The organism is Sphingomonas taxi (assembly GCF_000764535.1).
Classification (GTDB): domain Bacteria; phylum Pseudomonadota; class Alphaproteobacteria; order Sphingomonadales; family Sphingomonadaceae; genus Sphingomonas; species Sphingomonas taxi.
The window spans coordinates 1-57,671 of sequence record NZ_CP009571.1; the positions used below are offsets into that span (position 1 = coordinate 1).

Here is a 57,671-nt window from a genome sequence, read left to right on the forward strand (position 1 = left end):
GACGATTCTGGAGACAGATCTCTTCCCTTCGGGGACTGGAACACAGGTGCTGCATGGCTGTCGTCAGCTCGTGTCGTGAGATGTTGGGTTAAGTCCCGCAACGAGCGCAACCCTCGCCTTTAGTTACCATCATTTAGTTGGGGACTCTAAAGGAACCGCCGGTGATAAGCCGGAGGAAGGTGGGGATGACGTCAAGTCCTCATGGCCCTTACGCGCTGGGCTACACACGTGCTACAATGGCGGTGACAGTGGGCAGCAAACTCGCGAGAGTGCGCTAATCTCCAAAAGCCGTCTCAGTTCGGATTGTTCTCTGCAACTCGAGAGCATGAAGGCGGAATCGCTAGTAATCGCGGATCAGCATGCCGCGGTGAATACGTTCCCAGGCCTTGTACACACCGCCCGTCACACCATGGGAGTTGGGTTCACCCGAAGGCGTTGCGCTAACTCGTAAGAGAGGCAGGCGACCACGGTGGGCTTAGCGACTGGGGTGAAGTCGTAACAAGGTAGCCGTAGGGGAACCTGCGGCTGGATCACCTCCTTTCTAAGGATATCGGCGGTAAAGCGCTTCTGGGTTCGTCCCGGGAGAAGAGCTTCCTCCATTCCAAAGAACATTTGCCGCCGTCCTCATGTCCCTTCATCCTGGAAACACCGCCTGACGGCGGTGCGCCTGAGCTGGCTCACGCCGCCTGCGGCCCTTGTGGTCAGCCGGGCATGTGCGATGGGCCGGTAGCTCAGGTGGTTAGAGCGCACGCCTGATAAGCGTGAGGTCGTAGGTTCAACTCCTACTCGGCCCACCATCGCGCAGCAGCGAGACGAATTAGCGAGAGCTAATTCGCACGGCTGCAAGTGCGGCCAGCGCAGCACAGCGCGCCATAAGGCGCAGCTTTGCTGCGACTGACGGCACGCGGAGTTTGGTAGGGGGCCTTAGCTCAGCTGGGAGAGCGGTTGCTTTGCAAGCATCAGGTCATCGGTTCGATCCCGATAGGCTCCACCACTCCCGATATTTTCCAGAGATGAAGACACGAGATCCGCTGTCGCAAGGCAGCGGTATTGGGAGCAAGCCTCCCTCTTTGACATTGTGAATGGGTTCTTAAAATCGATGCCGTGATGGTGTCGGTTTGGACAAACGACCGTGAGGGTCGGCCGCGAGGCTGACGCGAGCGAGCGTCTCCAGATCGGCTTCAATCACTAATGGATTGCGAGACAAGCTGAGCGCGCAAGCGTTCGGTGGAGACGCATATCCGACAATCTGGCTGAGATTATAATCATCCGCACCAAGAGGGTGTCCGTAAAGGACGCCTGGTAGAACCACGCTGCACTGCTCTGCCGAGTTTCGTGTCGCCGCCCGATGGGCGTCGATCCAGTGTTGTCGTTGGTGGTGTGGACTCTCAAGCGTGAGGTAAGGGCAATTCGTGGATGCCTTGGCATGTACAGGCGATGAAGGACGTGGCACGCTGCGATAAGCGTCGGTGAGCTGTGAGCAAGCTTTGACCCGACGATTTCCGAATGGGGAAACCCACCTATCCGATTAATCTCGACCGTCGCCGCAAGGCGGCGAGCGGGGTTAGTTGGAAACAGGTATCACTTAGCTGAATAAAATAGGCTTCGTGAAGCGAACCCGGTGAACTGAAACATCTCAGTAGCTGGAGGAAAAGACATCAACCGAGATTCCGTTAGTAGTGGCGAGCGAACGCGGACCAGGCCAGTGCCGTTTATTCAACTAGCAGAAGCTTCTGGAAAGTAGCGCCATAGCGGGTGACAGCCCCGTATGCGAAAGTGATGTAAACGGACTCGAGTAGGGCGGAACACGTGTAATTCTGTCTGAACATAGGGGGACCACCCTCTAAGCCTAAATACTCGTACATGACCGATAGCGAACTAGTACCGTGAGGGAAAGGTGAAAAGCACCCCGATGAGGGGAGTGAAACAGTACCTGAAACGGATTGCCTACAAGCAGTTGGAGGGTCCTTGAGGCCTGACAGCGTACCTCTTGCATAATGGGTCTGTGACTTAATGTTTCAAGCAAGCTTAAGCCGTTAGGTGTAGGCGCAGCGAAAGCGAGTCTGAATAGGGCGACTGAGTTTGAAGTATTAGACCCGAAACCCGGCGATCTAGGCATGACCAGGATGAAGGTGCAGTAACATGCACTGGAGGTCCGAACCGATTAACGTTGAAAAGTTACCGGATGAGTTGTGTTTAGGGGTGAAAGGCCAATCAAGCCGGGAAATAGCTGGTTCTCCGCGAAAACTATTGAGGTAGTGCCTCGGATGGACACCCTAGGGGGTAGAGCACTGGATGGATGCGGGGGTCGCGAGATCTACCAACTCTAACCAAACTCCGAATACCTAGGAGTGATATCCGGGAGACAGACGGCGGGTGCTAAGGTCCGTCGTCAAAAGGGAAACAGCCCTGACCTACAGCTAAGGTCCCCAAGTTATCACTAAGTGGGAAAGCATGTGGAAATCCCAAAACAACCAGGAGGTTGGCTTAGAAGCAGCCATCCTTTAAAGAAAGCGTAACAGCTCACTGGTCTAAACAAGGGTTTCTGCGGCGAAGATGTAACGGGGCTCAAGTGATACACCGAAGCTTAGGGTGTGGATTTATCCACGCGGTAGCGGAGCGTTCCGTAAGCCTGTGAAGCGATCTGGTAATGGGTCGTGGAGGTATCGGAAGTGCGAATGCAGACATGAGTAGCGATAAAGAGGGTGAGATGCCCTCTCGCCGAAAGACCAAGGGTTCCTGCGCAAGGCTAATCCGCGCAGGGTGAGCCGGCCCCTAAGACGAGCCCGAAGGGGGTAGTCGATGGGAACCACGTTAATATTCGTGGGCCTGGTGGTGTGTGACGGATGGTGTGTGTTGTTCGGCCTTAACGGATTGGCCGGGCTTCGAAACTGTCCCAGGAAATAGCCCCACCGTATAGACCGTACCCGAAACCGACACAGGTGGTCAGGTAGAGTATACCAAGGCGCTTGAGAGAAGTGTCCTGAAGGAACTCGGCAAATTGCCTCCGTACCTTCGGAAGAAGGAGGCCCAACATAGGCGCAAGCTCTTGTTGGGGGCACAGGCCAGGGGGTAGCGACTGTTTAGCAAAAACACAGGGCTCTGCTAAGTCGGCTTCAAGACGACGTATAGGGCCTGACGCCTGCCCGGTGCCTGAAGGTTAAGTGGAGGGGTGCAAGCTCTGAAATGAAGCCCAGGTAAACGGCGGCCGTAACTATAACGGTCCTAAGGTAGCGAAATTCCTTGTCGGGTAAGTTCCGACCTGCACGAATGGCGTAACGACTTCCCCACTGTCTCCAGGACATGCTCAGCGAAATTGAATTCTCCGTGAAGATGCGGAGTACCCGCGGTTAGACGGAAAGACCCCGTGCACCTTTACTGCAGCTTCAGAGTGGCATTAGGAAAGAACTGTGTAGCATAGGTGGGAGGCTTTGAAGCGTCGGCGCCAGCTGACGTGGAGCCATAGGTGAAATACCACCCTGTTGTTTTCTGATGTCTAACCTCGTTCCGTAAGCCGGAACAGGGACCCTCTGTGGCGGGTAGTTTGACTGGGGCGGTCGCCTCCTAAAGAGTAACGGAGGCGCGCGATGGTGGGCTCAGGCCGGTTGGAAACCGGCTGTTAGAGTGCAATGGCATAAGCCCGCCTGACTGCGAGACTGACAAGTCGAGCAGAGACGAAAGTCGGTCATAGTGATCCGGTGGTCCCTCGTGGAAGGGCCATCGCTCAACGGATAAAAGGTACGCCGGGGATAACAGGCTGATAACCCCCAAGAGCTCATATCGACGGGGTTGTTTGGCACCTCGATGTCGACTCATCACATCCTGGGGCTGGAGCAGGTCCCAAGGGTTTGGCTGTTCGCCAATTAAAGTGGTACGTGAGTTGGGTTCAGAACGTCGCGAGACAGTTTGGTCCCTATCTGCCGTGGGCGTCGAAATTTGAGAGGAGTTGACCCTAGTACGAGAGGACCGGGTTGAACGTACCTCTGGTGTACCTGTCGTCGTGCCAACGGCGCAGCAGGGTAGCTATGTACGGACGGGATAACCGCTGAAAGCATCTAAGCGGGAAGCCTCCCTCAAGATAAGATTTCATAGGACGGTCGGAGACCACGACCTTGATAGATCGGATGTGGAAGTGCGGTAACGCATGGAGCTAACCGATACTAATTGTCCTATTCGCGCTTGAGAGTCTCACACCATCAATGACAATCCTGGGTCACCAGCGAAACGTCAGCGACGGCGTGGATGATACAAGTCGAACGCCAGAACATACCTTCACAAAGGTGCATCGATTTTGAAAACCCGTCACAATGCAAATTGCGACGGGTTACCCCCAAGCCCGCTTCGCATCCGCCCGCTTCATTGCCTGGTGGCTATAGCGTCGGTGTCCCACCCGATCCCATCCCGAACTCGGCCGTGAAACCCGACTGCGCCGATGGTACTATCGCTCAAGCGATGGAAGAGTAGGTCGTCGCCAGGCATTGCAGCCGGCGGATACGAAGCAACACGCTTAGGGCAAAGAACCCATACACAATTCATCATCCGGTGACGGATGCCAACACCCCCGCCCAAACAGCGGGGGCGTTCGCGTCACAACCCTGTCGCGGGGTGGAGCAGCCCGGTAGCTCGTCAGGCTCATAACCTGAAGGTCACAGGTTCAAATCCTGTCCCCGCAACCATTTTAACTTGTCGTACTCCGGAAGCTTCCGCTCCCGCTGTATTTTTATGTCCGCCCGCCTGGCTGATCGTCAGCATCGCAGCCAGGTCGCCGGTCATCTCCACGCGCAACACGCCACCCACCGGCGTCAGCACGATGCGCTCGATGAGTCCGCGGATGACCTCCTGTGCCTGCGCTCGGCTGGCTTCGAGAGCATAGCCTGCGAGCAGGTTGTCGACCTTTTCGCGATAGACCTGCGCCAGCTTCGGATGGAACAGGGCAGGGGCGGATGGCTCGGGCGCTTCGCCGAACATATCCTCGAGCGTAGCCTTGCGGCGGCCGAGCCGGTTGAGCTCGTCACGCACCAGCGTCGCGTCCACACCATTCAGGATCGCGTTGGTCAGCCGCTGGATCCCGGCCTCGACCCCCTTCAGTTCCTGGCGGTGCGCTGCACCGTCACGGTCGCGCTCGCGGGCCAGCCGGTTACTCTCGGCCACATACTCAGCGACGAACGCCTCGATGACGTCGGGCTGGAGCATATCGTCCTTCAGCGCCGCGAGCACCTGCTCCTCAAGCTCGCCGATCCGGATGGTGAGGTTGTTGCTGCAGCCGGCCTCGCCATAGTTGCTGCGCGCATGGCAGCCCGAGCGCAGCTTTCCGACCTTGCCATAGTTCGAGCCGCATACGCCGCATGTGACCTTGCCGGTCAGCAGGTATTTCGGGCGCTGCTTCGCCCAGAACGGCGTCACGTCGGGGCCGTGCGGGCAGGCGGTCTGTTCCTGACGTGCCTTCACTTTTGCCCACAGCTCGTCGCTGAGGATGCGCAGATGCGGCGCCTCGGCAGTCTTCTTCACGCCCTCGGCAGTTGCGAAGGCGTGGCGCTTGCCGGTTTCCGGGTCCTTGCGGAACGTCTGGCGCTGATGCTCGGGGCGACCGACATAGGCCTGGTTGTTGAGGATGCCGGTCCCCCGCTTCTTGTTGCCGTTGATGGTCGAGGCCGACCATTTGCCGCCGCGCGGACCGGGCACGCCGCGGCGGTAGAGGTCGGCGGCGAGGTCCTTGGCCGAGCGCCCGGCGGCATATTCTTCGCAGATCCACACGATGTTTTCCGCCTCGGCCGGGTTCACCTTCAGGTGGCCGGGGATGCGGTCGCCACGCGCGTCGAGCTGGAAGTCGAGATCGTAGCCATAGGCGCGGCCACCGGCATTCAGGCCCTTCATGTGCCGGTCGGCGAGCGCATCTCGGGTCTTGCGGGACGTCGCCGAGATCTGTTCGGCATTCATCGTGCCCTTCATGCCGACGTGCAGCCGCGTGATCTCGCCTTCGGCCACCGTCACCAGCCGGATACCGAGGAACTGCAGCCGCTCGTAGACCTTGGCAGTGTGCGATTGGCCGCGCGACACACGGTCGAGTTCGTCGGCCAGCACGACATCGACCTCGCGGCGCTCGCAGGCCGCGAGCAGTGCCTGGATGCCGGGGCGGTTCAGCGTTGCGCCCGAGATCGCCTCGTCCGCCCATGCGCCGACTTCCTGCCAGCCGGCCTTCGCCACATAGACCCGCATGTTGCCGTTCTGCACCGCAATGGTCTCGGGCTTCTGCATGTCGGTCGAGTAGCGGGCGTAGAGCGCGACCCTTATCACTTCACGTCTCCATCGCGGCGGCTGGAGGTGCCAAGATGAGTCCGCGCGAGATCGCGCGCAAGCAGTCTGGCGAGCGCCAGTGCCGCGGCATGGCGTGCCGATTCGGGAGTGGAGGGTGGCCGCGCAGGGAGGGGACGGTGTTCCATCCACCAGTCCACAGGAGAAAAGCATCGTCCAACCCACGCGCGTGGGTAAGAAAAATGCGCGACCGGCAGCCGTCTCCGGGTGCTGGTCGCACCGTGTCACATACTCATGCCGGCGTTAATCGCGCGGCTCGCCACCAGGCTCAGTTTTTTCACCGGGGGGGGGCCACGTCGTGCGGTCGAGCAGTACGCGCCCGTCGTCGGTATGTCGGCGACCCAAACGGACCAGATCCTCGTCGCAGTAATCACGGTCGTGGCCGTCCACCCGGTACCGGGCGACCAGACGGCCCTCCGGTCCGCGAAACGCATGCGTCTCGGCAATCGTCATTGCGCCGGCAGTGTCGTACCCGGGTGCGCTAACCCGCACCCGCTCGCCGGGATGCGCGACCTGCGGCTCAAAGGCCGCCAGTTCGTCTGGCTCGAAGCCGGCACGCCCGCGCTTGCCGAAATAGATGATCGGGGGTGCCGGCTGCGTGTAGCGAGCGCGATAGTCTCGCAGCGCCGACGTCGCCTCGTCGAGCGCGACGCGGGTGGAGGCTTCACGAGCCTGCCGTTCCGCCCAGCTTGCGACGCCCGCAGCCGTCTCTCCGTGCGGGTGGACGAAACCGCGGTCGGCCGCGCGCTGCTCGGCCAGGCGACCGCTTGCGGCGACATTGCCTGCGACCAGCGTATCGTTGAAGCGGTGCAGATCGACATCCAGCCTCGTGCCGCGATCGAGCGACACGGCGCGGCGCGCGGCATCGCGCACCTGCTCGTGCAGTGCCTGCGGGCGCAGGTGCGGCTCATCGCCAGCGCTCAGATGCGAAAGACCAGCGTCTTCCAGCGCTCGCGTGGCGCGGTCCTGCGCCACGCCGAGGACCAGCACACTCCCGGCCGCAGCGGCGCGGTTGCTTGTCACCGCCCAGTCGACGAGGATCATGCGCGCACTGTCGACGATGGTCGTGGCATGCTCTTTTCCCGCGGCCATCGCATTGAAGTGACGTCCTGCTGCGGCTGCAAGCCGCCCATGTTCCATGCGCCAGCCATGCTGGCTCAACCCATCGCAGATGTACCGGCTCGTCAAATTGACCGCCTGCTCCTCCCAGCTGTTCGCGCGGCTCCGCGACGTCTTCATCGTATCCAGCCTGTACAGCATGGCCTCACCGGCGGGCGTCAGATACTCATACATCGATGGCTCGAGCACCCGCTCGAAGTTCCTCTGCGGGAAGACCTTCGTCAGCGCCGCCTGGTCTGCCGCCTCGGCGCGGCGCCACCATTCGCGGTCGGAATGTGGCGATGGGGCAACGATGCAGCCGGCTTTCACGTCGGCATTGCGGGCAGCGAGGGCCCGCTCGGCTGCGGAATTGCTGTCCGGCAAGCCTGCTACGCTGGCGAGGTCGCGGTCGAGCGGCGTGTCCCCGTCGAACATCGCCCGCAGCAGCGTCGCCGCTTCCACGCTGTGGCGGACGAAGAAGCCACGCGGGTCGGTGGTCGTGCCGCGCAGTAGATGTGGCACGCCAAGCGAGATGGCAATGCTGTGCGCGAGGTACGCGCTTTCGATGGTGACCGGTAGCTCGGGGTCGTCGCGCGCTTCCTCGACCTTCATGCACCATGACGCCAAAACCATACGCGCGCCATCCAGCGTGCTGGCGGCGTGAACCGCGCCGTTGTCGATCTCGCACGCGATCTCTCTCGCGATGCGTCCCATCAGGCGATAGTCGATGCATTCGTCGTCCTGCGCATCCTCGAAGGCGTTGCACAAATAGGCATAGGCGATGCCCGCTGCCTTCTTCATGAGCTTCGCCGAAGGAGTCGCCTCGGGCTCGTTGGCGTTGTTGTCGATCGTATTCATCGTTCGTCTCCGCTCGTCCACGGAGCCTGACCCGGCACATGCTGACGATTGATGAATCAGCGCGTCCTCCAAGTTGGCGGCGGCGCGCTCATCGTCGTCGAGCCCGGGTCTCGCAACTCCGAGTTCGCCTTCGAGCAGAAGAGGATCGTGCAACCCACGCGCGTGGAAACAAAACTGCCAAAAAATACCAAGCGGCGAAGGCGCAAACCAGAAGGTCTGTTTCCAAGGTTGGTGGAGAGCGGGCTGGCCGCTTTCGGGCGCCTATCAAAGTAAGCGGACGCTCGTTCAGGCGGCGGGGCGGGGGGGGGCGAACGACCGGGTATGGTGGGAAGCGGCACGGCCGCTTTCGGGGATTGGCAAGCTAAACCGGGCACTCGTTCATCAAGAGCGCCGTCTCAGCTGAGCACCCTAATTTCGGCTGTTTAACGTCCAGCGGATGGATCTCGATAGCTACGGCTGGCTTAAGACGAACTCGAGAAGTCAAGCCTGTCGATCGTAAGCAATCTAGAGAATGGATCGATCGCCGTTACGATTTCGGCAATCGGTTGATCAGGCCTGCGCCGCGTCGTCGTCAGCTTCGCTCCTGCTGGAAACGAACGCTTGGCTGACCCGGTTCTTCTCGTCGCTGAGCGCCTGCAACTGTTCCTGATGCTCCTGGTCCGGATTGCCGAGCGCGCGCGTCAGCACCACTGCGATCGCCAGCGCGAAATCTAGGCAGCCGATCAGCATTCGGTGGGTCTCCCAATGATCCGCGCCATAGAGCCCCGCCAGATTGACGCGGAAATAAGGATCCTCCGGCACGTCCTCCAATATTCGCACATGCCCGATCACCGACTTGATGTTGGGATGCGCGCCGAAATCGATCGCCGCGTCATAGGCGTCGGCCAGCCATTGCCCGCCACCTGGCTGCTCGCGCTCGACCCACTTCGCGACATCGTTGACGGCGCTGCCGAACGCCTTGCGACAGGCCTTTTTGGAGTCCACATCCTTGTGCCGGTCGGTCCAGACCGCGCTCAGCTCGGGATCCTTTGCGATCAGATAGCCATAGCAGGCGGATTCGAGCGCGGTTCGCAGCACCGGAAAGCACGCCGTAACATGGCCGGTCATCGCCACCCGCACCCCGGCAAGGAACAGCATGTAGGCGTTCATCGACAGGACCATCGCCATCGGCCCGACCCCGCCTGCGTCGCGCCACAGCGTCTTGCGGAAATAGCCGTCGAACCCGTGCAGCGTCTGCAGGATCGGACTGTTCTCCTCGCGCAACGCCGAGGTGATGGCGTCGGTTGTGTCGAAATAGTCGTCTATTGATTCGTTGATTTCGACAATCATGCGACGGGATCGCCATCGTCGTCCACGACCAGCACGCCTTCGAGGAACTTCGCGTGCTTTTCTTGGAGGTATTTGATCGATTGACTTTCGTCGGCAGTGTGCTGGAGATGCTCCTGGAAGAATTGCAGCCGCGCGCGATTTTCCTCGATCAGCTCGCCCCAGGTCTTGATGCCGACGGTCACATTGCCGCCTCGCATGATCAGCCGCCGTTCGGGGTCGGGGCCGGTGTCGATCTCGTTACGCGCATAGGCATCATAGTCGTTCGAGACGAGCCAGAAGTGCCAGCGTATCCCCTTTACGCTGTGGAACCTCTCGTCGGCGAGCACCGCGATAGCGTATTTCTTCGCTTGGGTGATCGCGTCCGCGCCGATCTTGACGCTCGGTGCCTTCAGCTCGACGACCATATGCTCCATGTCGTTGGCGCGGTGGCGCCGCGTCACGCGCGAGAACATCAGGTCGATGATGCCGCGCTTCTTGCCGATCACCTTGACCGGATCGTCGATCGAGATCGCCGGGTCGAGATGCTGCTTATGACGCTCGAGCACCCGCTTGAGGTCCTGGTCGCTGACCCAGAGATTATATTCCTCGCCGAACACCCAGGTGTTCTCGGCGAGGATACGGTGCAGCTGGGTTCGCTCTTTGATCCGTCCCTTGGTCTCGGGGTCGAACACGATATTCTCGAGGGCGGCGATGAACTTCAGCCGGTCGGCAACCGTCTTTGCGGCGGTGATGATCGCCGACAGCGTCGTTTCCTGCAGCAAGGCCGCCAGCTCCTTTTGCTGGCGCGCGGGCAAGTCGAGCACTTCCTTCAGTATCATCTGCAGCTCTGCCGGGCCGCGCTCGATCGCGCTTCGCAGCATCCGCAGGTGCAGCGCCTTCGACTTGTCCGAGACCAGTCCGATGTCGGGGGCAATCTCCTGGACATGGACCGCGACGATGTCGAACATCTGGCGCTCGGCCTTCTCGACCGTCGATTGCGGCTCGCCGCGATAGGGATAGACGTCGGCCGCCTTCCATTCATCGACGACATTCTGCGCGCGTTCGGCGGCCCGCTCGCGGAAATATGCCTTGATGGCGAACCGCGCTTGGTCGACCGCGCCGTTAAGCGCAGGGTCCATCTCGGCGAGCGCGATCCGCTCTTCGTTGTGGAGCCGCTCGACATAAGGCGATTTGAGGTAGGCCGAGAAATAGAAGCCCGGCACGTGGAAGCGGGTCTCGACTTGGTCGAGCGGGAAGCCTTCCGCCGAGCATAAATAGAGGGTGCGCTTGGTGTCGCTGCGCCATTCGATGACGTGGAGCTCGACCGGATATTCGGTGCCGTCCTCGGCCGTGATCGGGCCGAGAGTGCGTTTGTGCTGGCTGGCGATCGCGGCCTCGGGATCGAGCCGTTCGCCGCCGATCCGGATCGCCACGCTGCGATAGTTTATCAGATAGAGCGCGAAGATCTCGGCGAGCTCCTGCAGTCCTTCGGCGCTTTCGAACGCCTTGAAGTCGCGGCGGACGTCGCCGATCGTGATGATCACTCCGGTCTGCCGCTCCGGCGCGGGAACTTCGGGACTGATCGAGACATCGGTCAGATCGGCGTCGAGCAGGCGGATCTCGAACGCCCTGTTGCCGTCTTGTGCCTTATAGCAGACCTTCCACGTCACCGCCTGGCCGAGCGCGAAGGCCTTGTAGCGGCCGCGCCCTTCCTGGCCGTGGACCATCCGCCCGGCCTTGCGCGTGCGGCGGGTCAGCCGCTTCCACGATCCGCCGAGATTGCCGAATAGCTGCTTGGCTTCCTCGCGGGGGAATCCCTCGCCATTGTCGTAGATCACGATCCGCGACATACCGCGGGCCAGATCGTCGTGCGCGAACTCGACATTGATCGTGCTCGCATCGCCGTCGAGCCCGTTCCAGATCAGCTCGGCGAGCGCCGGTATCGGCTTCGCGCGGGTCTGCCGCGCTACGAAGTCGTCCTGTACGGCGACCGAAATATGTTCGTTATTGTCCAAGACCCCTCCCGCTTGCTCTTCATGATCTGGATCGGCAGATCGAACAAGGCGGGTGTCCTCGCTCATACCTCAGACAGCGCTTCTTCGATGACGTTCGCCAAGGTGTCGACGTCCTGCTCCGTGGGTTCCATGGTCAGGTCGCCGTGCACTACGGCATTGCGCAGGAGGATAGCGGAACGCAGGCGGCGCTCCGTTTCCGGCTTGATGCGGCCCAGCATTGCCAGCCCTTGCAGGACGCTCGCTGGAGTCCGAGGGCGTGCCTCCTGCTCGCCCTCGACGTTCAGAAGCGTTGCTTCAAGGAGAGACCAAGCGAGCAGGAACGCGGCGCGGCTCTGTCCTTGCGTAATGAGAGCACGGACGTCGGCCAGCTGGCGCCGGATCGCGGGCACGGCTGCCGGTTTGATCGTCAGTGTCTTGAGCGGATCCTCCGCAGCGTAGGCGACGGCGAACGTCCAATCCGGATGGCCGTCGAACAGGGACCTGATCTGATGCAGGCTGAACTCGCTGGCCCGGCTTCGGCTCTTCCGGACTTCAATCGCCACGTTCTCCCCCGCCTTCCGCGCGATCGCGTCGGGCACGTATGATTGGAGGAAGTCCGGCAAGCCTTGGAGGTCGGGCTCCATCTCGAACGAGAAACCCTTCGACTCGTACTGCCGGCGCAGCGAGGCAAGCATATTGAGCTCCTCCTGGCTGGCCTGATGCCGAGCTGTGTTCATGCTTGTGTTCTCCAGCTCAGATCGTCGTCGATCCGGATGTATACGACAGGTTGCGGCTCATCGGCGGCCGAGATGGCGTCGAGCGCCGCCGTCAGCGGAGCTGAGGGCGAGCCGAACGACCATGCGGCTTCTGGTTCGAACTTCTGCGAGACCACGCACTCGACCAGCCTGTCGTCCGTATACGCTTGGCCGTTCAGCGCATCTAGAATGGGCTTCACGATGTTGTCGATGTCGCCGGCCATGGGCGCGGTGGGGAAGTAGAAAATCGTGACCGCCACTGGAGTGTCGTCGAGCCAGATGAACTCAACGGTTTCCTCGGCCCGTTGTCGGGCGGCTTGGGCGACCATGCCTTTCCACCGTTCCTTCGAAGCGCCGCTCGCCTGAAGGGAGAGCGGCACAGCCGTCAGGTGGAATTCGAGCGGGAACATGGTCGCACATGTCGTTCCGACGGTTTCCGCGACTTCGGTCATGGCCTCGAATTTGCCAACGGAGCGTGTCACTTGCAACGCTTTGCGATCGCCTCCGCCGCAGACATGAATGAATGACCGAACCTGAAGGCCGGCAACGGTCTGCGAATGTCTGACTGTGGGTCTCGTAAGTCGACGGTTCCGGCAATTGCACCGTGAGCCGGACGCTTAGGTTTGGCGATCCGTTCGCTCGAAAGCCGCCATTCGGCAGGCCATCAGCCGGATCAGTGCCCCGGCAGCGGGTGCTCGGCTTGCAGCAGGCGAACCGTGCGGCGTATGCCACTGCTCCTGGTGGGGGTGAATGGATGGCGAACGGCAGAAGAAGCCGCGGAAACTCGGTTGTCGGAGAGCGCTGGCCGCTCTTCTGGACAGGCTGTGCGGCAATCAGCGTTGGGGTTGCCCTTCACTTACCGATGCTCGCGATGGCCCATACGATGGGCAATCACCTGTCGGGTATGCCTATGGACGGATGGATGTACATGGGCATGGCGCTGATCGGCATCGGCGTGCCGGCTGCTATATTTGGCGCTTTACCCAAGAAACGGCCTGATCACAGGCCAGGCGCTGGCGCCGCATTTGAAGCGCCCGATGATACCCCTCTGACGCGCTCGCATGCGGCCGTTCTGCTGGTGCTTACCCTCGGCCTGATTATCGACACGATGAAGCCAGCAACGCTCGGCTTTGTGCTTCCGGGTATGCGTGGGGAGTACGGTCTTGCAAAGTCTACCGTTGCTCTGCTGCCGTTCGTTGCCCTAACCGGAACCACGGTCGGCTCGTTCCTGTGGGGGTGGCTTGCAGACATTTACGGTCGGCGCGTGTCGATCCTGTTGTCCACGATCCTGTTCGTCTCGACCTCCATCTGCGGAGCTATGCCTTCCTACAGCTGGAACCTAGTTATGTGCTTTCTGATGGGGTGCTCGGCTGGCGGCATGCTGCCTGTCGTCTACACGCTGTTGGCTGAGATCATGCCTCCGCGGCACAGAAGTTGGGTCCTTGTGCTGGTTGGCGGTACGGGACTGGTCGGCGGCTACCTGGCAGCTAGCGGTGCCGCGCATCTGTTCGAGCCTCTGTTCGGCTGGCGTAGCTTGTGGCTGCAGGGCTTTCCCACCGGTTTGTTGCTGCTTGCGATGGCAAGGTGGATTCCGGAATCCCCGCGCTTTCTGATGGAACGTGGCATGAACGCGGAGCTGGCTGACATGGCTCTCAAGTTCGGCATCGTCAGGCGTGCTCCACAAGCAGCGCCAGCGGACGCTGGCAGCGCAGCGGCTCACCACCGCGAGTTGACCATCGCCCTGGTGATCACGGCCCTGTCTTGGAGCTTCGTCAACTTCGGCTTGCTGCTATGGCTGCCTTCCGATCTCCAGGATCGAGGCTTTAGTGCTGAGATTGCGAGCGGCATCATCGCCAGCTCAGCACTCGTTGCCCTGCCCACGATCATGATCGCCGCCTTCCTTTACAGCCGGTGGAGCAGCAAGCGCACCCTGATCGGCACTGTGCTTCTCACACTTGCCGGGCTTGCTGGAGCCCTACTGCCGGCGCCTACGCTGGCTTGGCCACCACTGCTGATCGCTGTGATCGCGCTGCTGGTGGTTGGCGCAAACGGATTGATCGCCGTGCTACTTCCCTATGCAGCCGAAAACTACGCGTTACGCGTCCGTGGACGTGCCACCGGGCTGATCGCGGGCAGTAGCAAATTTGGTGGCGTTGCTGTCCAGCTAGGAGCCTTCGCTGGGCTGATCCCGACGATGGGGGGCGCGGCAGTTGCGCTGATCATACCAATGACGCTGTCAGCGGTACTGATCGGACGCTCAGGTAGAGAGACGCGCGGCCGCAGCTTACGTGAGCTAGAAGCGGAGGCTTAGCTGCCGGCAGAACATAGGCCGTGCGGAGCGTCGCCTATCGGCGCTTCCCTCTTTGAAAGCGCACTGTCTGCTATCCTGACCCGCTGCGCCGGTGCCTGATTTGGGCCTACTTAGCTGCCGTTCAACCCGATTAACGAATGGCTGCAATTGGGAGGCAGGAAAGGGAGCTCGAACGTCCGTTTGTGGGTCCTTGAATCGTCCAAATCGCCCGGCAGATAGCATTCAGAATTAGATGTTCTGTGGTCTCTATCGGCTCCTAATTTCGACAGCGCCTGATCCTCTGTAGGACAGCTCCCAATTCTAGTCATAACAGCGTCGGCCATGCGGCGCCTGTAACTCTTTTTGGCGTTCGCCTGACGAAGAGGCTCGCGACGCGAAGCTGCTGCAATTGCGTAGGGTCGAGGAAGCGGCTCACCTCGTATACCGCCAGTTTGTAGTCAGTTCCCGCAACGCGCCGGCCATCTCCAATAGCCCTCAACATGCCGAACTTCGGTCCTTCCTCGTAGGCCTCCACCACCAAGTGTCGATCCGGCCCGAGGATGTCGCCGAGGAGATAAAGGCGGTTCGGCACGAGCAGATCAATTCGCCCTGAAGACGTTAGCGCCTCGCAAAGGCTGACGAGCTCATCGAAGCTGGGTGATCGGAACTGGCCAGGGCCGGGAGCGATGCGCAGCTGCTGGGCCAGAGGCAGCAGCACGATGTCGTGCGACAGGCTCGGGACGAGCCATTCCAGATCGCAGGCGAGATCGACGATGCCGATTCCCATCTCCGCCTCCTCAATCCGAACGCTGTCGGCTCGCCAGCTGCTGTGCACGAGCCTTCTCACCCCATCGGTCTTGCTGCGCCGAGCTGCAGCAAGCAGGATTTCGCCTTCCACAATGACGTTCGGCTCGGTCGGGGGATCGGAAAGCGGGACGAGCTTCGTGGCGGAGAGATCGCTCGTCAATATCTCCTTCGCGCGCTTCAGTGACGCGACGCCGGACGCCGTGTAGCCCCAGCTCACAAAGAGGTCGCGCATCACGTCAGTCCAGGCAAGCCCGAAGCACCGGTCGTCGGCGTCGATCGCCGCAAGAACGAAGAAGTACTCCATGATCGATCGATGAGCGAACTTCAGCAGCCCGTCGTTGTCGCGATTGAGCAGGGATCTGGTCGACAGATGGTCCCAGTCGGCCTGATGCCCGCTGATGCTCTTGGCTATCTCGTCCACCTCGTTTCGGCTCAGTCGGTCGCCCCGTCCGGACGACGCCCTCGCGTGGATCTCGACCGCGATCCGTTTGGACACCGCGATCAGCAGCGCGCCGTCGATCCAGCGCTCCTCGCGCGCCACCCACTTCTGGACCATGTACTCATAGAGGTCGAACACCTCCTGAGCCACGGCGCCTTCACGGATCAGATCCGGAACAAGCTCCAGCAGCATTGGCCGCCCGCTAAGCTCCGGCACCCGGGCGACGAGGCGCTCCGCGGCGTGACGGCGCGGTAGGCTCTTCGGGTTCCATAACGGAAATTGCTTGCTGATGTAGGTCGATATTTGCGCCGTGGTGAACGGCATCAGGTAGAGGTGCCACAGCGTGTAAGTGGAGCCGGCACCGGCCATCCTGGGCCCGATCACCGAAACGCCCGTATCCTTCGGGATCGCGCTGGCATCCCTAAAGAATTGCGACCGGCAGGTGATGATGACGGCGACGTAGTCGGCCGCGAGGCTAAGTAGCTCCGACAAGCGCGCTTCCACGCCGTTCTGCGCCGCCGGATCCTCATCGAGCGCGTCAACGATGAGCAGCGTGTCGCGCTTGTTCGCGATCGCCCCAATCTTCGCGTCGGCACCTGGTCGGGACAGGCTGACCAGAGCCACCGGGCCCGTCTTCCGTTTACCGGCGTGCCGGAAGTAATTGAGGCAGAGCGTCGTCTTGCCCATGCCGGAGTCCGCGAGCACCAGAAAATGCCGTCGACGCAGAGCGTGATCGACGAAGCGGTCAAGAGACGAGAACACCGGCTCGCGAATGTCGGCGACGTGCCGGTTATCGGTCTCGTGCGACGGATCAGCCTGTCCGCAATCGGGTTGGACATACGTCCTAAAGGCGGCCGCAATCTCCGCATCGGTGTAGCTTGGCGTGAAAACGGACTGGTTCCGCTGGCTTTTCAGCTTCACCGCGGCCGTGATGTGGCGCCTGTCCGAAAGCCAGTATCCCATCCGGACCAGGAGAAAGGCGGCGCCCCCTACGGCCGCAATCCACTTGCAAATCTGGACAAGGGCTTCGATCGACATTCCGAGCCCTCGCCGGTGCAAATTAGACTCTTGTAGTCACAACGGTGTGGTCGACTCAATTCCCCGAAGCGGTATCAAGCTGCGGGAACGATGCTCGTCTGGCCCGCATAAGCAGCCGTCCGCTGTCCCATCATTCCTAGCGATGACCCGGCGTTGCGGAAGAGCGGTCGATCGAGATTATAAACGAATGGCGGAAGTCGGGTGAGCAGAGATTCCTCGCGAATGACCGCCTATGGGTCCGGCCCGCCATTTATTCGCGGTGCGCCAACCCAAATCGCGAATCGGACGGATCTTTGGTGACTGAATTCAGCGTATCAACCGCGCTTGCGACTGCGTAGTTTCCGAGGCTGACCCGAACGACGGCAAACGCCTAGCTCAACATCTCCTTGCAGCATGCGCCCGGCCGTTCGGCAGAATGCTCTGCCCGGACATACCGGGCGGCGCCGCTGCGCAGATGATCGGGTATGTCGATGAGCGTTCAGGAACAGGTCGTCGCCCGCGATGGGCGGCACGCGGTCATCGTCTGTCATCCCGATCTCGATAGCTTCAACCATGCGATCGCAGCCCGCTATTGCGACGAGGTGCGCGCGTCCGGGCAGACCGTCGTGGTGCGCGACCTCTACGCCATACACTTCGATCCAGTTCTCAAGGCACACGAACGACCGACGCTCGCCGCGCCGGTCCGATCGCCCGATGTGACGGCTGAACACGAGATTCTGGCAGGATGTGACGTGTTCGTGCTGATCTATCCGATCTGGTTCGGGTCACCGCCTGCCATGATGAAAGGTTATGTCGAACGGGTGTTCGGCGCCGGCGTGTCGCCTGACGACGTTCGTCAGCAGGCACGTGGCGACCTGCTCGGCAACAAGCGGCTACTGAGTTTCACCACCTCGGCGATGTCGGAACCCTGGCTTGCCCAGGAAGGGCAAGAGATGGGTCTGGCCGCGGTCTTCGACGACTATATCGTCCACGCCTTTGGCATGCACTCGCGCGAGCACAAACGGTTCGCGCTGATTACCGACAAGACGGGTCAGCAATCCGCCGCCAGCTATCTCTGGGAGGTGGCACAGCAGGCGCATCGGACCTGCGCGCAGGTCGCTTTCGGCGACGAAGCGCTGATGCACGACCCCCAACTTGCGCGGCAATTCTCACGATGACGGCCATTGTGTCTGCCGCATCGCCCACTCTGTCGAAGGAAACATCCATGCCGCACATGATGCAGGCCGCCGTCGTCGAGGCCTTCGGCCAACCGCTGACGCTTCGGGCGTTCGAAATCCCGACCGCCGGTCCCGGGCAGATATTGGTCAAGACCGAGGCGTGCGGGGTGTGCCACACCGATCTGCACGCCGCGCGCGGCGACTGGCCGGTCAAGCCGGCCCCACCCTTTATTCCGGGCCATGAAGGCATCGGCATCGTCGTCGAGGTCGGTGCCGGCGTCGAGGTCGTAAAGCTCGGTGACCGGGTCGGCGTGCCGTGGATGTACTCGGCATGCGGGCACTGCGAATACTGCCTGTCCGCGTGGGAGACCGTGTGTCCCGAGATGCAGTTCGCTGGCTATACCCGCAACGGCGGGTTCGCCGAATACATCCTTGCTGACCCGGACTATGTCGCGCGCATCCCCGACGGATTGTCCGCGGTAGAGGCCGCGCCGATCATCTGCGCCGGCGTCACGACCTACAAGGGCCTGAAGGAAACCGACGCGAAGCCCGGCGAATGGGTCGCGATCTCGGGCGTCGGCGGCCTCGGCCACCTTGCCGTCCAATATGCCATTGCGATGGGCCTGCGGGTCTGCGCGATCGACGTTGACGACGGCAAGCTGGCGCACGCCAGTGCGCTCGGTGCGGAAGTGCTCGTCAATGCGCGCGGCGCCGACCCGATCGGTGACCTGAAGACGGCGACAGGCGGAGGCGCGCACGGCGTGCTTATCACCGCGCCATCGCTCGCCGCGTTCAACCAGGGCGTCGCGATGACGCGCCGGCACGGCACGTGCGTGCTCGTCGGCCTGCCGCCCGGCGAGTTTCCGCTGCCGCTGTTCGATGTGGTGGCGAACTGCATCACCGTCCGCGGCTCGTTCGTCGGCACCCGCAAGGATATGGCGGAGGCCCTGGCCTTTGCCGCGACCGGCAAGGTGAAGGCAGATATCGAGCTGCAGCCGCTGTCGGCGATCAACGCCGTCTTCGACCGCCTGGAACATGGCCAGGTGCCCTCGCGCGTCGTCCTCGATTTCGGAAGCCAGTCATGACCACCGCAACCCTTCCACATCAACGCTTCGTCCAGAATCTGCCGTATCGGCAGGGGCCGCTGGCGCCAGACATGCTGCGGCGGATGGACGCCTATTGGCGCGCGGCGAACTATCTGTCAGTCGGCCAGATCTACCTGCGCGACAATGCAATGCTCGACCGGGCGCTGACCATCGCCGACGTGAAGCCGCGGCTGCTCGGCCATTGGGGCACGACGCCGGGGCTGAACTTCCTCTACGTCCACCTCAACCGGCTGATCGTCGAGCATGATCTGGACATGATCAACATCATCGGTCCGGGGCATGGCGGCCCCGGGCTGGTCGCGCACACCTATCTCGAAGGCTCGTACACCGAACGCTATCCGGCGATCGAGCGCAGCCGCAGCGGCATGCACCGGCTGTTCCGTCAATTCTCCTGGCCGGGCGGGATTCCAAGCCATGTCGCGCCTGAGACGCCCGGCTCGATCCACGAGGGCGGCGAGCTGGGCTATTCGCTCGCGCACGCCTACGGCGCGGCGTTCGACAATCCCGATCTGCTCGTCGCGTGCGTGATTGGCGACGGTGAGGCGGAAACCGGCGCGCTGGCAGCGAGCTGGCATTCAAACAAGTTCCTGAACCCCGCACGTGACGGCGCGGTGCTGCCGATCCTCCACCTCAACGGGTTCAAGATCGCGAACCCTACGATCCTCGCGCGGATCGACCATGACGAGCTTGAAGCCCTGCTGCGCGGCTACGGGCACGAGCCGATCTTCGTGGAGGGCAGCGACCCGCAAGTGGTTCACCAGCAACTGGCGGTCGCGCTCGATGACGCGCTGGCGCAGATCAGGGCGATCCAGGCCGCGGCGCGTGCTGAAGGCGCGAACCCGGAGCGTCCGCGCTGGCCGATGATCGTGTTCCGGACGCCGAAGGGCTGGACGGGGCCGAAGGTCGTCGACGGCAAGCCCGTGGAGGGAACGTGGCGCGCGCACCAGGTGCCGATCGCCGATTTCAAGGATCCCGAGCATCTGCGCCAGCTCGAGGCGTGGATGCGCAGCTACCGGCCGGAAGAGCTGTTCGATACGAACGGCAAGTTCCTCGACGAATACGCGTCGCTCGCCCCGACCGGACATCGGCGGATGGGGTCGAACCCGCATGCCAATGGCGGCGAGCTGCTGGCACCGCTGTCGCTGCCGGACTTCCGCACTTACGCCGTGCCGGTCGCCGCGCCCGGTCAGGTCGACGCGCCCGCGACGCGCGTGCTGGGCACCTATCTACGTGACGTGATGAAGCTCAACATGGGCACGGTGAACTTCCGCCTGTTCGGTCCCGACGAGACCGCGTCCAATCGGCTTGCCGATGTGTACGACGTCTCGGGCAAGGTCTGGATGGCCGATATCGAACCCGTCGACGAGAATCTGTCGACCGACGGCCGGGTGATGGAGGTGCTCAGCGAGCATCTCTGCCAGGGCTGGCTCGAGGGCTATCTGCTGACCGGCCGGCACGGCCTGTTCTCGTGCTATGAAGCGTTCGTCCACATCGTCGACTCGATGGTCAACCAGCACGCCAAATGGCTGAAGGTCACCAAGGGTATCCCGTGGCGCCGACCGATCGCTTCGCTCAACTACCTGCTGACGTCGCATGTCTGGCGCCAGGACCATAATGGCCTGTCGCACCAGGATCCCGGCTTCCTCGACCACGTCGCCAACAAGACGGCGGACGTGGCGCGGCTCTACCTGCCGCCCGATGCAAACACGCTGTTGTCGGTCGCCGACCATTGCCTGCGCAGTCGCGGCTATGTGAACGTCATCGTCGCGGGCAAGCAGCCTGAGGCGCAGTGGCTCGGCATGGACGCGGCGGTCCGGCACTGCACGGCCGGCGCCGGCATCTGGGACTGGGCAGGGGACGACGCGGATCCCGAGGTCGTCATGGCGTGCGCCGGCGATGTACCGACGCTAGAGGCGCTGGCCGCGGTGACGCTGCTGCGCGAGTATGTGCCCGACATCCGCATCCGGGTGGTGAACGTCGTCGACCTGATGGTCCTGCAACCCCGGACGCGGCATCCACACGGCCTCGACGAGCGCGAGTTCGACGCGATGTTTACGCGCGACAAGCCGGTGATCTTCGCGTTCCACGGCTATCCCGCGCTGATCCACAGGCTGACCTATGCCCGCGCGAACCACGCCAATATCCATGTGCGCGGCTATCAGGAGCGGGGAACGACGACGACGCCGTTCGACATGGTCGTATTGAACGATCTCGATCGGTATCGCCTGGCTCTCGACGCGATCGAACACATCCCGCGCCTGCGTGACCGCGTGCCGGCGGAGACGGCGCGCTACTGGACGACGATGGAACGCCACAAGCTCTACATCGCCGAGAACGGCGACGACATGCCGGAGGTGCGCGACTGGCGCTGGCCGGCGTGATCGTCGACAGCATCGCGCTGGTGCTGAACAGCGGTTCGTCGTCGCTGAAGTTCGCGGCGTTCGACCTCGCTACGCCCGACCTGCCGGCGATTGTGTCGGGGCAGGTCGACCCGGCTGACGGAGAGGCCGCGTTCGCGGCGATCGATGCGGCGCTGGCGGAGGCCGGTGCGTCTCCGCCGATCGCGGTCGGCCATCGCATCGTGCATGGCGGACCGCAGTTGCTGCGGCATTGCCGGATCGATGCGGACGTGATCTCCAAGCTCCAAGAGGCCGAGCCGTTTGCCCCGCTCCACGTGCCCGCGGCGCTGGCGCTGCTGGCGACCGCGAGCGCGCGCTACCCAGGACGCACGCAGATCGCCTGTTTCGATACCGTATTCCATGCCGGCATGCCCGACATCGCGCGGACGCTCCCGATCCCGCGGTCGCAGCGGACGGCCGGGCTGCATCGCTATGGGTTCCACGGCCTGTCATGCGAATCCATCGTGCATCAGCTCGGGCCAGACCTGCCGGCGCGGCTGGTGATCGCGCATCTCGGCAACGGCGCCAGCGTCACCGCGGTGCGTGGAGGGCAGTCGATCGACACGAGCATGGGCCTGACGCCATCGGGCGGCGTCATCATGGGCACGCGCACCGGCGATCTCGATCCGGGCATCCTGATCCACCTCATGCGCGCGGGCGGCTATGGCCCGGCCGAGCTGGAGCGACTGATCGACAAGGAGGCCGGGATGCTCGGCATCTCCAGCCGGTCGGGCGATATGCGCGTCCTCCACGACGCCTCGCCCGATGCCGACGCCGACCTCGCGATCGCGATGTTCTGTCGGTCGGTCGCCAAACAGATTGCGGCGATGATGACCGCGCTGGGCGGCACCGACATGATCGTGTTCACCGGCGGGATCGGCGAGCATGATGGACGCGTCCGGGAGATGATCTGCGCGGATCTCGCTTGGGCGGGTGTGACGCAGGCCGTAGGTGATGCGACGACGCCTGAAGAGGTCTGTATCGCACTCACCCGTCCCTCGCGCGAAGAGGCGGTCATTGCCCGCCATATGCAGGCGATCCTCGGCACGGGCTGAGGTCGGGTGGCGCCGTTTTTCGGTCGCGCGACGCTGACGCTGCCACCTCTATGTATAATCCGATCGTCGCGGGTCGAGCCGTGAGGGGCTACCAGATTGGGCAGCCAATCGAGGACGATTACGCGATCGCATGGCGCACGGATCAGGAGATCGTCGATGTACACGAACCCGGACGAAGCCGCCTATTGCATCACCCGGATCGCACGCTCCAACGTACTGGCCGCGGCATCGACGGACAGTTGCGCACGCGCCTCGCATCTCGGGATCGCCGAAGGCTATGAGGAGCGGCTGACGTCGCTGACCCGCTCGCGTCGCACCGGTCCGGCTCTGGCCGATGCTTGAGCGGACCGCACAGCCGACGGCCGCGGTGTCGCGCACTAGCGCACTCGCCCGCTGGGACAACGAGGGCGGAGCACTCTCACACCCGGTGCCGGTCAAGGCACCTCATGTGGACGTCGTCCATCATCTGTCCGATCAGGAAATGGTCTGCCTGCGCAGCCGGGTGATCGCCCTGGAGAATGTCGTCATCGCGATGCTGGCGGGCGGATCGCACGACCAACGCGCCGTGGTCCATGACATGGCCTTGTTCGTCCGACCGCCCCTCGATGAGGTGCAGGACCGGCTAACGATGCACGCGGCCGACCTGATGGATCATCTCGCCGATCGGGCAACGCGCTTCGCGCGCGTTCTCGCCTGAGCTTGAACGCGCCGCCCTGACGCTGCCGGACGAGGCGAGCGTCGAGGCGGTGCGTTGGGTCAGCGTCACAGGCGGTTTCTGAGATTGGCGAGACTGACGACCGGCGACAGCTTGCCGTCGATCTCGCTGCATTCGCGCTCCAGATCGGAGCGTACTTTCTCGATCTCGCGATCGGTGAGATGCTCAATACCAATGAATTGCGATCGGGCCGCATCGACCGCCCGGATCAGCTCATCGAGCTTGGCCTGCATGGCGGCCGCATCCCGGTTCTGCGAGTTCTGGATCAGGAAGACCATCAGGAAGGTGACGATCGTGGTCGCCGTGTTTACGACCAGCTGCCAGGTATCCGAAAAGCCGAACAATGGCCCGGTGACCGACCAGAGGACGATGATGCCGACCGCCGCCACGAAGGCACCGGGCTGGCCGGCGAAACCGGCTATGCGGGTCGCCGCGGCGGTGAACATACGATCGAGCATGCTCAGTGCGCCAAGGCAGGCGATGGCGATCGCGCCCCAGGCCCCGTCAATCGATCAGACCGCATCGAGCACCCGTTCCGGAGTATGCTGGCCGACATCGTGGAGAGCGAGAAAGGCCTTGAACAGCACGCGCGGGTCGTAGGTGCCCTTGTACACGGGGGACGGAGTCCGCTCGAGGCCGAGCAACCCGGCTACCGCTGCCTGCGCCGAGCGGATCGAATATTCGACGGTGAAGACGACATCGTCCGGCAGCTCGACGAACTGGCCGATGAAGCCGAAATTGATCGCCTGGGCGGGCACGGCCTGCGGGCGGTCGCCATGTACCCGCGGCAGGAACTGGCTGGTGATGAAGGGCATCATGCACGGGATGCAATTCGCGGAAGCGAGGATGCGGTCGGCCTGCTCGACGATGCCGAGATGGCCCATGATCTCCACCATGATCTCACGGCCGGTGCAGGCGGACATGGGCTTCTTCACGAAGTCACCGAGCGCATCGACCGAGAGACCGTACCCCCAGAAGACGGTCACGTCCTCGGGCTGGCCGATGAAGTGCGGCTGATGCGGGATGACGATGGATGCCAGCCAGCTCGACTGGGGGAAAGTGACAAGCCCGCCTTCGCCCGGCACGTTGCCGGTCGCATCGCGGACCAGATCGAGGAAAGTCGGGTCGCTCAGCGTCGTGGTGAACGACACCCATTTCGAGCGATCGATATGATCGGCGAACACCGCTGGGCGCCCGAAGTCGCCACGGTCAGCGGCGATGTTCTGCCATAGCTGCCACGCGCCGCCATCCGCCTTCCCCTTCAGCGCCGGCACCGCATCCATGCCGCCCAGGCTCGACGCCTCGGTCATCGATCCCAGCGTGACCAGCACATAGTCGCCGTCCCGAACCTCGATGCAGTCCTTGATACCGGCCTTCTCGATGACGATCGTCTCGACGGCGTCGCCGCCTCCACGATGCGTGAACTCGAGGTCGACGACGCGCGTGCCGGTTTCGAAGCGGACGCCGCGGTCGTCGAGCCATTTGCGCAACGGCCGCACCATTGAATCATACTGATTGTAGACGGTCCGCATGATGCCGGTCAGGCGATTGAACCCGCCGACCATGTGCGCGAAACGGACGAGATAGCGCTTGAACTCGACGGCGCTGTGCCACGGCTGGAACGCGAACGTCGTGCACCACATGTACCAGAAATTGGTCTCGAAGAACGCCGGGTCGAACTGATCGGCGATCGTCGAGCGGCCCAGCATCGCCTCGGGCTCGAGGCCGAGGCGCTCGATCGTCAGGATATGGCCTTCGGTGAGACCGAACGCCGGCGTCGTCCGTCGTTCGCCGTCGACGAACAGCCGCGACTTCGACGACGTCTGCATCGTCCTGTTCCAGTCGAGGATCTCCTGCGTGACCGTGCCGGTGCCGTCGAGTGTCGGGATCGACGCGAAGAGGTCGAAGGTGCAGAGATACTTGCTCTCGATCATCCGGCCGCCCCGCAGAACATAACCGCTCTCCGGGGTGCCCGATCCGTCGAGACTCCCGCCGATGACGCCGGACTCCTCGAGGATCGTGATGTCCGACCCCAGCATGTCGCCGTCCCGGATCATGAACGCCGCTGCGGACAGCGAGGCGATGCCGCCCCCGACCAGCCACGCCTTGGCACTCGCCTGGGGAGCAGGGCGCTTGAACAGCAACAGCTCGGCGCCTTCTTGACTGACGATCATGGCGAAATCTCCGTGCCGCTGCCGCTGGACCCGGAATGGGGCGTTCGGTCGGGCTGGGTGAGTCTTGTCAGTACCGCCCGCGGCGGGGTTCGGCCCAGCGTCGGGAACTACCTAACGCTCAGCCCTCCGCATTCCAGCCGGCCCAACTGTGATCGATCGATGCCTCAATCGCGGTCAGCAGCGCACGATCGCCGATGTTCCGTGCGAACACCGTGTCGCCGTGGCGCTCGGCCTCGATCAGCATCGCAATGCCTGGGTTGAGCCCATCGAGGAGGATCGCCTTGCCGCGCCAGCCACTGGCCCGCATTTCGCGCAGGAGCGCGGGGCCGTCGATGTCCTCCATTTCGAGGTCGAGGATGAGGCACGGATAATCGCGCGACCGCGGATCGGCGAGCAGCGCGGCGCAGGTCGCATAGGACCGGACGTCATAGTCTTCCGAGCGCAGCATTAGCTGTCGCGCGTGCCGGATGGTGGAATCGCCATCGACGAGGGAAACACCGATCTTCTGTCGTGACGAAGGCGTGGTAGCGTTCTGCATGCGGATTTCCTTGGGTTTCTCCAAGGATCACACGGGGGGCGGCCTCACGTCTGTACGTAGAAGGCGAGGGGAAGGGGTCGCCAATCAGTCGGGTTGAGTGTCGCCGAGACCCGCCGCGAACGCGATCCGCAGGACATCGGACAGACTGCGCGCGGACAGCTTCTCCATCAGATTGGCGCGGTGAACCTCGACCGTCCGCGTCGCGATACTGAGATCGAAGGCAATCAGCTTGTTGGGCCGCCCCAGGACCATGCCGTCGAGCACGTCGCGCTCGCGCGGCGTCAGCGCCGCGAGGCGGACCGAGGCCTCGGCTGCGGCAAGCTGACCGCGATCGTTTCGACCGGCCTGGCTCAACGCTTCGTCGATCGCGGCCAGCAACGCGGTCCGCTCGAACGGCTTCTCCAGGAACTCGATCGCACCGGCCTTTACCGCACGCACCGCGAGCGTCACGTCGCCGTGGCCGGTCAGCATGATGACTGGGAGCATGATGCCCTGTTCGGCAAGCCGCGCCTGCACTTCCAGCCCGTCGATCTCGGGCATCCGTACGTCGAGCAGTACGCACCCTCGCGTTTCGCGGGTGGCGGTCTTCAGGAATTGCACGCCCGACGCATAGGCTTCGACACTATGGTCGGCCTTCCGCAGCATGAAGCCGACCGATTGGCGGATCGCCTCGTCGTCGTCGACGATATGGACGGTACGTGCGGGGTCAGACATCATCGGCTCCTGCCAGGGGCACGCAGAAATGGAAGGCCGTCCCCGATGTGGCACCGGCCTCGGCCCAGATCCGACCGCCATGCGCCTCGACGATCGTGCGGCAGATCGAGAGACCCAGCCCCATGCCGTCCTCCTTCGTGGTTGCGAACGCCTCGAACAATCGGTCGCGGATGTCCGGGGACAGGCCCGTGCCGGTATCCGCGACGGTGACGCGCACCCAGGCATCACGATCGGGCGCGGTCGCGATCGTCAGCTCCTTGCACGGCGACGACGCCATCGACTGGATCGCGTTGCGGATGAGGTTGACCAGGACCTGCTGGATCTGGACGCGGTCGACCAGTACCGTTTCGAGCCCCGCGGCGATCGTCATCGTCACGCTGACCCCCGCCTCGTGCGCGCCAAGCAGGCCGAGGCTGGTGGCTTCCTCGACGATCGTGTCGAGCCGTTCCGCCTTGAAGCCGGTGTCGCCGCCGTCGACGAACGCGCGCAGCCGGCGCACGATCATGCCGGCGCGCAACGATTGGGCTGCTGCAAGCTCCAGGGCCTCGGCGATCTCGCCGAGCAGGCCGTCATCGGTCTCGCCGATCATGGCACGTGTCGTCTCGAGAAAGGCGGCGATCGCGGTCAAGGGCTGGTTGATCTCGTGGGCGAGCGTGGAAGCCATCGTCCCCATCGCGCTGACGCGGGAGACATGGACCAGCTCGGCCTGAAGCTCCTTCATCCGGCGCGCGGTTTCGTGCCGGTTCGTCAGGTCACGCACGAAGCCGGTGAAGATCCGCTCACCCGCGATCGACGCCTCGCCGACCGCTAGTTCGATCGGGAAGGTTTCGCCGTTGGCGCGCTGCGCAGTCGCGACGCGGACGTTGCCGATGTTGTGGGGAATGCCGGTCTGCAGATAAGTGTGGAGATGGCCATCGTGCCCGTCCCGGTCGCCGGGCGGCATCAGCATGCTGACGTTTTGCCCAATAACGTCTGCCTTCGCATATCCGAACAGTTGCTCGGCCGTGGTGCTGAACGACGACACGATGCCGGTTTCGTCCATCACGATCATCGCGTCGGGTACGGTCGCGAGGATCGAGCGGAGATGATGTTCGCGTCGGACGACCGCGGCTTCCGATGCCTTCTGGTCGGTGACGTCGCGGATGACCTTGCCGAAGCCGCGCAGCTCGCCGGCGTCGTTGCGAAGCGCGGTGATCGTCACGCCGGCAAGAAATTCCGACCCATCCTTGCGGAGACGCCAGCTGTCCTCCTCGATGCGACCAAGCGCTGACGCCCGGGCCAGATCATCGGCCGGCTTTCCGGCCGCGACGTCGTCGGGGGTATAGAAGATGGCGGAATCGACGCCGATGACCTCCGCCTCGGTCCAGCCCTTCATCCGCTCCGCGCCACGGTTCCAGATCGTCACGCGCCCCTCGGGGTCGAGCATATAGATTGCGTAGCCCGTCGCCCCGTCGATCAGCAGACCAAGCTCCTCGGCCACGACCGCATTCCTGCGGGCGACGGCCTCGGCGTCGGACAAATCGCCGCGAGGCACCGCTGCGTTCACGAGGGCGGCGCGGTCTGTTTGCAGGTGCGAAAGTCGATCATCTGACGGCGTGCCTCCGGCCGGGTAAAATCCCGAACCATCGGCAACCCATGCCGGGTCAACGCTTCGCGAGGCGGTATGACGCAATATCAGGCCAACGGTCTGAAAAGCGTCATCGCGATCTCGCCTGCTACCAGCAGCGAAAGCACAGCACCGCCGATCGACACCCGTCGGTTCATCGTGATGATCGGCCTGAGAAGCGTCTGGATTGCCGTGTGCATGATCGTCATCCCTTGTTGTTCAAGGGCGTGTTGGGCGCTTGGCCGAGGCGGCGATATTGTGGTTTCACACATCGCCGGCCGGCGCGAATAGCGATTATACCTATCCGGCCAGCTGATAGGTGGCATGCCCACCCGTCTCGAACGATGATAGATTGGCCATCGTCGTCTTGGCGATCGCGGACAGCGCCTCGTGTGTGAAGAAGCCCTGATGGCCGGTCACGAGCACGTTCGAGAACATCAGCAACCGCTCGAAAGCATCGTCCTGGATGACCTCGCTCGACAGATCCTCGAAGAACAGCTCTTCCTCTTCCTCATAGACGTCGAGTCCAAGATGCCCGATCCTGCCGCTCTTGAGGCCCTGGATCACCGCTGCGGTGTCGATCATGCCGCCCCGGCTCGTGTTGATGAGCATCACGCCATGCTTCATGCGGTCGATCGCGGGCGCATCGATCAGATGCCGCGTCGCATCGGTGAGGGGACAGTGCAGCGAGACGATGTCCGCTTCGGCCAGCAAGGTATCAAGCGTGGTGTAGGTGACGCCGAGCGCGGCGCAGGCGACATTCGGAATGACGTCATGGGCGATGACCTTGCACCCGAACCCGAGCATGATCCGCGCGACGCCCGCGCCCACACGCCCGGTCCCGACAATGCCGACTGTTCGGCCGTGCAGGTTGAAACCCAAGAGTCCCTCGAGCGCGAAGTTGCCCTCCCGCACCCGGGCATAGGCGCGGTGGATATTGCGATCGAGCGACAGGATGAGCGCCACCGTGTGCTCGGAGACTGCCTCCGGCGAGTAGGCCGGCACACGGGCGACGGCGATGCCGAGACGCTTGGCCGCGGCCATGTCGACATTGTTGAACCCCGCTGATCGGAGCGCGACGATCTCGACTCCGACATCCTTGAAGACCTGGAGGGCGGCAGCATCGACCTGATCGTTGACGAACGCGCATACCGCCGTCGAACCCTGCGCCAGGGTCGCGGTCGCGGCCGTCAGCCGGTCCTCCACAAACCTCAGGGTATGAAGGGAGCCTGCGGCCTTCTCCATGAAGGTGCGATCATAGGATTTGGTGCTGAAGACGGTGACGATCATAGAACATGCTTTCGGGTGAGTGCGAATACCGAGGCCTGGACGCCGGAAGTCGGTTCAGGTCGCGGCGAGTGTCGGGGAAGGCGGGATGGCGCGTGACGGGCGATCTGCGACGCGTGCATGGCCCGTCTCCTTCAGGAACAGGCTGAGGCCGATCGCGACCACCACACCCGCGACCAGCGGTAGGAACCCGTTCTGAAACTCCGGCAACGTAAGCGGCTTGCCTTGCGGGACCATCAGCCGCGAGATGAAGGGGGAGACGATGCCGCTGGTCAGGAAGACGAGGAAGTTCATCACGCCTGCAGCGGTGCCCTTGACCGCAGACGGGTTGGTCTCCTTCATCATCGAGAAGGGGACCATTGCGGCTCCCGAGGCGATGCCAAGCACGAGCGCGACGCTGTAGGGCGGGAGCAGGCCGTGGGGCACGTAGATCGCGGTCAGGCCGGCCGCCAGCATCACCAGTGCGCCGGCGATCAGCACGGGTTTGCGACGGCCCAGCCGGTCGGCCAGGAAGCCGAGCAGCGGACAGCCGATCACCCAGCCGATCGGCACCATCGAGGCTTCCGTCGCAGCAGCGGCCATCGACAGATCCTTGCCGCCGTTGAGGAACGACGTTGCCCAGACCAGCGCGCCGATCGTGGTAGGCAGGAAGAGCAGCCCCCCGATCACCCCGGCAAGCCAGCTCTGCGGATTCGCAAGGACCGTCTTGAAGGGCTGGACAAGGCTGGCGGCGGAAAGCGGGCCGTGATGGGACGCACTGTCACCGCTGTCGCGCGGCATGACCATCCAGGTGGCGACAGCTAGCACGAAGCCGACGACGGCGAAGCCGATCCAGACATATTGCCATGACAGATGAAGGCTTCCGGCCGGATCGATCAGCATATGGACCGGCTTCGACCCGAACGCGGCACCGGCCATGCCGAGGCACTGCGTCAGGCCGATAAACAACGCGAGCATCCGTGACGGCAGATATCGAGCCGCCACATAGGAAGCGCCGATGAACGCGAAGATCGCACCCGTTGCCTGAAGGACGAAACCGGCCATGCCGGCCGCCTCGCTGCCTTGGGCGAACACGAGGCACCCCAGACCGACGACGGCGATACCATAGGGTATCGTGCGTTGCGGGCCGTATCGATCGAGCAGAACGCCGGCGATGAGCGCCATCAGCGCATAGGCGACGTAATAGGCCGAGATCATCCCGCCGATGTGATTGCCGCCCCATGCGGCCGAGAGTTCGTGCTGCATGACGCCCGGCGCCGAACGGACGGCGTACTGGAAGAAATAGAAGACCGCGCACAGCGCCCAGGCCAGCAGGAACAGCGGCTTGAGCTGGACAGGCGGTGCGTCGGCGACCACTGCTTGCGTCGGCACGCCGATGCGGGCTCCTACGGGGTCGTGGCTCGGCATGGATGGATCCTCGGCAAAATGACCCATGAGCGGGCGCCAGGGACGCAGGACAGCGGCGAAAATGACCTTGCTGTCGGGAGCGTCGTTGGCGTCGCTGGGTAGCGCGTCGGTCATTCCGGTCGCTACGCTCGGAAACTACGCAGTCGAAGGTGTCCGCCGCGTGCCGGATGGTCGGCCGCTCGGGGGTGATCGCGATATGCGCGCGATACCTGCGTAATTGCCGATGGTGATGCGCGATGGGCCAGGCGGGTAGAGGGTTATCACCCCCGCCTCCCGCGAGGCGGGTTGCGCGGCAGAAGCCGCAGGATCGGATGCCACAGCTATGACGATCAACCGCACTTCGGACGGATCAGCGCCGGTCCTGCGCCGTCCCATTCTACACCTAGCCGATGGTGCGGCGCGGTCACTTTCGCTCGCCTTCGACCCGCTCAAGGATCGACGCCCGCGGCGTCTTGTGAAGGGCGCTGGCCCTGCGTCCAGGCTGGCCGTGGCGGTCGACCTGACGTGACGAGCAAATTGATTCTGGCGATCGCCTTCGCCCTGTCGGTGCCGATCGCCGTCGCGGCGCAGACGCTACCGATCCCCGCCGCTGACGGCAGGATCGAGGCGCTGAAGCCCGGCGAATATCTGTGGGCACCCGGGATCGCGCCCGAAGGCCCGGTCACGATCATCGTCAGCCTCAAGACCCAGAAAGCCTACGCCTATCGCAACGGTGTCGCGATCGGGGTTTCCACCGTCTCCACGGGTACGAAGGGCTTTGCGACGCCGACGGGGGTGTTCACCGTCCTCCAGAAGGACGCGGACCATGTGTCCAACCTCTACAAGGATGCCGCCATGCCGTTCATGCAGCGGCTGACCTGGGGCGGGATCGCGATGCATGCCGGCAACCTGCCGGGCTATCCCGCCTCGCATGGCTGTATCCGGATGCCACTGGCCTTTGCCAAGCTGCTGTTCGGCATCACCAAGATGGGCATCACCGTGGTCATCACGCAGGACGCGCTGGTTCCAGTGGTGGTCGCGAAACCCGGCGTTCTGAAGCGCGACGAGCGCGGGACCGGTGGTGACCGCGCCTTTGCCTGGAACCCCGCACGCGCGCCCACCGGTCCGGTGTCGATCGTCATCAGCGGTCGCGACCGCCGGGTGGTCGTCCTGCGCAACGGCGTCGAAATCGGATCGAGCGCAATCGACCTCGACGCTCCTGTGGAAGAGACCGCGGCGTTCACCCTCCAGGCGATCGATGACGGGGGAGAGCATTGGCTGCGATTGCCGCTGCCCGGGCAAACCCGAACCGGGGAGCTGAGTGACGCGGATCGGGCGAAGGGCCGTCTTCCCGATGGCTTCCGTGCCGCGTTGGCGACGGTTCTCACGCCGGGGACGACGTTGCTCGTCACGCGCGAAACGCTGGCGAGCGCGGGCACTGGCAAGCCGGTGACGGTGATCGAGGCCGACCGCCCATGATCGCCGACCACACCCGAGAGGAAACCGCTCCGGTTATCGCATGGCACGCGATGTCGAGCACGGACATCGCAGCCCGGCTTGGCACGTCCGATCGGGGTCTGGAGCCTGACGAGGCGACCGCGCGCCTTGTTCGGGACGGGTTGAACGAATTGGCGCCCCCGCCGGCGCCTTCGATTATCCTGTTGTTCGTGCGGCAGTTCAACAGCCCGCTGATCTGGTTGCTCGTCGCTGCGGCGGCTGTATCGCTGGGCCTTGGACACACGACCGACGCCGGGTTCATCGGCGTCGTGCTGATCGTCAACGCACTCATCGGCACGTTCCAGGAGGGCAAGGCTGCTGGCAGCCTCGCCGCCCTGCGCGATATGATCGGCCATACCGCACCAGTCCGCCGCGGGGGATCCGTGTCGGTGATCGATACGCGCGACATCGTCGTCGGCGATGTCGTCGAGCTGGAAAGCGGTATGGCGGTGCCGGCCGATATCCGTTTGTCGTCAAGCGTGGCGCTACGCGTCGATCAATCGACTTTCACCGGCGAGTCGGTCGCGGTCCTGAAGGATGAGGCGGCGCCCCTCGTCGAGCGCACGCCGCCCGGCGACCGCACGACGATGCTGCTCGCGGGCACGATGATCGACGAGGGACGGGGGGCTGGCGTCGTCGTGGCGACCGGTGCCGATACAGCCCTCGGCGCGATCGATGCATCGCTGCGCGATACCAAGGCAACACCCCCGCCGCTCGTCGTGCGCCTCAACCGGTTGGCGCGGCAGATCAGTATTGCCAGCATTGCGCTGATCGTGCCGTTCGCGATCGTCCTGCTTGTCCAGGGCCGTCCGGGCGACGAGATCCTGCTGCTGGCAGTCGCGCTTGCGGTATCGGCGATCCCGGAAGGACTGTCGATCGCGGTCACCGTCGCACTTGCGGCGGGAACTCGCCGCATGGCGGCACGCAAGGTCATCGTCCGGTCGCTGCCGGCGGTCGAGGGACTTGGCGCCTGCACCGTCATCGCCAGCGACAAGACGGGCACGCTCACCCGCAACGTGCTCTCGGTCGAACGCATCCTGCTTGCTGACGGACGGGCGTTCGATCGCGCAGAATGGGCGGCGAATGCAGACGCGCTGGTTGCCATCGGTCGCGCCGCAGCGCTCTGCAACGAAGCGTCGCTCGGTGCCGACGGCCTACCGGTTGGCGATACCGTCGATGTCGCCCTTCTGGGGTTCGCGCGGGACAACGGCGCCGATCTCGCGGCGATTCGGGCGATCGTCCGGGTCGCAGGGCTGCCTTACGAGCCAGCCCGCAAATTCTCGTCCGTGGCGGTCGATGAAGGACAGGGCATCCGCGTGTTCGCCAAGGGGGCGCCCGAAGTCGTCCGGCCGATGTGCCACCCGATCGATGCTGCCACGATCGCCAAGGCTAGCGCGATGGCAGGCGACGGATACCGCATTATCGCCGTTGCCATGTCGGACGGATCGGCGACGGTCGACCCCGCCTCGCCAAGCGGCCTCGTCTTCCTCGGGTGGATCGGGTTGATCGACCCGGTCCGCCCGGAGGTGCCCGCGGCGATCGCGCGCTGCGCCGAGGCTGGTATCGGCGTCCGCATGGTGACGGGAGACCATCCCGGCACGGCGCTGACGATCGCGCGCGAGCTCGGACTCGAGGTCCGCGAGGATCAGGTGGTGACAGGCACGCAGATGAGCGCGCTGACGCAGAAGCCGGCAGAGCTTTCCACGCTCGTGCTGGCAGGCCGCGTGTTCGCGCGGATCGAGCCGGTCCAGAAGCTCGAGATCGTCCAGATTCTGGCCGCCAGCGGCGAGCTGGTCGCGGTTACCGGGGACGGCGTCAACGACGCCCCCGCGCTTCAGGCGGCGCATATCGGCGTCGCTATGGGCATTGCCGGCACCGACGTCGCGCGCGGTGCGGCCGATCTGGTGCTGGCGGACGACAATTTCGCCTCGATCGTGGCGGGCGTCGAGGAAGGCCGGGTGACATATGCCAATGTCCGGCGGATCGTCATCATCCTGCTGGCGACGGGGATGGCCGAGATCGGCATGTTCCTCGGGGCGGTCGCCTTCGGTCTGCCGATGCCGCTGACCGCGGTCCAGCTCCTCTGGCTGAACCTCGTCACCAACGGCGCGCAGGATGTGATGCTGGGGTTCGGCCGTGGCGAAGGCGACGAGTTGCGGCAACCTCCACGCGCGCCGGGCGAACCGCTGCTCGATCGCAGTGCGATCGCGCTGATGATCCCGCCCGCCGTGGTGATGACGGGCTTTGCGCTCTTCCTGGTCTATGCCTTGCGGCGGGACGGGCATCCGCTTGCCGAGATCCAGAACGCGGTGCTGCTGATGACTGTGCTGTTCCAGAACGTCTATGTGCTGTGCATGCGCAGCGAGCGACGCTCGATCTTCCACGAGCCGTTGTTCTCCAACCCGTGGCTACTGCTGGGCATCGGCGTCGCACTCGCGCTGCAGCTGGTCGCCATGTTCTGGCCCCCGTTGGGCGGCATCCTCGGCACCTCACCGGTGGTCAGCCGTACGCTCTGGTTCTGCCTCGGCGCGACGGGGTCGACGGTCATCGTGACCGAAGCCACCAAGCAGATCGTCGCACGGTGGCAGGCCGCAAGAATCGTAGAAACGGTTGCGAGGAGGGGAGCCGATAGATCCCGATGATCAGACTTGCGCTTGGGAAAGCCGCAACCGATCATGCTGCCGGGCCGGCATCAAGGGGAGTGAGAGCAGCGATGGCAGACGAATCGGTCAAGGGGCCTGCTTCCTACTTCCCGTCGATCGAGCAGAAATATGGTCGCCCGATCGACGAATGGCAGGGGCTGATCCGGCAGAAGCTGCCGGCAAAGCACATGGAGCTGGTCGCCATGTTGAAGAGCGATCATGGCATGGGGCATGGCCACGCGAACGCGGTGGTGGCACATACATTGTCCACCCAAAAGGCATAAGGCGAGTGACCCGGTCGCGTCGCTTGCGGCTATCGCATCGCGGCGATCAATCGGTCGATTGGCATGGTCGCGAACGTCGTGAAGCTGTCGGCGACCGCATAGGGCAGGACCAGCGTCCGGCCGTGGAGCAGCGCACCGCAGCTGTAGGTGACGTTGGGGACGTAGCCTTTGCGTTCCGTCGTATCGGGACGAACCAGCGGGCGGGTCAGCCGCCCGAGCAGCTTCGACGGGTCGTCACGATCGAGCAGGCAGGCACCGATCGCGTAGTTGCGCATCGGTCCGACCCCGTGGGTGAGCACCAGCCAACCCTCAGCGACCTCGATCGGCGAGCCGCAATTGCCGATCTGCACAAACTCCCACGGCCATCGCGGTTCGATGATCGTCGTACCGAGCGGCCAGTCGTAGAGGTCGTCCGAATAGGCCAGCGAGATGGTCTCGTTGTCGGCGCGGCCGAGCATGGCGTAGCGGCCGGCGATGCGCCGCGGGAACAGCGCCATGCCCTTGCCGGCGCCGGCCGCTCCGTGGATCGTGTCCAGGGCAAAGGAGCAGAAGTCATTGGTCCGCAACAGCTCCTGGCGGATGCCTTGCCCGCTATAGGCCGTATAGGTGCCGAGCCATGAAACCGTCCCGTCATCGTCGGCAAAGCGCACGAGGCGCAGATCCTCGATCCCGTTGCGCTGCGCGGGGGTCGAGGGAAAGATGACGATCTCGGACAGCGCGTACCCGGGCTCGCATTGCATGCGGACGCCGGCAGGTCGCGAGCCGCCCAAGGCGGCATCCTCGATCCGCGGCACGATCGCCCGCGCGCCCTGTGGCTCGAGGGCAATTCCCCCGGAGGCGTCGCACACCCCCGTCCTGAATGTGATTGAGGAGACATGGCCCTCGCCGACGGCGCGCAACGAGAGGACGAAACGCACCGACCCTGCGGGGATCCTCGTCTGGTCGGGATGGGCTACGATGCTGGGGTTGAAGAGGGCGGCTGCCTCGTAGCCATATTCCTGGCAGAAATAGGCGCCGATCAGCAGGATACGCTCCTCGCCAATCGGATCATCGTGACCGATGACGCCTTTGACCTCGGCATAACGCTGCGCGAACACCGCCTCGACCTCGGCGTGATGCCCCGCGAAGTCGCGCGTCAGGTCGCAGAGTTCGTCCGCGACCGTGGCGTCGTCGAGCGCCATGACGCGCGACGCGATCCGTCGCGCGCGCGCATGATCGTCGTCGGAACCCGGAACATAGGGTCGGATCACGACCCGCGAAGGGTCGGGGCGCAGGACGATATCCAGGCGATCGACGAATGCGGCATTGGACAATCGAGCGTTCCTTCGGGGCGGGGATCCGGTCTCGACGACGCTAGTGCGCCAGCAGCAGGGGAATGCGGCTGTTCGAGAGGGCCGCCTGGGTGGCTCCGCCCAGCAGGAACTCGACCGTGCGCGAATGACCATAGGCACCCATGACCAGCAGGCTGGCGCCCACCTCTTCTGCCACCTTCAGAATGGCACCCCCCGCATCCCCGCTGTCCGCGCCGCGACGGACGACATGAGCGTCGATCCCATGTCGCGACAGGTAATGCGCGCCTTGCTCGCTATATGTCCGCAAGGTCCGGTCCTCGATCTCGACGAGGTGGACGGACGCTGCCTTGCGCAGCAGCGGCAGCGACGCGCGCAGCGCGACCGAGGATTCCGCGGAGCCGTCCCACGCGACCGCCACGACACCGGCAGGATCGAACGGCGTGTCAGACGGAGGAATTGCGAGGACCGGCGCGCGCGCGGTCGCGGCAACCGTCGCGGCGAGCGACTGCGCCTTCCGGCCTGATCCGAGGCTCAACACGATGACATCGACGATCGGCGCCTTGCGCAGAAGCGCAAGATGCGGCTCGTCATCAAGATGCACCCAGTCCCAATCCGACCCGGCCTCGCGCAGCCGCATCTCGACCTTTTTCCGGAGATCGAGGCGCAGCGCCTCCATCTTCGTCGAGAAGTCGACCGGGAAGATGGTCGCGATGAACGGGTCGTTGGTCAGATACTCGGCATAGGGTGTCGCGTGCAGACAGGTGATATGTCCACCGAACGCCCTCGCAAGCGTCACCGCCGCGTCGATGCGGCCGTCGAGATCGTCATCGTCCTGAACGTGGAGAAGGATGGACTGCATGGTTCTTCCGATCTGATCTGGCGTCGGCAGGGCGGGCATTGCGAGGCCGGTCAGCCGCCGACGGCGAGCTGGGTCGCGTGCTGAGGGTAGGGGGCGATGACGCTCGCATCGGCGGGTTTGCCGCCCAGCGTGCTGGCGAAGCCGTGATTGACGTCGCGGTGATGGGCCTCGTCGGCGCGGACGACGAGCACGACATCGCGAAGCGTCGCATCGTCGGCCATTTGCCAATAGTGCTTGGCGATTGCCGGGGCCGGCACATTGGCCGACCGGCCCTCATCGATCTCCTGGAGGTAGAGGGTGTAGCTGGTGACAGCCTCCTCCTCGAAATAGCCGACCACCCGGTGCGCGGTGCGCGACGAGACCAGATACAGGATGGAGAAGCCGACGAGGAACACGCCCTGGACGCCAAGGATCACCAGCCGCTCGAACCATGTCGGCTTGGCGATCTCGATGAACGTCATCAGGTGCATGCGCTCGTTCTCCGCTTCCTCCATCAGGGTGCGGATCCAGCCTTCGTCGTCTCGCATCCGCCGCAGGCAGGTCAGATGCGTGAACATCGCGCCGACCATGCCCGGCACGGCTGCGACCGTCTCGAGAACGATGGCACGGTGACCGTAGCGCTTGGCGAAGAAGGTATCGGCGCTGAAGCGCAGCAGCTTGGTGAAGCCCAGCGCGAACCGGTCGGAAAAGCCCTTGGGTACGTGATGCACGACCGGCTCGGCTGCCCGCTCGTCGGCCAGCGCGCGCGCATCGGGGGTAAGGACTGAATTGACCATCGGGATGTTCCTGGGTTCGGGCGTGGGCTGATGCCGGCGAGGGGCAGACAGCGATCCTGCCACTGGCTGGGATCGCCAACCGCTCAGGCGGCCTGGGGTTCGAGTGCCATGCGCAGCACGATGAGCGTGGAATCGCCGGGGCAGGGTGAGGCGGACCAGCCCATCTCGCGCTCCAGCTTGATCGCCTGATGATTGTCGCGGCTCTCGACCGATTCCAGCGTTTTGATGCCCTTGGACCGGGCGAACCGCACGACATGCTCGACGAGCGTCCAGCTGATCCCGCCGCGCTTGAAGTCCGACCGGATCGCGACCGCGACCTCGGCATTGGTCAACGTCTCGTCCGAGGCGAGCATGGCGGTTGCGATGACCAGGCCGGTGCCGCTCTCGATCGCCAGGAAGTTTTCGGTGCGCGTATGATCGACCGAGACCAACGCCTTCAGCTGGTCGTGCCCGACCTTCTGGATCGCGCTGAGAAAGCGGAACCGCAAATCCTCCTTGTCGACATGGGTGAAGAACTCGGCGAGGACCGCTTCGTCCGCCGGCGCCGCAGGGCGCACGTGAAAATGGTAGCCGGCACGCGAGACCAAGTCAGCGCTCCAGTCCGCGTCGTGAAGTGGTATCGCCGGTGCCCCGGGGCTGTCCGGGCGAGTGGTGACGAGTTCGATCACGGTGGATCCCTTGGCTGTGCGTGAGGGCAGGCGGTCGGCATTGCGACCACCGCTTGTCGACGCTTCTAGCCTGGAGCGGACGGCCATCGCAGGCTCGGGAAACACGTAAGCGCCTTTGCATGAGAGGCGCGCCGACACCGATCGCGATGCGCGATCCCTTTGGTCGGGCACGTATTTCCCGATCCTAGGCCGTCAGCCGCCCGGCGTTACATCGAGGGGACGGGGCATCCGGTTCGACGGCTTCGCCCAATCCTACGAGGAGACCATGATGCCCCACGATCGCGCGCTTCAGGAGGCTGTCCTTGCCGAGCTGGTATGGGAGCCGAGCATCAATGCCGCGCATATCGGCGTTACCGCGGATGCCGGCGTCGTCACCCTGTCGGGTCACGTCGAGAATTTCCTCCAGAAGCGGAACGCGGAAAAGGCAACCGCCCGGGTCCGGGGGGTCAAGGCGGTAGTCGAGGAACTGCTGGTCAAGCTCGCGCTGCCGCTGAAGTATGGCGACGAGGAGATCGCGCGGGCAGCACTCAACCGGCTCGACTGGGAAGACAGCGTGCCGGCTGGTGCCGTGAAGGTGCGTGTCGAGCAAGGCTGGGTCACACTGTCCGGGTTGGTCGAGTGGCACTTCCAGCGCGAAGCCGCGGAGAAGGTGCTGCGCGGCATGACCGGCATCGTCGGCATCCAGAACGACACTACGGTCAAACCGCATCCGGTTGCGTCCAATATTCGTGCCGAGATCGACGCGGCCTTGCATCGCTCCCGGTTCGATCCGGATACGATCACCGTTACGGCTGAGGGCGGGACGGTGACGCTTTCCGGAACTGTCCCGACCATGTCGGACCGCTATATTGCATGTCAGACGGCCTGGAACTCGAAAGCCACCTCGGCCGTGCATAACGATCTCGTCGTCGCATGACCGTGGGCGCTCTGCGGGACACGCGTCGCGCGGAGCGCCGTCCCCGGCTCGACCTGACATTGGCGCACTTGGCGCTCGGCGTCGTCGCCGTTGGTGTGACCATCGTGTTCCTATGGTCGATCTGGGCGTTCCTCGGCGCTATCCTGTGGAGTGTGGTGGCGGCGATCATGTTCTGGCCGCTGAACAACCGCATCCTGTCCCGCTTTCCCGGGCGGCGAAATCTCGCGGCCTTCCTCACACTGCTCGTGGTCGTCACGATGGGCGTCGTGCCGGGTATTGCGCTGTCGATGTTCCTGCTCGACCAGGCGGGCGCGATCTATGCGCAGATTCAGTCTGGTCAGATTGACATCGCCGCGACGTTCGAACGTATCCAGGCGGTCCTGCCGGGCTGGATGGCAGGCCTGATGCGGCGCACCGGTATCACCGACCTTGATTCCCTTCGTGAACAGCTGTCGATCGGTATCACGGCGCGGTTGCAAATCCTGGCGTCGCATGCGCTGAAGATCGGCCAAAGTGCCGCGAGTTTCCTCCTGTCGCTCGCCGCGATGCTCTATCTGACCTTCTTCCTACTCCGTGACGGGCGGTCGATGACGACTAGCATCGGCAACGTCGTGCCGCTCAAACCGGACGAGCGCCGGGTGCTCGCCGATCGTTTCGTGACGGTCGTTCGCGCGACGGTCAAAGGTGGAGTCCTTGTCGGGGCGGCACAGGGGTCGGTTGGCGGCATCATCATGGCCATGCTCGGTGTGCCAAACGCGCTTCTATGGGCGGTCGTGATGGCGCTTTCGTCCCTGCTGCCGGCGGTGGGGACCGGCATCGTCTGGGTGCCGGTCGCGATCTATCTCTTTGCGACAGCCGACATGTGGCACGGTCTGATTATGACAGCCTCTGGCATCCTCGTGATCGGGTCGGTGGACAATGTGCTGCGGCCAATCCTGATCGGCCGCGAGACGAACATTCCTGATTTCGTCGTGCTCGTGACGACGCTCGGGGGGCTGGCCGCATTCGGCTTCAACGGGCTCCTGATCGGACCAGTTGCTGCCGCGATCTTCATGACGGTGTGGAGCCTGATCGGCTCGGAAGGTGCCGCGGCCGTTGCGGAACGCGCCGACGACGTTCCCCTGATCCCAATGGCCGGACAGGATGCCACGTCGGATGACGCTGCCAATCGGCTTGCGGCGCGCGGCTAACAGCCGAGCGCGCCGGATGTCGCGATCGATAGTCTCCCCTGTTAGGAAGTGGAGGGCGGTACGCAGCGCGATCATGCTGGCGGAAAGATAGCAACCAACGGCGCATCGTCGATAGGCTGTACGTCGCGCAGTTCCACCATCGCGATCTTCTCGACGCGTTCGGCTCCGACCGGATCGAGATAGACGTAGGTATGGTCGGCAAAGACAGGGCTGCACAGGCGCCAGATCACACCCCTGCGCCCGACACGGCGATCGGCGCGACCGTGGAGGCTGGCGAACGAGCCGACGATACGGACGCGCTGGGCGATGCGAAGCCAGTTCGCCGCGCCGGCGATGACGGCGGACCTTTCCTCTGGCGACAGTGCCGGTCGGCCGACGCCGAACGTCGCTTGCCGATCGCGCGCGATGCGCGCCAGCTTTTCCTCAACTGGCTCGGGTTCCCGGTCCGGAACCGGCCCCGGCCTGGCCTTGTGCATATGCGTCGTTGGCTTGCCGCCGAATAGATCGTGCTGCACCCCGACCAGGCGGCGGTTGAACATCGCTTCATCGTAGGCGCGCCGCCACAACGCTGCGGGCGTCGGTGGCTTGCGAGGCGCGCCGTCGCGCATCAGCGCGGCCAGCTCGTTGAATGTCGCCTCGTCCACGGTCGCAAAGCTCGGGGCATAGACCAGCCGCCCCGCGCCGGCCCGGCCCCCTTCGGGGTTAGGGTCATCGGGCTCGGTCACGCGGGCTCCGTCAAACCAAATGCACCGGCTGTGCCGATAATCTGAGTGGGGTAGGGCAGGGGCATGCCCCGCGCCCGCAAGCCAGCTTCGCCGTTCCGGTATTTCAACCCATCGCCGGAGGTGATCCGGCTAGTGGTGCTCATGTACGTCCGCTTCCCGCTGTCGCTGCGGAACGTTGAGGATCTGCTGTTCGAACGCGGGATCGACATTTGCCACGAAACGGTGCGGCTGTGGTGGAACAGGTTCGGTCCGCTGTTCGCCGGCGACATCCGCCGTGCTCGGGTGAGCCGGATGCGTGGCTTTCGTCACTGGCGGTGGCACCTCGACGAAATGTATGTGAAGCTGAATGGCGAGATGGTCTACCTGTGGCGAGCCGTGGATCACGAAGGTGAGGTGCTGGAGAGCTACGTCACCAGCACACGCGACAAAGGGGCATCGCGCTCGTGCTGGAGGTGCGCCTTGGACCCGCCGATCACCCGGGCAAGACGTCCGATTCCGACCGACAGGATCGGCGCACCGCAGCGCAGCTCGTCGATCGCGGCGCGGATCTCCTCGCGACGGCCGGCCGGGCGCCGCGCGGATACGGGCGGCGCCACCGGGGCTGTGGCGGCGAGATCGCCGTACAGGTCAGGCTCGTTCGCGCTCATCGCAGCTTCGCGAAGTCTGGGTCGGCGGCGATGCCGACGAAGCCGTGCGCTAGAAAGGTGATCGCGCGCGCGGTCTGCGGGGTCGGCAGAAGCTTGGTGATTAGCGGCGGTGCCCAGGCCGCGAAGCCGGCGAGTTCGAGCATCAGGGCGTCGCGCGCCGTCGCCGGCTGGCCGTTCGTCGGCGCAGGGGCGGGCTCCTTTACGGCGTTTTGGAAAGCGCTCCAGAACGGCAGGTCGTGTTCGGGATTGTACCAATAGGCCGGCACGCACTGGTCGGCAGCGGGCGCCGCGTCGATCGCGGTGTCGTAGCCGGTGCCCATGGTCTTCCATGCCGATGTGCGGCGCGTCTCGGCGGTCAGCTTCTTCTCGAAAGCCGCGATTCGTGTGGTCTTGTGCGCCTTGATGATCTTCTGGCCACGACGCGCCGGGCCGCGCCGGCAATGGTTGAGGGAAGCGGGGCCGTCCGCCCTCGTGCGCTTCCTGAAGCGTGCGACTTCCTCACCCGACGCATCGACGGCAGCGAGCATCAGCTCGGTCAGCTCAAAGATGCTCCAGTCGATCTCCAGCGTATGGGCGCCACCTCCTCGTGTTACTGCCGTCGCTCCGCGCCGATGCGCGGCGAGAATGGTCTGGAGACTGGCGGTGATGAACTCGATCGACGTCATGCCGAAAAAGCGCGGCAGGTCCTGGCGCTCACGATTGGTCTCGGTGACAACCGCGGATGTCGTGAAGGCGGCCGCGGTGGTCGCGACCGTCGCAACGTCGCGGTGAGCGAGCTTCGACGTCCAGTCGGTGCTCCCCTGCTGGAGCATGGGCAGGGAATGGGCGAGATCGAGCGGCTGCCCGGCAGCATGCGCCTTGTACACGGCATGTGAGAGCGCAAATTCGCGTGCGTAGGTCGCGAAGCCGTGGTGGCTGGCGAGCGCTGCATCCATCCTGCGCGACGTCGCAAAGGTGCGTTGCGCCTCGCGGATCGTCAGCCGTGGCGCGGTCGCGGGCGGGCCGGCCTCGTCGCGATCCGCCAGCGGCCCGCGGGTCCGCACGACGAGCTCGCGCAGGATCGCCCGGCAGCGCTGGAGTTCGAGCAGCACGGTGACCGCGTCGGCGAAGCCGCCGGAGAAATCCGGGAAAACGCGGTGGCGTGCCGCGAGCCATGGGAAGAGCCGTACAGCCTCGTCGACGCGCGCGCTGTGCAGCAGCATGAAGATCCGCGTGGCATCGATGCGGGTGATCGCGGCAATGCGCTGAGCCCGCTCGGCGGTATCGAGCCCCAGCGTCTTACCCGATGTGTCGAGGAGGTCAGGCAAGCCTTCGATGGCCGTATCCGGCGTGCTGTCCACCATTTGCCGGTCCTTGATCTTCGCCATCTTGCCCAGCAGGGTCGACCATGATCCCGGCGCGCCGGCGTGATGATCGCGGACGAAGACCAATACACCGTCGATAAGCGTGCGTGCGAGGAGCAGTGCCTCGCTGACCTGCTTGTTGCGGTAGGCGAGGCCAGGAGCGGTGTGACGTGGTAGCCGGACCAATGGTGCGACCCTGACGATCAGCCGCGCGGCGGCCACGACGGCGAGCCGGGACTTGTCCAGGCCGCCCTTTTCTTCTTCGTTGCCCGGTTTATGCGGCATCCGTTCACCGGGCTTGCTGGCGACGCGATGTCGATCGAGCAGTTCGAGCAGCGTCAGGCAAGCGCGGGCGGCGTCTACGCTGCGCTCGCGGGCGACCTCGACCTGTCGAACGCGCTCTTCCGAGGTTTCCTGGCCGAAGATCGCGCTGTTGGCGGCATCGCGCACGGCCTCGGCGATCGTGAGCGCATCGCTGGCCTTCAGCGCGCCGATCATCACCGCGCCGAGCGTGCCGCCGCCGCGCAGCACGTCCTTGGCGATGCTGACGTCGCTGAGGGTGCAGTTAACCCGCCGCAGCATCGCTTTCGCGGAGGCGGCCGGCAAAGTCGCGGCCTCGTCCTGTGCAACCGTCTCATCGAGCGACGCCGGCCAGCGCGGCAGGCGCCCACAGAGCACCGAGGTAGCGCTCCGCAACGGATCGTCGTCGGCGACGTAATAGCCGATCTTCGGGAGCCGCAACCCGGCGATGCGCAACGATCCTGCGTCGCCAAGCTCGCCCATGAAGTCCCAGCCGCCGACCATGACGTCGGTGAGGCCGATGTCCGCCGGAAGCCGCAGCGCCGCGATGGCGGCGGTGGGCGTGCCGTCGTCGTGGAACAGTTGCGGCAGCTCGACCGCGAGCCGCCCGAGGAGCTGCGGCACGTCGGTGCGCAGGTCGTCGTCGAGATCGCGTACGGTCATCGCGCGCATCCCGTATCGTCGGGATCGTTGCCGCTGCGGCGGCGCTCGGCGTCGGCCGCGTCGGCGGCCTGCCAGCGTCGCCATGCCGTCCACACAGCCATGACATTGGCATCGCGCACCGGCGCTAGTGCGGCCTCCTCGGCGTCGCGCCAGCGCTGCACGACCTCGGCGAGTTCGACGATCCTGTCGTGGAGGTCTACGATCTCGCGCTCGCGTGCGCGCAGCAGTGCCGGGCGGTTGGGATCGAAGCCGCGCATGAGAATGCCGAGCGCGTCCTCAAGACGCTGCTGCTCGACGACGAAGGGCGCGATGTCGGTGATGGTGATGGCCTGTCCGCGATAGGTGATGGTGATCTGCAAGGGTCTACTTCCTTTCGGTGAAGCGAAGGTTGGCGTCATGGGCGTCTAGCCACCGGGCAGCCTCGCCGCGGCGGACGAGCGTCGGCACGGGCAGGTCGAGCGCCGCAGCGGTGGTGCGCGCGAGGTGACCCTGGCGGGCATTGGCGAGCCGGTTTGGCCAGGGGTGGTCGGGATGGCCGGCCTGCCAGGTGGCGAAGCGCGAGCAGTCATCGCGATAGGCGGCGACCGCGCGAAGGTGGCGGGCGTGCGCACCGCGCGCGCGTAAGTCGACGCGGTGGCGCGCGACCAGCGTCGCCAGCATTGTCCCGGCCGCCGGAAAAATGTCGCTATCCGTTATTGCGGCGCCGAGCGCCGCCAAGTCGGATAGCGGCAATGCCCAGATGCCGTCCCAAGCATCACGGTCGGCCGCGTCGAAGCCGAAGGCGACGAACGGCGCGCCCAGGCCGAATTTCGGCGCCGCGCGCCAGCGCAGCGGCAGCTCTGTGCCGGTCAGCAGGCCGTGATCGTGCAGCATCGCTGCGCCGGCTATCTCCAGTGCGGCGCGGTCGCGCGCGATCGCGGCGGGAAAGAGCTGCAGCACGCACTGGTCTTCGCCTGCCTCGGCGAGCCGCTCGCAGAACGTCTGCCACGATTGCGCTAGCAGACCGGCGGCAGTGAGGATGTCCGCACTCCCAAGACCGCAGGCGATGGCGAGCCCCCCAGCGGTCCACCAGTGATGGTGCGGGTGGCAGGCACCACTGGTGTCAGTGGGCGCGTCGAGCAGCGCTGCGATGTGCGCCAGTTCATTGTCGATGGCAGCGAGTGCGGCGTCGATGTCGTCGAGTGAGGGCAGGGACGAGGGCAGATTGGGGGGCATGGGCGACTCCTTGTTGGAGTCGTCATCGCGCTTGAGCATCGGCTGACCCACGCGCGTGAAACCGCTTTTTCTGCGGTGCCCTAGTCACTGCCGGCGTCGCGGATCGCTGCGCGCCCACGCGCCTCGCTCTGGCGATGCTTCGCTGCTGAAGCACGAGTCGGGGCCGGAGCGAGCGTAATCGTCCGTTGCTTCAGACCCCGGGTGAGCAGGCGAGTAACAATTGGGGGTGGGGGCGCAATAAATGAAATCTGCGATTTCGAGCCCGCGGCCTGGCGGCCGCCGGTCTTCCCCACCCCCCTTTGCTCATGTCGAGATGATGGTCGACGGCACCTGGATCGCGGAGGGCGACCGCGTCGTGAAGCGGGCGCTGCGCCAGGATCGCGGCGTCGAGCGCAAGCGCACGCGCGAGGAGAAGCAGAAGAAGGGCACGCGGCTACATGCCGCATGCGAGGATGCGCGCATCGCGCGCCGGCTGGCTAGGGAACTGGCCGAATGGGAGATCCGGCACCGACGCTGGGGGGCCTCGGTCAAAGTGCACGGCGAGCCGAAGAAGCCGGCCGGCGGCTCGAAGAAGCTGGCCAGGCTGGCGTCTCCTAGCCGCCGCAGCGAGCCTGGCTATTTCACCGTGCGCGACAGCCAGGGGCGGATCGGCATCTACATCCGCGGTGATTACGTGCGCGCCGGTGGCAAGGGCGGAAGACCGGGCTGCGCGGCGGACGGGTTCTTCTACACCATCCGCGATGGCGCGGCGCTCACCGATGCCGAGGGCAACGCGCTCATCATCTCGAACCTGGGCAAGGATGCCGCCGGGATCGCCGCCGCCTGGACGGCAGTCGAGGCGGTGGCGCGTGCCACGCGCGCGAACGCCAAGATCCAGTTCCGCTTCGTCCTCGCGCTGGATGACGATGCAAGCGAGGCGGAGATGATCGACGCGGTGCGGCGCTTCGGCGAGAACTTCGAGGCGCTGGGACTTCCCTATAGTGCGACGATCCACAGGCCCGATCCGGGCGGCGACGACCGCAACTGGCATGCGCACTTCCTGACGTCGTACCGCCCGGCCGAGCAGGTCGCGCCGCGCGAATGGCGCTTCGCCGACGACCTCGTCACCGCGCTCGACGGCAAGGAAGGGATGCGCACGCTGCGCCACCTGTGGGCGCATGCGCAGACCGGGGCGGCCCGCCGGGCTGGACGCGATGTCGAATATACCGGCCTGCCGCATGCCGCGCGCGGACTGGACCTGGAAGCGCAGACGCATTTGGGCCCGGCGCTCAGCGACCTGGTTGCACGGGGGCAGCACGTGCCCGCACACGCGCGCAACCAGCAGGTTGCGGCGCGCAACGCCGAGCGTCTGCGGCGGCGCGACCTCGAGCAGCAGCGCGCCGCGCTGCTCAAGGTTCGTGAAGCGGTGATGGAGCAGCGGGCGACGAGGTCGGCTCGCGAGGCGGCGGCGGGTACCACGGCGGTCCCTGACCCCGTGGCTGCCGCTATGCCGCGAACACCGGCATCGCCCGTGGGTGTCGTTGAACCATTCAACGTGCGTCCCACGGTCCGTGAGCGGGTGTCGCTTTCGGCTTTGCCGCCGCGACCGCGGATGACCCGATTCGGTGCGCTCGAAGTGCGGTCGGTACCTGCGCCTGCGCCGATGACGCCGAGGCGACCCGCGATGGTCACGACGCTGCCCGCGACACCGCTGCCGGCAGCGCGAACCGGCGCAACGACGACGCCCCCCGTCATCGTGTCTCCGACGGCTCCCCAACAGGCCGCCATGCTCCGGCGTCTTGATGTGCCGCCCACGGCCGTGCGGGCCAGTGCGGTGATCCACCCGACCGCTTCATTTCCCTTCGCGATCGCGCGCAATGCGGCGCTGGTATTCGATACCCCCGGTCAGCGCGGGAGACCGTCGCGCGAACCCGCCGACCTGTTCAATATGCCATATATCGCGGCGGTGCCGCGCGCGGCCGCGTCGATCCGGAGATTGCCCGCGCCTGCCAGTGACGAACCGATCCCGGCATGGTGGGAGCGGGTCGAGCATTATCTGGCGTGGCTGGCCTGGCGCGAGCGCGAGGACGACCGTGCCCGTACACGGCTCGGGGGCTATGCGGTCCTGCCGCCGGCCTATCGCGCCGCGGTCGAGGCGGTCGAGCGTAATCCGCATCTCATCGTCGAGGAGCAGACACGCCCGACGGTGCGCGCCGGCGTACCGTGCGACCTCGCCACGCAGATCGAGGCGGTCGCTGGCGATCCGCACTGGCGCGAGTTCCTGCGCCGCGTGCGCAGCGTCGCGCTCGAGCGCGAGGAGCGTGCCACGAGACCGATTCCGGCCGGGCTCGCTGATGCCTCTGCCGCATCATCACCCGATGCGCGCGCAATGTCACCGCTCCGCGATCTGCGCGGACCGGAACGGCCGCGTTCCAGAGGATTGCGTCCACGTCGCTTGTGAACGGAGCGCCGGAAAGCACCCAGAGGAAAGGAAAAGAAGCATGACCTGTACGGATCTTGCTGCCCGGGACGTTGGCCGAGCCACCGCGCCAGCGATGAAAAGCAGGAGCGGCGGGGGGGCAGGAGCCCCGCGCCGCAAAAAAGGTGAGGGAAGAAGAAGCGAGCAGAAGGTCGGAAGGGAAAAACAGAAGCTCTCCTCCGCCGGCTGCTCCGGCTCGAGTGCCTCGGCACCGGGCCGCTCGCCTCACCCGCCTCGCGGGCGCTTCCCCTTGCCGGCACGCCGCCATCCCGCTCATGCGACGACATGAGCGGGTAGAAACGTGTGTCCGGCCCATTCCGGACTGACATCATGCATCATTACACGCTGACCGCGCTCGCCATCGCCACCGTCGATCCCATCCATCTCCTCGGTGAGGGGGTAGACGAGCACGCTGTCGGCCTCGCGCTCTTCACCTGCGACGTCACCAATGGTCGTGTCGACTTCGCGCTGCGCTGCTCGGTGCTCGATCACGGCGACCACCCCGGCGAACTCGGCACCTGGCTTGATCGCCATCTTCCGCCCACCGGCGTGGTTGCAGGCTATGCGCTCGACGAGCGCATCCTGCCCGCGCTCGCGCGGTTGCCCGCTGTCGCCGGGTCGCCTGTGCTGGCGACGCTGGCGGGCACCCAGTTGCGCATCGTCATCAACCTGCGCGGGGTCGATGACGCTGGCGAGATGGTGTCGCTGGTCGATGCCTGTGCCGCGATCGGTGCGCCGGCCTCGTGCCGCAATGCCCACGACTGCTTCATCGACTGGGCGTGGTCGCGGGTCTCGCCGGTCCTGCACGCGCTCCAGACCGATGTTATCGCCACGATGAAGCTCACGCTCCGCCAGATTGCCGCGCGGACCGCGCTCGGCCACGAAGTCGAGGCACGGCTGCGTCCCGCACTCGAGCTGTGGCTTGCCGCCAGCGACCTGCCAGCCGCGCAGATCCATCGTTCCTGCGCCGCCTGAGGCGCGCGCCTTCCTCATCACCAACAACCGACGCCGATCCCGGCGCCCTCATGCCCAAGGAACCAACTCCCATGTTCACTGACCTTCTGCGCCTCGAGGCGCAGGGCTTCTCGCGTGCGTCCACCGCCATCGCACTGCGCTCGGTTGCCACCTGTCCGAACCTCTTCTTTCGCCCTCTGTCGCGGCCGATGATCGGGGTGGCGCTGCTCAGCGTCGTGCCCGAGGCGGGCGGCGGCTTCCACTTCCACGCGCAGGCGACCGCATTGCGGGAAGGCGCGCTGCCGGCGACGCTCGCCGACTGGATCGAGCCGCGACTGCCCGCCACCGGCCCGCTCGTCAGCTGGGAAACCGACGATACCCTCGTCACTAAGCTGCGCGGGATCGTCGATACGGATCGGCATCCGCGACTCGCCGCGCTCGTCGCCGATCCCGGCGAGCGGCTGCGTGTTCTCCCGCACGCGGTGATGGGGCGGCACCGTCGGGGCACTGCGCCCGGCGTGCCGTGCTTCTGCCGCTGCGCCGCCGAGTGCAGGCCGGAGCTGCCCGCGTGCTTCCTGCCCGACCCCGCCCAGACCGAATGCGAACTCGTGGACGAGGCGGAGACCGCCTGGGCGATGTGGGCCGACCTCCACGCCGCCTTCGACGACCATGCGCATCCCGCACGCATCGCGCTGCGCGGGCTCGCCGAGCGCCGCCGCGCGCGCGGTGACACGCCGCTCCGCTGACCTCTCCGCCAAAGGACATCGACCATGAACGCCATGACCAACCTTCCCCTGCACGACCGCCGGCCCGTTAGCATCCGCCCGATCTCGGCACGTGGCCTGATCGCCATGTCCGGCGACCGGCGCGCCACCCACGCTGGTGCGTATGCGAATTATCTCTACATCACCCGGCAGCGCGGCCATGATGCGCGTGGCTTCCTCGATTATCGCCACCGCGACGATCTCACCGCGTGGGGGCTGGAACTGTCGGCGAACCATCCATGCTGGGCCGAGGAGCCCGGACGCATCTGGCGCGAGATCGACGCCGCGTGCGAAGACGGCGCAGTGGACGCGGTGCGGGCTTGGCACATCGTCCTGACCCTACCGGACGACCTGCCAGAACCGGAGTGGGTGCCGCTGGTGCGTGGCTTCGTGCGCGAGACGCTGGTACGGCGTGGGCCGGCCGTCGCGTGGGCAATTCATGCGCAGCGTGGCGTCGCGGGCGGCTGGATGATCCGCCCGCACGCGCACCTCTTGATGACGACGCGCGGGTGGAAGCACAATGCGAGATTTGGGCAGAATATTTCGGCCTGGCGTGGCGCAGCGGTGAGGAGCGCGATCCACGCCGACTGGATCGCGCTGCTGCCGCCGGTGATGCGGCAAGCGGCAACAACGCCTTACCGCTACGGCGGCTACACGCCGGCGCATCCGGACTGTTCGAAAATCGCCCACCACTTCGCCGGTGCGCGATCGGAAGTTTCCTCGTGAGTTAATCGCGGCGGCCGCGTCGTGTTCGGTCGTCGCGTCAATAGATGCTTATCCAGATTTCGAAAGATCTATGAAGTGCAGGCGAGGGCAGAAGGGAAAAACAGGATTTCTGTTCGCGCCTGCGATCCTGCACATAACGGAGCACGCAAATGGAAGCCAAAGAGAGCCTGCAGCGTCGGTACCTCCAGACGCTGGGCGCAATGATGGACGAAGACGCATCGGAACGGCGCTGGATGCCCATGGTGTCGATCGGTACTGCCAGCGCGACCTTCGTCGATGCCGCCTACCACGCGGCCGGTGGCGTCGATCGCGACGTCGTCATCCTGGAACTGTTCGCCGATGACCGGCGGATCGTCCAGCATCGTATCCAGGCGGCCTATACCGTCGGCAAAGCGCGGCGGCGGGTTCGTGACTGCATGCTGTGGGTGCCTGACGCTGCAGCACGCGCGGTCATCATCCCGCGTGCCGGACCGGGCCGCTTCAGGATCACGGTCGACGCTGACGGCAGGCTACGGCGTGATGTTGGCTTGCCCGCGGCGGATATCACCTTTGGTGCTGCACTGGCGGCAAAGCGCCTGCGCGACATCGCACGTACCACCGTGCCAGATGAGATCATGCCTGTTCTGGGGGTACAGGGGTGGTGAGGAAAGTACTGGAGAAAACCAGGCTTACCTCACCATTGCCTAGCACCCGCCAGGGACCGTAGGGCTATTGCCGGGCAGGCGGCACGATGTTTTCACGCTTACCAACGTGCGCGCCGTAACAAGTCAAAATGGCTGCATGTCCCCGCAACCACCGTTACCGACATTCGAGGCAAGGTCGAATGTCGGCTTCGATCAAGTTTTCTTCTCGAAACGCCCGTGAGCGCCGCTCCGGGCGTTTCGTCGTTTTCAGCCTGCTGTCGCGCCTCGACCCAGGCCAGGATCGCGCCGAACTCACCGTGGAGCGTCGCGTTCATTTCGCCGCGTCGCTTCCCGGGAAGCAGGCTTACACGCGCAATCAGGCTGCGCAACGCGTCGGGGGGCGAGGCGGGGAGGCCGGTGGCGATCAAGCCGATGCAAACGAGCGTGATCGCGACGATCGTCCAGAACGCCGCCTGCCATCCCGCCGCCTCGGCGATCAGCGTCAGCGTCGGTACGCCCGCCACCGGCGAGAGCATCAGCCCCGCCAGCACTTAGGATGACGCCCGGACGCGCCGATCAGGGGCGACCAGTTCGGCGCAGATCGTCAGGGCAACGCCGAGATAGCCGGCGCTGGCCACCCCCTGGATGATCCGGCCGAGGGGCATCGCCGTATAGCCCTGTGCGGTCGCCGCTATCAGGCTGCCGCCGAGGAACAGGGCCGGCAGCCATGCCAGCCCGCGCTTGTGCGGAACCTTGCGGTGGCGCAGCAGCGCGGTGACCAACGGTCCGCCAACCGCCATGCCGACCGCTAGAGCGAGATCAGAAAACCGATCGCTCCGATCGAAACCCGGAATGCCCGCGCCAGCGTCGGCAGCATTCCAGCAACCATGAATTCCGAACTGGTCATCGCGAAGGTCGTTATCGCCAGCACCATACAGCGGGTGGGATCGTGCGTAGTCCGGTCGGGTGGGTGGCGGTACTATCGACGTCGGACAAGCTTGTGGTCATCGCCTGCGTTTCGGACCCACCGAGTTCGGCATGATTTCCCGGGGCGATCGGCACATCCTGGCTGCCCGATTTCGGCGCGATATAGCTCATCGGCGACGCCGCGCTATACCGGCCAGCGGTGAAATCCACACTCGATCGCCAGTGGTGGTCGATTGCGCAGCGCGACGCTTTCGATGAGCCGCACCGGCACTTGCTACGATAGTGTCGCGATCAAGGGTTTCTTCCGTCGCCTGAAGGTCGAACTCGTCCATCAGTGTCTATGGCGAACCGGGGGAAGATCAATCCGGGTCCATTCTATGTACCGACCCCGATACGCCGCCGCAAGCGGCAGCGAGTTCCCGCCGCAGGGCTTGCGATATGCTCAACGCCGGGCGAGCAGCAGGCCCAGGATCATTGCGCCTAGGAACGGGAGCAGTCGCCATGGCGCGAACGCCAGATCGACGAGCGCCGGACCGGGACAGATGCCGGCAAGGCCCCAGCCGATGCCGAAGATCGCCGCCCCCCCGATCAGTCGGAAATCCATCCGCGTGGCCGGTGCGCTTGCCGCGATGCCATGGCGACGTCCCGCCAGCGCGAACAGGGGCGCGGCGGTCGATACCGCCGCGGCCATCACGAAGGCGAGCCCGGGATCCCAGGCACCCGCCACATCGAGAAAGCCCAGAACACGCGCCGGGTCAGCCATGCCCGACAAAGCGAGGCCCAAGCCGAAAAGCAGTCCGAAGAGCGCCGCCGGCAACAATTTCATCGCATACCGCCATGCCGGATCAGCCAGACCGTCAGCGCGGCGGTCGCCATGAAGACCGGCACCGCCACCAGCGAGCGCGGCGACATCCGTGCCAGACCGCAGATGCCGTGGCCGCTGGTGCAGCCGTTCGCAAGGCCCGCGCCCGCCCCGACCAGCAGGCCGGCGAGCAACGCCCTGGATAGCGACAGCGCAGCGAATGACGCGCTCGCCGCATCGGGGGCGTACCAGGCCAGCATCTCGCCTGCCGCGACCAGCCCGGCGACGAACGCCAGCCGCCAGCCCCGCCCGGGTCCGACGAGCGCGTGTCGGGCGATGCCGCTGATCCCGGCGATCTCACCTGACGCCAGCATGAAGCCGCCCGCGGCAAGGCCGATCAACACGCCACCCGCGATGGGATACAGAAGCGAATAAAACATTGGCGTGCGATGCTCAGAACCGCTTGCCGAAGGACAGGCCCAGCGACGTTTCGGCAAGATCGATATCCGCCTCGCCACCGCCGAACGGGATCGGGATCGACCCGCTGCCCGCGACCCGGTTGCGCGGCGCGCGCATGACATAGCCGGTGACCTCGACTCCCGATCGCGACGTCCAGGTCGCACCAGCCGTGTAATGCGACTGCACGACCCCGGGCGCGAGGATGTTCAGCAAGGTCTGGGACGCCGGCACCGGATTGCCGGAGCGCCCATAGCCCGCCCGCACCGTCCAGTGCGAATCAATCGTATAGCCGATCCCCGCCTTGTAGACGGTGATGTCGCGCCAGCCGAACCCCGGACCATCGTCGCTGCTGAACGGATTGCCCGCAAACAGCCGCGACAGCGGGTTGCCGACCGCGGCGACGCCGGCATAATCGATCCGCTTCACGTCGCCCGACAACGTCAGCGCCCGGATGGGCCGTATCGACAGCCCGGCGCCGTAAGAAGCCGGAACGTCGAAGCGGCCATGCCCGGGAAACAGGCCGGCATAATCGTCGAAGCGGCGCGAGCGCAGCTTCGACTGGTAGAAGGCGCCGAGCGTGACCCGGCTGCCAAAATGCCCCAGCCAGCCCAACCGGACTCCGGTCGCCACCGCCCAATTGGCGCCCTTGTCGGTAAACCGTGCAGGATCGAGCGACTGTGCGGCAAACGGCTGCAACCCCGTCGCGCTGAAGATCTGCACCCCCAGCAGCGGCGACACCCCGATGCTCTGGCCGGGCAGTGCTTTCACCGCGAGCGTCGGCGCGACCAGCATCTGTTTCAGATCGACCCCCGCTGCCCCCTTCGCGCCGAAGCTGGCGAAGGGATTGCGCGCATAGGTCGTGTTCATGCCGCCGCCGCCATACAGAGCAATACCGATGGCGACCTTTTCCGACAGCTGACGGACATAGCCGACCTCGGGCAGCACGAACGGATTGGCACCGTTCCCGCTAAAATTTCCGTCCGCCCCCGCGCCGTTGCCGCGGATCGTCGCACCACGATCGGGAATGAACAGCTCGATCCCGCCATCCAGGCGATCACCCAGCTCGGTCGCAGCGGCAGGATTGGCGGCGATCGACAGTGCGTCTTGCGGCAGTGCGATCGCGACGCCCGCTTCGCCCTTTGCCTTGGTGCCTACGCCGCTCAGGAAGTAACCGTCGGTCGCCTGCGCCGCCCCGCCGTGGCCCAGCACGCCAAGCGCAATAGCGAACTTCGCGGCTATCGTACCGCCGCGCCTCGAAAACCTGGACATCACGATCGCCGTCATCCCTGTCGTCGTATACCTTATATGAATATGACAGGAACGCGCTGCGCTACACGCCAGCTTAATTTGCCGCGACCAAACGCAAACTTGTCGCGATCAGCCGGGCACCCCGGCATCGGCGCGGCGTACGGGTGCGACGCGTTCCGGCAGGACACGGCCGTTCGGGATCGCCGCACCGCCCCGTTCGCGCTCCGCCAGCGCCTGATGGATCACGCTGCCCGGCGCCACATCCTCGGTCAGCCAGACATTGCCACCGATCACCGACCCCGCGCCGATCGTTACCCGCCCAAGGATCGTCGCGCCGGCATAGATGATGACATCGTCACCGATCAGCGGATGGCGCGCGATCCCCTTGCTCAGCGCCCCATTTTCATCGCGCGGGAAGCTGCGCGCGCCCAGCGTGACCGCCTGATAGATGCGCACGCCCCGGCCGATCACCGCGGTTTCGCCGATGACCACGCCGGTGCCGTGATCGATGAAGAAGCGGTCGCCGATCGTCGCGCCCGGATGGATATCGATCGCCGTGTCGGAATGCGCGATGTCCGCGATGATCCGCGCGATCAGCGGCGCGCCGCCACGATGCAGTTCGTGCGCCAGCCGGTAGTAGATTGTCGCCGTCATACCGGGGTAACAGAGCAGGATCTCGTCAACGCTGCGCGCCGCCGGATCGCCGGCAAACGCCGCCTCGACATCGCTGTCGAGCAGCCGCCTGATCGCCGGCAGCCGTCGGGCAAAGCGGCCGACGATCGCACGCGCCGGCGCCGTGTCGTCCGCATCCGGCCCGGCCTCGTAGATCCACTCGCGACGAACCTGCGTGGTCAGGCGGCCCAGCGCGCGCTCCAGCATATCGTGGACATAGCCGTCTTCGTCGCGCGCGCCGTCGTCGTCCTGTCCCAGCCGCGACGGGAACAGTGCCGCCGACAGGTCGTCGACGATCGCCCGCACCGCCCGGCGCGACGGAAAGCCCGATTGCGGGTCACGCCGGTGGCGCGCGCGCCATTCTTCGCGGGCATCGCGCAATTCCCGTCCGATCGCATCGATCGACCAGGCCGCGCCGGGGCTTTGATCATCCGGGCCGGCGCGCAACATCCCGCTCATCGTCCGCAACGACCGGCGCGCTCGCGTTGCGCTCTTCTTATGGCGGACTGGCGCCCGCGCGGCGAACGGCCAGCGCGGGCGTCCATGACGTGCGACCGCGCCGCACCGATCGCGGCGTTCACCGCGTCAAAGCGCCTTGAGCACGCGAACGAGCGCATCGACATCCTCGATCGTGTTGTAGACGCCGAACGAGGGGCGCACCGTCGCCTCCACGCCCATCCGCCGCAGGATCGGCTGCGCGCAATGATGCCCGGCGCGCACGGCGATTCCCTCCCGGCTCAGGGCGCGGCCGACATGGGGAACGTCATGCCCGTCGACCACGAACGAGATCACGCCGGCACGTTGGGCTGGCTCGCCGATGATCCTCACGCCCGGCTGGGCGCGCAACTGATGCTCGGCATAAGCGATCAACATATGCTCATGCGCGCAGATCGCCTCGCGGCCGAGTGCGAGGACATAGTCGAGCGCCGTGGCCAGGCCGGCCGCGTCGGCGATGTTGCCGGTCCCCGCCTCGAACCGCATCGGCGCGCCATGGTAGCGGATATGTTCGAAGGTGACGTCCTCGATCATATTGCCGCCGCCCTGCCACGGCGGCATCGCATCCAGCAGTTCCTTGCGCCCGTACAGCGCACCGATGCCGGTCGGACCATAGATTTTATGCCCCGAGAGTGCCAGAAAGTCGGGGTTCAGCGCCTTCACGTCGACCGGCATGTGCGAGACGCTCTGCGCGCCGTCCAGCAGCACCAGCGCACCGGCGGCATGGGCCAATTCAGTCATAATCTTCGCCGGCGTCACCGTACCCAGCGCATTCGACACCTGGGTGAAGGCGACGAGCTTGACGTCGCCGTCGAGCAGGCGGGCATAATCCTCGACGATGATGTCGCCGCGGTCGTCGACCGGCGCGACGCGGATCGAAAAGCCCAGTTCCTCTGCCAATCGCACCCAGGGGACGATATTGGCATGGTGTTCCAGTCGCGACAGGATGATCGCGTCCCCACGGCGCAGGTTCTGGCGACCCCAGGTCTGCGCGACGAGGTTGATCGCCTCGGTGGTGCCGCGCGTGAAGACGATCGTGTCGGGCGACGGCGCGCCCAGGAACCGGGCTACGGTGGCGCGGGCATCTTCATAGGCGTCGGTCGCCCGGGCCGCCAGTTCGTGCGCCGCACGATGGATGTTCGAATTCTCGTGCGCGTAGAACCAGGCGATCCGGTCGATGACCGCCTTCGGCTTCTGGGTGGTGGCGCCATTGTCGAGCCAGACGAGCGGCTTGCCGCCGACCCGTTCGCGAAGGATGGGAAAGTCTTCGCGAATGCGCTTTGCGTCGTAGAAGCCCCCCGCCGGTGCGGCGTCCGGGTTGGACGCTGCGGCCGGCAGCGGTTCGAATGCCGGCTGCGCGACCGGTGCGGGCGCCGCCGAGTCCGCGCGGAGGAAATAGAATTCGTCGCCGCCCTGGATCGTCGCCGCGGAATATCCGTGGCCGCCCGTCAGCGACGGATTCGCAGCCAAGGCAAGCGGCACGTCCGCCG

Annotated in this window: 49 protein-coding genes, 3 tRNA genes, 2 rRNA genes, 1 pseudogene and 1 other annotated feature (1 of these 56 running past the window's edge); of the genes and pseudogenes, 23 read left to right on the forward strand and 32 right to left on the reverse strand. The window is 64.9% G+C overall.

All coding sequences use genetic code 11. The features are described 5' to 3' along the window. Positions 1-541, forward strand: a sequence feature (16S ribosomal RNA rRNA prediction is too short). Between the two features lie 179 nt (positions 542-720). The 5 genes from MC45_RS00010 (at position 721) to MC45_RS00030 (ending at position 4,676) form a co-directional block, all read left to right on the forward strand. Beyond that, positions 721-797 (forward strand) — tRNA-Ile (locus MC45_RS00010). Positions 798-918: 121 nt separating this feature from the next. Next, positions 919-994: transfer RNA gene (locus tag MC45_RS00015), tRNA-Ala, on the forward strand. A 395-nt stretch (positions 995-1,389) separates the two neighbouring features. Continuing rightward, a 23S ribosomal RNA gene (locus tag MC45_RS00020) occupies positions 1,390-4,184 on the forward strand. Positions 4,185-4,362: 178 nt separating this feature from the next. Beyond that, a 5S ribosomal RNA gene (gene rrf / locus MC45_RS00025) occupies positions 4,363-4,477 on the forward strand. A gap of 122 nt (positions 4,478-4,599) precedes the next feature. Beyond that, positions 4,600-4,676, forward strand: a tRNA-Met gene (locus MC45_RS00030). Here MC45_RS00030 and MC45_RS20020 read toward each other — a convergent pair. The 6 genes from MC45_RS20020 to MC45_RS00065 all read right to left on the reverse strand — a co-directional run bounded on the left by MC45_RS20020 (position 4,633) and on the right by MC45_RS00065 (position 12,777). Then, the gene (locus tag MC45_RS20020; RefSeq protein WP_425423999.1) at positions 4,633-6,465 is read right to left on the reverse strand and encodes a recombinase family protein; all 1,833 of its coding nucleotides are present in this window, start codon (positions 6,463-6,465) and stop codon (positions 4,633-4,635) included. The two genes, MC45_RS00030 and MC45_RS20020, sit on opposite strands and share 44 nt — an antisense overlap. A gap of 90 nt (positions 6,466-6,555) precedes the next feature. Next, positions 6,556-8,268, reverse strand: a complete 1,713-nt coding sequence (locus MC45_RS00045) for a hypothetical protein (protein WP_038658119.1) — start codon at positions 8,266-8,268, stop codon at positions 6,556-6,558. A 549-nt stretch (positions 8,269-8,817) separates the two neighbouring features. Further along, complete coding sequence (locus MC45_RS00050) at positions 8,818-9,597, reverse strand: hypothetical protein (RefSeq protein WP_052075414.1); 780 nt, start codon at positions 9,595-9,597, stop codon at positions 8,818-8,820. Continuing rightward, a complete protein-coding gene (locus MC45_RS00055) occupies positions 9,594-11,591 on the reverse strand; it encodes an ATP-binding protein (RefSeq protein ID WP_245640774.1) in 1,998 nt (665 codons plus the stop codon). Before MC45_RS00055 ends, MC45_RS00050 begins: the two co-directional genes overlap by 4 nt. 62 nt (positions 11,592-11,653) lie before the next feature. Then, the gene (locus tag MC45_RS00060; RefSeq protein ID WP_038658122.1) at positions 11,654-12,307 is read right to left on the reverse strand and encodes a hypothetical protein; all 654 of its coding nucleotides are present in this window, start codon (positions 12,305-12,307) and stop codon (positions 11,654-11,656) included. After that, positions 12,304-12,777, reverse strand: a complete 474-nt coding sequence (locus MC45_RS00065) for a RusA family crossover junction endodeoxyribonuclease (RefSeq protein ID WP_081974499.1) — start codon at positions 12,775-12,777, stop codon at positions 12,304-12,306. Before MC45_RS00065 ends, MC45_RS00060 begins: the two co-directional genes overlap by 4 nt. Before the next feature lie 302 nt (positions 12,778-13,079). Between MC45_RS00065 and MC45_RS00070 the strand changes: the two genes are divergently transcribed. Beyond that, entirely contained in the window at positions 13,080-14,636 is a 1,557-nt protein-coding gene (locus MC45_RS00070) for an MFS transporter (protein ID WP_156143873.1), read from the forward strand. Between the two features lie 304 nt (positions 14,637-14,940). Here the strand turns inward: MC45_RS00070 and MC45_RS00075 are convergent, their stop codons facing one another. After that, positions 14,941-16,899: an NACHT domain-containing protein gene (locus MC45_RS00075; protein ID WP_038658125.1), complete on the reverse strand. Its 1,959-nt coding sequence runs from the start codon at positions 16,897-16,899 to the stop codon at positions 14,941-14,943. Positions 16,900-17,369: 470 nt separating this feature from the next. Here MC45_RS00075 and MC45_RS00080 point away from each other — a divergent pair, with 470 nt between their 5' ends. The 6 genes from MC45_RS00080 to MC45_RS18495 all read left to right on the forward strand — a co-directional run bounded on the left by MC45_RS00080 (position 17,370) and on the right by MC45_RS18495 (position 23,313). Then, positions 17,370-18,056 (forward strand): NAD(P)H-dependent oxidoreductase, encoded by a 687-nt coding sequence (locus tag MC45_RS00080; protein WP_081974500.1) that lies wholly within the window; start codon positions 17,370-17,372, stop codon positions 18,054-18,056. Positions 18,057-18,103: 47 nt separating this feature from the next. Then, positions 18,104-19,141 carry an alcohol dehydrogenase AdhP gene (adhP, locus tag MC45_RS00085; RefSeq protein ID WP_038658128.1) on the forward strand — a complete coding sequence of 346 codons (1,038 nt, stop codon included), beginning with the start codon at positions 18,104-18,106 and terminating at the stop codon, positions 19,139-19,141. Next, positions 19,138-21,543 carry a phosphoketolase family protein gene (locus tag MC45_RS00090; RefSeq protein WP_052075415.1) on the forward strand — a complete coding sequence of 802 codons (2,406 nt, stop codon included), beginning with the start codon at positions 19,138-19,140 and terminating at the stop codon, positions 21,541-21,543. The genes adhP and MC45_RS00090 overlap by 4 nt, the downstream gene beginning before the upstream one ends. After that, the gene (locus tag MC45_RS00095) at positions 21,540-22,616 is read left to right on the forward strand and encodes an acetate/propionate family kinase (protein ID WP_245640776.1); all 1,077 of its coding nucleotides are present in this window, start codon (positions 21,540-21,542) and stop codon (positions 22,614-22,616) included. Before MC45_RS00090 ends, MC45_RS00095 begins: the two co-directional genes overlap by 4 nt. 156 nt (positions 22,617-22,772) lie before the next feature. Next, positions 22,773-22,958, forward strand: coding sequence for a hypothetical protein (locus tag MC45_RS00100; RefSeq protein ID WP_038658131.1), 186 nt, complete (start codon positions 22,773-22,775; stop codon positions 22,956-22,958). Positions 22,959-23,064: 106 nt separating this feature from the next. Then, positions 23,065-23,313 carry a hypothetical protein gene (locus MC45_RS18495; protein WP_156143718.1) on the forward strand — a complete coding sequence of 83 codons (249 nt, stop codon included), beginning with the start codon at positions 23,065-23,067 and terminating at the stop codon, positions 23,311-23,313. A gap of 65 nt (positions 23,314-23,378) precedes the next feature. On the opposite strand, the gene MC45_RS00110 is transcribed toward MC45_RS18495, so the two are convergent. From MC45_RS00110 to MC45_RS00140, 8 genes are all read right to left on the reverse strand, one after another. Beyond that, positions 23,379-23,789 carry a low affinity iron permease family protein gene (locus MC45_RS00110; RefSeq protein ID WP_038658137.1) on the reverse strand — a complete coding sequence of 137 codons (411 nt, stop codon included), beginning with the start codon at positions 23,787-23,789 and terminating at the stop codon, positions 23,379-23,381. A 54-nt stretch (positions 23,790-23,843) separates the two neighbouring features. Then, the gene (locus MC45_RS00115) at positions 23,844-25,505 is read right to left on the reverse strand and encodes an oleate hydratase (RefSeq protein ID WP_052075417.1); all 1,662 of its coding nucleotides are present in this window, start codon (positions 25,503-25,505) and stop codon (positions 23,844-23,846) included. A gap of 118 nt (positions 25,506-25,623) precedes the next feature. After that, positions 25,624-26,067, reverse strand: coding sequence for a response regulator (locus tag MC45_RS00120; protein ID WP_156143719.1), 444 nt, complete (start codon positions 26,065-26,067; stop codon positions 25,624-25,626). 60 nt (positions 26,068-26,127) lie between these two features. Further along, entirely contained in the window at positions 26,128-26,757 is a 630-nt protein-coding gene (locus tag MC45_RS00125; protein WP_038666014.1) for a response regulator transcription factor, read from the reverse strand. After that, entirely contained in the window at positions 26,750-28,429 is a 1,680-nt protein-coding gene (locus MC45_RS00130) for a PAS domain-containing sensor histidine kinase (RefSeq protein ID WP_245640777.1), read from the reverse strand. The genes MC45_RS00125 and MC45_RS00130 overlap by 8 nt, the downstream gene beginning before the upstream one ends. A gap of 2 nt (positions 28,430-28,431) precedes the next feature. Continuing rightward, a complete protein-coding gene (locus tag MC45_RS19090; RefSeq protein ID WP_156143720.1) occupies positions 28,432-28,572 on the reverse strand; it encodes a hypothetical protein in 141 nt (46 codons plus the stop codon). A 91-nt stretch (positions 28,573-28,663) separates the two neighbouring features. Next, positions 28,664-29,653, reverse strand: a complete 990-nt coding sequence (locus MC45_RS00135; RefSeq protein WP_038658142.1) for a 2-hydroxyacid dehydrogenase — start codon at positions 29,651-29,653, stop codon at positions 28,664-28,666. Between the two features lie 54 nt (positions 29,654-29,707). Continuing rightward, complete coding sequence (locus MC45_RS00140) at positions 29,708-31,171, reverse strand: MFS transporter (protein ID WP_245640778.1); 1,464 nt, start codon at positions 31,169-31,171, stop codon at positions 29,708-29,710. Between the two features lie 402 nt (positions 31,172-31,573). Between MC45_RS00140 and MC45_RS00145 the strand changes: the two genes are divergently transcribed. The 3 genes from MC45_RS00145 to MC45_RS00155 all read left to right on the forward strand — a co-directional run bounded on the left by MC45_RS00145 (position 31,574) and on the right by MC45_RS00155 (position 35,459). After that, positions 31,574-32,515 (forward strand): L,D-transpeptidase, encoded by a 942-nt coding sequence (locus MC45_RS00145; RefSeq protein ID WP_245640779.1) that lies wholly within the window; start codon positions 31,574-31,576, stop codon positions 32,513-32,515. Then, positions 32,512-35,175, forward strand: a complete 2,664-nt coding sequence (locus MC45_RS00150; RefSeq protein ID WP_081974249.1) for a cation-translocating P-type ATPase — start codon at positions 32,512-32,514, stop codon at positions 35,173-35,175. Before MC45_RS00145 ends, MC45_RS00150 begins: the two co-directional genes overlap by 4 nt. Positions 35,176-35,246: 71 nt before the next feature. Continuing rightward, positions 35,247-35,459: a DUF4287 domain-containing protein gene (locus MC45_RS00155; protein ID WP_038658145.1), complete on the forward strand. Its 213-nt coding sequence runs from the start codon at positions 35,247-35,249 to the stop codon at positions 35,457-35,459. 29 nt (positions 35,460-35,488) lie between these two features. On the opposite strand, the gene MC45_RS00160 is transcribed toward MC45_RS00155, so the two are convergent. The 4 genes from MC45_RS00160 to MC45_RS00175 all read right to left on the reverse strand — a co-directional run bounded on the left by MC45_RS00160 (position 35,489) and on the right by MC45_RS00175 (position 39,159). Beyond that, entirely contained in the window at positions 35,489-36,904 is a 1,416-nt protein-coding gene (locus tag MC45_RS00160; RefSeq protein ID WP_081974250.1) for a glycoside hydrolase family 130 protein, read from the reverse strand. After that, on the reverse strand, positions 36,813-37,610 hold the full coding sequence (locus tag MC45_RS00165; protein ID WP_038658147.1) for a universal stress protein: 798 nt from the start codon (positions 37,608-37,610) through the stop codon (positions 36,813-36,815). The genes MC45_RS00160 and MC45_RS00165 overlap by 92 nt, the downstream gene beginning before the upstream one ends. A gap of 50 nt (positions 37,611-37,660) precedes the next feature. Further along, complete coding sequence (locus MC45_RS00170; RefSeq protein ID WP_081974252.1) at positions 37,661-38,386, reverse strand: alternative oxidase; 726 nt, start codon at positions 38,384-38,386, stop codon at positions 37,661-37,663. An 83-nt stretch (positions 38,387-38,469) separates the two neighbouring features. Further along, positions 38,470-39,159, reverse strand: a complete 690-nt coding sequence (locus MC45_RS00175) for a GNAT family N-acetyltransferase (RefSeq protein WP_245640780.1) — start codon at positions 39,157-39,159, stop codon at positions 38,470-38,472. A gap of 160 nt (positions 39,160-39,319) precedes the next feature. On the opposite strand from MC45_RS00175, the gene MC45_RS00180 reads away from it, so the two are divergent. Together MC45_RS00180 and MC45_RS00185 are read left to right on the forward strand one after the other, a co-directional pair. Beyond that, entirely contained in the window at positions 39,320-39,970 is a 651-nt protein-coding gene (locus MC45_RS00180; protein ID WP_245640781.1) for a BON domain-containing protein, read from the forward strand. After that, the gene (locus tag MC45_RS00185) at positions 39,967-41,160 is read left to right on the forward strand and encodes an AI-2E family transporter (RefSeq protein ID WP_081974254.1); all 1,194 of its coding nucleotides are present in this window, start codon (positions 39,967-39,969) and stop codon (positions 41,158-41,160) included. The genes MC45_RS00180 and MC45_RS00185 overlap by 4 nt, the downstream gene beginning before the upstream one ends. A gap of 71 nt (positions 41,161-41,231) precedes the next feature. Here MC45_RS00185 and MC45_RS00190 read toward each other — a convergent pair whose 3' ends face one another. After that, positions 41,232-41,885, reverse strand: a complete 654-nt coding sequence (locus MC45_RS00190) for a hypothetical protein (protein ID WP_038658150.1) — start codon at positions 41,883-41,885, stop codon at positions 41,232-41,234. Positions 41,886-41,948: 63 nt separating this feature from the next. Between MC45_RS00190 and MC45_RS20025 the strand changes: the two are divergent. Next, positions 41,949-42,347 (forward strand): annotated as a pseudogene (locus MC45_RS20025) (IS6 family transposase); the annotation flags it as partial. On the opposite strand, the gene MC45_RS19455 reads toward MC45_RS20025, so the two are convergent. Genes MC45_RS19455 through MC45_RS00210 form a run of 4 tightly spaced genes read right to left on the reverse strand, consistent with a single transcriptional unit; the run spans position 42,290 to position 46,092 of the window. After that, positions 42,290-42,532 (reverse strand): hypothetical protein, encoded by a 243-nt coding sequence (locus tag MC45_RS19455; RefSeq protein ID WP_038658154.1) that lies wholly within the window; start codon positions 42,530-42,532, stop codon positions 42,290-42,292. The pseudogene MC45_RS20025 and the gene MC45_RS19455 overlap by 58 nt on opposite strands. Then, on the reverse strand, positions 42,529-44,838 hold the full coding sequence (locus tag MC45_RS00200; RefSeq protein WP_156143721.1) for a hypothetical protein: 2,310 nt from the start codon (positions 44,836-44,838) through the stop codon (positions 42,529-42,531). The genes MC45_RS19455 and MC45_RS00200 overlap by 4 nt, the downstream gene beginning before the upstream one ends. Further along, complete coding sequence (locus MC45_RS00205) at positions 44,835-45,197, reverse strand: hypothetical protein (RefSeq protein ID WP_038658159.1); 363 nt, start codon at positions 45,195-45,197, stop codon at positions 44,835-44,837. The genes MC45_RS00200 and MC45_RS00205 overlap by 4 nt, the downstream gene beginning before the upstream one ends. Positions 45,198-45,201: 4 nt before the next feature. After that, complete coding sequence (locus MC45_RS00210; protein ID WP_038658162.1) at positions 45,202-46,092, reverse strand: hypothetical protein; 891 nt, start codon at positions 46,090-46,092, stop codon at positions 45,202-45,204. Positions 46,093-46,366: 274 nt separating this feature from the next. On the opposite strand from MC45_RS00210, the gene MC45_RS00215 reads away from it, so the two are divergent. The 5 genes from MC45_RS00215 (at position 46,367) to MC45_RS00235 (ending at position 51,599) form a co-directional block, all read left to right on the forward strand. Next, entirely contained in the window at positions 46,367-48,493 is a 2,127-nt protein-coding gene (locus MC45_RS00215) for a MobA/MobL family protein (RefSeq protein WP_038658166.1), read from the forward strand. A 348-nt stretch (positions 48,494-48,841) separates the two neighbouring features. Beyond that, a complete protein-coding gene (locus MC45_RS00220; protein WP_038658169.1) occupies positions 48,842-49,486 on the forward strand; it encodes a hypothetical protein in 645 nt (214 codons plus the stop codon). A 71-nt stretch (positions 49,487-49,557) separates the two neighbouring features. Continuing rightward, positions 49,558-50,211: a hypothetical protein gene (locus MC45_RS00225; RefSeq protein WP_038658172.1), complete on the forward strand. Its 654-nt coding sequence runs from the start codon at positions 49,558-49,560 to the stop codon at positions 50,209-50,211. A 24-nt stretch (positions 50,212-50,235) separates the two neighbouring features. Further along, positions 50,236-50,955, forward strand: a complete 720-nt coding sequence (locus MC45_RS18500; RefSeq protein WP_052075420.1) for a MobA/MobL family protein — start codon at positions 50,236-50,238, stop codon at positions 50,953-50,955. Between the two features lie 149 nt (positions 50,956-51,104). Continuing rightward, a complete protein-coding gene (locus MC45_RS00235; RefSeq protein ID WP_038658175.1) occupies positions 51,105-51,599 on the forward strand; it encodes a hypothetical protein in 495 nt (164 codons plus the stop codon). A gap of 98 nt (positions 51,600-51,697) precedes the next feature. On the opposite strand, the gene MC45_RS19095 is transcribed toward MC45_RS00235, so the two are convergent. The 8 genes from MC45_RS19095 to MC45_RS00265 form a co-directional block, all read right to left on the reverse strand. Then, positions 51,698-52,114, reverse strand: coding sequence for a hypothetical protein (locus MC45_RS19095; RefSeq protein WP_156143722.1), 417 nt, complete (start codon positions 52,112-52,114; stop codon positions 51,698-51,700). Between the two features lie 15 nt (positions 52,115-52,129). After that, positions 52,130-52,378, reverse strand: a complete 249-nt coding sequence (locus MC45_RS18505; RefSeq protein ID WP_052075421.1) for an MFS transporter — start codon at positions 52,376-52,378, stop codon at positions 52,130-52,132. Between the two features lie 8 nt (positions 52,379-52,386). After that, complete coding sequence (locus tag MC45_RS19885; protein WP_281177476.1) at positions 52,387-52,512, reverse strand: hypothetical protein; 126 nt, start codon at positions 52,510-52,512, stop codon at positions 52,387-52,389. A 435-nt stretch (positions 52,513-52,947) separates the two neighbouring features. Next, positions 52,948-53,331, reverse strand: coding sequence for a DUF6691 family protein (locus MC45_RS00245; protein WP_038658178.1), 384 nt, complete (start codon positions 53,329-53,331; stop codon positions 52,948-52,950). Continuing rightward, complete coding sequence (locus MC45_RS00250) at positions 53,328-53,747, reverse strand: YeeE/YedE family protein (protein ID WP_038658181.1); 420 nt, start codon at positions 53,745-53,747, stop codon at positions 53,328-53,330. Before MC45_RS00250 ends, MC45_RS00245 begins: the two co-directional genes overlap by 4 nt. A 13-nt stretch (positions 53,748-53,760) precedes the next feature. Continuing rightward, complete coding sequence (locus MC45_RS00255) at positions 53,761-54,975, reverse strand: OmpP1/FadL family transporter (protein WP_245640782.1); 1,215 nt, start codon at positions 54,973-54,975, stop codon at positions 53,761-53,763. A 168-nt stretch (positions 54,976-55,143) separates the two neighbouring features. Next, entirely contained in the window at positions 55,144-56,145 is a 1,002-nt protein-coding gene (gene epsC / locus MC45_RS00260; protein ID WP_245640783.1) for a serine O-acetyltransferase EpsC, read from the reverse strand. Between the two features lie 126 nt (positions 56,146-56,271). Then, positions 56,272-57,671, reverse strand: the 3' portion of a protein-coding gene (locus MC45_RS00265) for a cysteine desulfurase (protein ID WP_081974256.1). 391 nt of this gene lie beyond the right edge of the window; 1,400 of the gene's 1,791 nt are visible here — the last part of the coding sequence; the start codon falls outside the window, past its right edge — the gene reads right to left on this strand; its stop codon occupies positions 56,272-56,274.

What these genes read in the sequence shown, in the direction of transcription:
- MC45_RS20020 (WP_425423999.1), bottom strand. Translation starts at nt 6,465, where the DNA reads ATGCTTTTCTCCTGTGGACTGGTGGATGGAACACCGTCCCCTCCCTGC.
- MC45_RS00045 (WP_038658119.1), bottom strand. Translation starts at nt 8,268, where the DNA reads ATGAATACGATCGACAACAACGCCAACGAGCCCGAGGCGACTCCTTCG.
- MC45_RS00050 (WP_052075414.1), bottom strand. Translation starts at nt 9,597, where the DNA reads ATGATTGTCGAAATCAACGAATCAATAGACGACTATTTCGACACAACC.
- MC45_RS00060 (WP_038658122.1), bottom strand. Translation starts at nt 12,307, where the DNA reads ATGAACACAGCTCGGCATCAGGCCAGCCAGGAGGAGCTCAATATGCTT.
- MC45_RS00065 (WP_081974499.1), bottom strand. Translation starts at nt 12,777, where the DNA reads ATGACCGAAGTCGCGGAAACCGTCGGAACGACATGTGCGACCATGTTC.
- MC45_RS00070 (WP_156143873.1), top strand. Translation starts at nt 13,080, where the DNA reads ATGGCGAACGGCAGAAGAAGCCGCGGAAACTCGGTTGTCGGAGAGCGC.
- MC45_RS00075 (WP_038658125.1), bottom strand. Translation starts at nt 16,899, where the DNA reads ATGTCGATCGAAGCCCTTGTCCAGATTTGCAAGTGGATTGCGGCCGTA.
- MC45_RS00080 (WP_081974500.1), top strand. Translation starts at nt 17,370, where the DNA reads ATGAGCGTTCAGGAACAGGTCGTCGCCCGCGATGGGCGGCACGCGGTC.
- adhP (WP_038658128.1), top strand. Translation starts at nt 18,104, where the DNA reads ATGCCGCACATGATGCAGGCCGCCGTCGTCGAGGCCTTCGGCCAACCG.
- MC45_RS00090 (WP_052075415.1), top strand. Translation starts at nt 19,138, where the DNA reads ATGACCACCGCAACCCTTCCACATCAACGCTTCGTCCAGAATCTGCCG.
- MC45_RS00100 (WP_038658131.1), top strand. Translation starts at nt 22,773, where the DNA reads ATGTACACGAACCCGGACGAAGCCGCCTATTGCATCACCCGGATCGCA.
- MC45_RS00110 (WP_038658137.1), bottom strand. Translation starts at nt 23,789, where the DNA reads ATGCTCGATCGTATGTTCACCGCCGCGGCGACCCGCATAGCCGGTTTC.
- MC45_RS00115 (WP_052075417.1), bottom strand. Translation starts at nt 25,505, where the DNA reads ATGATCGTCAGTCAAGAAGGCGCCGAGCTGTTGCTGTTCAAGCGCCCT.
- MC45_RS00125 (WP_038666014.1), bottom strand. Translation starts at nt 26,757, where the DNA reads ATGTCTGACCCCGCACGTACCGTCCATATCGTCGACGACGACGAGGCG.
- MC45_RS19090 (WP_156143720.1), bottom strand. Translation starts at nt 28,572, where the DNA reads ATGACGATCATGCACACGGCAATCCAGACGCTTCTCAGGCCGATCATC.
- MC45_RS00135 (WP_038658142.1), bottom strand. Translation starts at nt 29,653, where the DNA reads ATGATCGTCACCGTCTTCAGCACCAAATCCTATGATCGCACCTTCATG.
- MC45_RS00140 (WP_245640778.1), bottom strand. Translation starts at nt 31,171, where the DNA reads ATGACCGACGCGCTACCCAGCGACGCCAACGACGCTCCCGACAGCAAG.
- MC45_RS00150 (WP_081974249.1), top strand. Translation starts at nt 32,512, where the DNA reads ATGATCGCCGACCACACCCGAGAGGAAACCGCTCCGGTTATCGCATGG.
- MC45_RS00155 (WP_038658145.1), top strand. Translation starts at nt 35,247, where the DNA reads ATGGCAGACGAATCGGTCAAGGGGCCTGCTTCCTACTTCCCGTCGATC.
- MC45_RS00160 (WP_081974250.1), bottom strand. Translation starts at nt 36,904, where the DNA reads ATGGTCATTCGCGCACGGTCGAGTTCCTGCTGGGCGGAGCCACCCAGG.
- MC45_RS00165 (WP_038658147.1), bottom strand. Translation starts at nt 37,610, where the DNA reads ATGCAGTCCATCCTTCTCCACGTTCAGGACGATGACGATCTCGACGGC.
- MC45_RS00170 (WP_081974252.1), bottom strand. Translation starts at nt 38,386, where the DNA reads ATGGTCAATTCAGTCCTTACCCCCGATGCGCGCGCGCTGGCCGACGAG.
- MC45_RS00180 (WP_245640781.1), top strand. Translation starts at nt 39,320, where the DNA reads ATGATGCCCCACGATCGCGCGCTTCAGGAGGCTGTCCTTGCCGAGCTG.
- MC45_RS00185 (WP_081974254.1), top strand. Translation starts at nt 39,967, where the DNA reads ATGACCGTGGGCGCTCTGCGGGACACGCGTCGCGCGGAGCGCCGTCCC.
- MC45_RS19455 (WP_038658154.1), bottom strand. Translation starts at nt 42,532, where the DNA reads ATGAGCGCGAACGAGCCTGACCTGTACGGCGATCTCGCCGCCACAGCC.
- MC45_RS00200 (WP_156143721.1), bottom strand. Translation starts at nt 44,838, where the DNA reads ATGACCGTACGCGATCTCGACGACGACCTGCGCACCGACGTGCCGCAG.
- MC45_RS00210 (WP_038658162.1), bottom strand. Translation starts at nt 46,092, where the DNA reads ATGCTCAAGCGCGATGACGACTCCAACAAGGAGTCGCCCATGCCCCCC.
- MC45_RS00215 (WP_038658166.1), top strand. Translation starts at nt 46,367, where the DNA reads ATGATGGTCGACGGCACCTGGATCGCGGAGGGCGACCGCGTCGTGAAG.
- MC45_RS00220 (WP_038658169.1), top strand. Translation starts at nt 48,842, where the DNA reads ATGCATCATTACACGCTGACCGCGCTCGCCATCGCCACCGTCGATCCC.
- MC45_RS00225 (WP_038658172.1), top strand. Translation starts at nt 49,558, where the DNA reads ATGTTCACTGACCTTCTGCGCCTCGAGGCGCAGGGCTTCTCGCGTGCG.
- MC45_RS18500 (WP_052075420.1), top strand. Translation starts at nt 50,236, where the DNA reads ATGAACGCCATGACCAACCTTCCCCTGCACGACCGCCGGCCCGTTAGC.
- MC45_RS00235 (WP_038658175.1), top strand. Translation starts at nt 51,105, where the DNA reads ATGGAAGCCAAAGAGAGCCTGCAGCGTCGGTACCTCCAGACGCTGGGC.
- MC45_RS19095 (WP_156143722.1), bottom strand. Translation starts at nt 52,114, where the DNA reads ATGCTCTCGCCGGTGGCGGGCGTACCGACGCTGACGCTGATCGCCGAG.
- MC45_RS18505 (WP_052075421.1), bottom strand. Translation starts at nt 52,378, where the DNA reads ATGGCGGTTGGCGGACCGTTGGTCACCGCGCTGCTGCGCCACCGCAAG.
- MC45_RS19885 (WP_281177476.1), bottom strand. Translation starts at nt 52,512, where the DNA reads ATGGTGCTGGCGATAACGACCTTCGCGATGACCAGTTCGGAATTCATG.
- MC45_RS00245 (WP_038658178.1), bottom strand. Translation starts at nt 53,331, where the DNA reads ATGAAATTGTTGCCGGCGGCGCTCTTCGGACTGCTTTTCGGCTTGGGC.
- MC45_RS00250 (WP_038658181.1), bottom strand. Translation starts at nt 53,747, where the DNA reads ATGTTTTATTCGCTTCTGTATCCCATCGCGGGTGGCGTGTTGATCGGC.
- epsC (WP_245640783.1), bottom strand. Translation starts at nt 56,145, where the DNA reads ATGAGCGGGATGTTGCGCGCCGGCCCGGATGATCAAAGCCCCGGCGCG.